The 57,671-nt window shown below is 39.0% G+C and carries 46 protein-coding genes, 2 tRNA genes and 1 pseudogene (2 of these 49 running past the window's edge); 34 read left to right on the top strand and 15 right to left on the bottom strand.

The genetic code is table 11. The features are described from left to right. Positions 1-2,168: the 3' portion of a hypothetical protein gene (locus AOM43_RS12610; protein ID WP_059360556.1), read on the top strand. It extends 673 nt beyond the left edge of the window; 2,168 of the gene's 2,841 nt are visible here — the last part of the coding sequence; its start codon lies beyond the left edge, outside the window; it ends in the stop codon at positions 2,166-2,168. On the opposite strand, the gene AOM43_RS12605 is transcribed toward AOM43_RS12610, so the two are convergent. Next, a complete protein-coding gene (locus AOM43_RS12605) occupies positions 2,157-2,972 on the bottom strand; it encodes a TatD family hydrolase (RefSeq protein WP_079978278.1) in 816 nt (271 codons plus the stop codon). The two genes, AOM43_RS12610 and AOM43_RS12605, sit on opposite strands and share 12 nt — an antisense overlap. Continuing rightward, the gene (locus AOM43_RS12600) at positions 2,956-5,142 is read right to left on the bottom strand and encodes a protein-disulfide reductase DsbD family protein (protein WP_006340643.1); all 2,187 of its coding nucleotides are present in this window, start codon (positions 5,140-5,142) and stop codon (positions 2,956-2,958) included. The genes AOM43_RS12605 and AOM43_RS12600 overlap by 17 nt, the downstream gene beginning before the upstream one ends. Positions 5,143-5,470: 328 nt before the next feature. Here AOM43_RS12600 and AOM43_RS12595 point away from each other — a divergent pair, with 328 nt between their 5' ends. The 7 genes from AOM43_RS12595 (at position 5,471) to AOM43_RS12565 (ending at position 10,385) form a co-directional block, all read left to right on the top strand. Continuing rightward, positions 5,471-6,196: a MotA/TolQ/ExbB proton channel family protein gene (locus AOM43_RS12595; protein WP_059360554.1), complete on the top strand. Its 726-nt coding sequence runs from the start codon at positions 5,471-5,473 to the stop codon at positions 6,194-6,196. 10 nt (positions 6,197-6,206) lie between these two features. After that, entirely contained in the window at positions 6,207-6,629 is a 423-nt protein-coding gene (locus AOM43_RS12590) for an ExbD/TolR family protein (RefSeq protein WP_059360553.1), read from the top strand. Positions 6,630-6,634: 5 nt separating this feature from the next. After that, a complete protein-coding gene (locus tag AOM43_RS12585) occupies positions 6,635-7,561 on the top strand; it encodes a hypothetical protein (RefSeq protein WP_006340647.1) in 927 nt (308 codons plus the stop codon). A gap of 15 nt (positions 7,562-7,576) precedes the next feature. Further along, a complete protein-coding gene (gene tolB / locus AOM43_RS12580) occupies positions 7,577-8,956 on the top strand; it encodes a Tol-Pal system protein TolB (protein ID WP_059360550.1) in 1,380 nt (459 codons plus the stop codon). A gap of 80 nt (positions 8,957-9,036) precedes the next feature. Beyond that, positions 9,037-9,110: transfer RNA gene (locus AOM43_RS12575), tRNA-Arg, on the top strand. Further along, complete coding sequence (locus tag AOM43_RS12570; protein ID WP_006340649.1) at positions 9,111-9,746, top strand: MBL fold metallo-hydrolase; 636 nt, start codon at positions 9,111-9,113, stop codon at positions 9,744-9,746. 48 nt (positions 9,747-9,794) lie between these two features. Further along, the gene (locus AOM43_RS12565) at positions 9,795-10,385 is read left to right on the top strand and encodes a peroxiredoxin (RefSeq protein ID WP_013925751.1); all 591 of its coding nucleotides are present in this window, start codon (positions 9,795-9,797) and stop codon (positions 10,383-10,385) included. On the opposite strand, the gene AOM43_RS12560 is transcribed toward AOM43_RS12565, so the two are convergent. From AOM43_RS12560 to AOM43_RS12540, 5 genes are all read right to left on the bottom strand, one after another. Continuing rightward, entirely contained in the window at positions 10,386-10,790 is a 405-nt protein-coding gene (locus AOM43_RS12560; RefSeq protein ID WP_006340651.1) for a hypothetical protein, read from the bottom strand. A gap of 192 nt (positions 10,791-10,982) precedes the next feature. After that, positions 10,983-12,665, bottom strand: coding sequence for a DUF2851 family protein (locus tag AOM43_RS13900; RefSeq protein WP_059360548.1), 1,683 nt, complete (start codon positions 12,663-12,665; stop codon positions 10,983-10,985). 141 nt (positions 12,666-12,806) lie between these two features. After that, the gene (locus AOM43_RS12550) at positions 12,807-18,233 is read right to left on the bottom strand and encodes an RHS repeat-associated core domain-containing protein (protein ID WP_079978283.1); all 5,427 of its coding nucleotides are present in this window, start codon (positions 18,231-18,233) and stop codon (positions 12,807-12,809) included. A gap of 1,792 nt (positions 18,234-20,025) precedes the next feature. Then, positions 20,026-21,420: a putative porin gene (locus tag AOM43_RS12545; RefSeq protein ID WP_226987532.1), complete on the bottom strand. Its 1,395-nt coding sequence runs from the start codon at positions 21,418-21,420 to the stop codon at positions 20,026-20,028. A 488-nt stretch (positions 21,421-21,908) separates the two neighbouring features. Then, the gene (locus AOM43_RS12540) at positions 21,909-24,878 is read right to left on the bottom strand and encodes a hypothetical protein (protein ID WP_059360543.1); all 2,970 of its coding nucleotides are present in this window, start codon (positions 24,876-24,878) and stop codon (positions 21,909-21,911) included. A gap of 146 nt (positions 24,879-25,024) precedes the next feature. On the opposite strand from AOM43_RS12540, the gene thrS reads away from it, so the two are divergent. From thrS to AOM43_RS12510, 6 genes are all read left to right on the top strand, one after another. Further along, a complete protein-coding gene (gene thrS, locus AOM43_RS12535) occupies positions 25,025-26,950 on the top strand; it encodes a threonine--tRNA ligase (RefSeq protein ID WP_006340661.1) in 1,926 nt (641 codons plus the stop codon). Between the two features lie 128 nt (positions 26,951-27,078). Then, complete coding sequence (locus AOM43_RS12530; RefSeq protein ID WP_059360541.1) at positions 27,079-27,834, top strand: ParA family protein; 756 nt, start codon at positions 27,079-27,081, stop codon at positions 27,832-27,834. Between the two features lie 58 nt (positions 27,835-27,892). Further along, on the top strand, positions 27,893-28,633 hold the full coding sequence (locus tag AOM43_RS12525) for a pGP6-D family virulence protein (RefSeq protein WP_059360538.1): 741 nt from the start codon (positions 27,893-27,895) through the stop codon (positions 28,631-28,633). Between the two features lie 12 nt (positions 28,634-28,645). Next, entirely contained in the window at positions 28,646-28,849 is a 204-nt protein-coding gene (locus tag AOM43_RS12520) for a twin-arginine translocase TatA/TatE family subunit (protein ID WP_006340664.1), read from the top strand. 6 nt (positions 28,850-28,855) lie between these two features. Further along, a complete protein-coding gene (gene tatC / locus AOM43_RS12515) occupies positions 28,856-29,770 on the top strand; it encodes a twin-arginine translocase subunit TatC (protein WP_059360536.1) in 915 nt (304 codons plus the stop codon). Positions 29,771-29,836: 66 nt separating this feature from the next. Beyond that, on the top strand, positions 29,837-30,367 hold the full coding sequence (locus AOM43_RS12510) for a biotin transporter BioY (protein ID WP_059360534.1): 531 nt from the start codon (positions 29,837-29,839) through the stop codon (positions 30,365-30,367). Between the two features lie 47 nt (positions 30,368-30,414). Here AOM43_RS12510 and AOM43_RS12505 read toward each other — a convergent pair whose 3' ends face one another. Beyond that, a complete protein-coding gene (locus AOM43_RS12505; protein WP_013925762.1) occupies positions 30,415-31,491 on the bottom strand; it encodes a Glu/Leu/Phe/Val family dehydrogenase in 1,077 nt (358 codons plus the stop codon). Between the two features lie 301 nt (positions 31,492-31,792). Between AOM43_RS12505 and AOM43_RS12500 the strand changes: the two genes are divergently transcribed. The 9 genes from AOM43_RS12500 (at position 31,793) to AOM43_RS12460 (ending at position 39,665) form a co-directional block, all read left to right on the top strand. Beyond that, positions 31,793-32,515 (top strand): DUF2709 domain-containing protein, encoded by a 723-nt coding sequence (locus AOM43_RS12500; protein WP_006340668.1) that lies wholly within the window; start codon positions 31,793-31,795, stop codon positions 32,513-32,515. Between the two features lie 170 nt (positions 32,516-32,685). After that, positions 32,686-33,132, top strand: a complete 447-nt coding sequence (gene tsaE, locus AOM43_RS12495; RefSeq protein ID WP_059360532.1) for a tRNA (adenosine(37)-N6)-threonylcarbamoyltransferase complex ATPase subunit type 1 TsaE — start codon at positions 32,686-32,688, stop codon at positions 33,130-33,132. Further along, entirely contained in the window at positions 33,129-33,746 is a 618-nt protein-coding gene (yihA, locus tag AOM43_RS12490; protein WP_006340670.1) for a ribosome biogenesis GTP-binding protein YihA/YsxC, read from the top strand. Before tsaE ends, yihA begins: the two co-directional genes overlap by 4 nt. A gap of 38 nt (positions 33,747-33,784) precedes the next feature. Beyond that, complete coding sequence (locus tag AOM43_RS12485) at positions 33,785-34,534, top strand: putative quorum-sensing-regulated virulence factor (RefSeq protein WP_006340671.1); 750 nt, start codon at positions 33,785-33,787, stop codon at positions 34,532-34,534. 88 nt (positions 34,535-34,622) lie between these two features. Continuing rightward, on the top strand, positions 34,623-35,531 hold the full coding sequence (gene pdxS / locus AOM43_RS12480; protein WP_006340672.1) for a pyridoxal 5'-phosphate synthase lyase subunit PdxS: 909 nt from the start codon (positions 34,623-34,625) through the stop codon (positions 35,529-35,531). Between the two features lie 3 nt (positions 35,532-35,534). Further along, the gene (gene pdxT, locus AOM43_RS12475) at positions 35,535-36,131 is read left to right on the top strand and encodes a pyridoxal 5'-phosphate synthase glutaminase subunit PdxT (RefSeq protein WP_013925764.1); all 597 of its coding nucleotides are present in this window, start codon (positions 35,535-35,537) and stop codon (positions 36,129-36,131) included. Between the two features lie 86 nt (positions 36,132-36,217). Further along, positions 36,218-37,510 (top strand): glycosyltransferase family protein, encoded by a 1,293-nt coding sequence (locus tag AOM43_RS12470; RefSeq protein ID WP_013925765.1) that lies wholly within the window; start codon positions 36,218-36,220, stop codon positions 37,508-37,510. After that, on the top strand, positions 37,507-38,346 hold the full coding sequence (locus tag AOM43_RS12465; RefSeq protein ID WP_013925766.1) for a glycosyltransferase family 2 protein: 840 nt from the start codon (positions 37,507-37,509) through the stop codon (positions 38,344-38,346). The genes AOM43_RS12470 and AOM43_RS12465 overlap by 4 nt, the downstream gene beginning before the upstream one ends. A gap of 5 nt (positions 38,347-38,351) precedes the next feature. Next, the gene (locus tag AOM43_RS12460; RefSeq protein WP_059360531.1) at positions 38,352-39,665 is read left to right on the top strand and encodes a hypothetical protein; all 1,314 of its coding nucleotides are present in this window, start codon (positions 38,352-38,354) and stop codon (positions 39,663-39,665) included. A gap of 44 nt (positions 39,666-39,709) precedes the next feature. Here AOM43_RS12460 and AOM43_RS12455 read toward each other — a convergent pair whose 3' ends face one another. Further along, entirely contained in the window at positions 39,710-40,306 is a 597-nt protein-coding gene (locus AOM43_RS12455) for a hypothetical protein (protein WP_006340677.1), read from the bottom strand. A 214-nt stretch (positions 40,307-40,520) separates the two neighbouring features. On the opposite strand from AOM43_RS12455, the gene AOM43_RS12450 reads away from it, so the two are divergent. The 3 genes from AOM43_RS12450 to AOM43_RS12440 all read left to right on the top strand — a co-directional run bounded on the left by AOM43_RS12450 (position 40,521) and on the right by AOM43_RS12440 (position 42,333). Continuing rightward, positions 40,521-41,924, top strand: a complete 1,404-nt coding sequence (locus tag AOM43_RS12450) for a DUF1254 domain-containing protein (protein WP_226987531.1) — start codon at positions 40,521-40,523, stop codon at positions 41,922-41,924. A gap of 72 nt (positions 41,925-41,996) precedes the next feature. Continuing rightward, positions 41,997-42,248, top strand: coding sequence for a hypothetical protein (locus AOM43_RS12445; protein WP_036746038.1), 252 nt, complete (start codon positions 41,997-41,999; stop codon positions 42,246-42,248). 10 nt (positions 42,249-42,258) lie between these two features. Next, positions 42,259-42,333, top strand: a tRNA-Pro gene (locus AOM43_RS12440). A gap of 111 nt (positions 42,334-42,444) precedes the next feature. Here the strand turns inward: AOM43_RS12440 and dinD are convergent. Together dinD and AOM43_RS12435 are read right to left on the bottom strand one after the other, a co-directional pair. Beyond that, positions 42,445-42,647 (bottom strand): annotated as a pseudogene (gene dinD / locus AOM43_RS14155) (DNA damage-inducible protein D); the annotation flags it as partial. Next, complete coding sequence (locus tag AOM43_RS12435) at positions 42,643-42,843, bottom strand: hypothetical protein (RefSeq protein ID WP_059360527.1); 201 nt, start codon at positions 42,841-42,843, stop codon at positions 42,643-42,645. The gene AOM43_RS12435 and the pseudogene dinD, both read right to left, overlap by 5 nt. A gap of 414 nt (positions 42,844-43,257) precedes the next feature. Here AOM43_RS12435 and AOM43_RS13895 point away from each other — a divergent pair, with 414 nt between their 5' ends. Beyond that, positions 43,258-43,497, top strand: a complete 240-nt coding sequence (locus AOM43_RS13895; RefSeq protein WP_226987530.1) for a hypothetical protein — start codon at positions 43,258-43,260, stop codon at positions 43,495-43,497. Beyond that, positions 43,479-43,724, top strand: a complete 246-nt coding sequence (locus tag AOM43_RS12425; RefSeq protein WP_059360525.1) for an alpha/beta fold hydrolase — start codon at positions 43,479-43,481, stop codon at positions 43,722-43,724. Before AOM43_RS13895 ends, AOM43_RS12425 begins: the two co-directional genes overlap by 19 nt. 8 nt (positions 43,725-43,732) lie before the next feature. On the opposite strand, the gene AOM43_RS12420 is transcribed toward AOM43_RS12425, so the two are convergent. Further along, positions 43,733-45,562, bottom strand: coding sequence for an amidohydrolase (locus tag AOM43_RS12420; protein WP_059360523.1), 1,830 nt, complete (start codon positions 45,560-45,562; stop codon positions 43,733-43,735). 136 nt (positions 45,563-45,698) lie between these two features. On the opposite strand from AOM43_RS12420, the gene AOM43_RS12415 reads away from it, so the two are divergent. Then, positions 45,699-46,430 carry a M17 family peptidase N-terminal domain-containing protein gene (locus AOM43_RS12415; RefSeq protein ID WP_059360521.1) on the top strand — a complete coding sequence of 244 codons (732 nt, stop codon included), beginning with the start codon at positions 45,699-45,701 and terminating at the stop codon, positions 46,428-46,430. A 43-nt stretch (positions 46,431-46,473) separates the two neighbouring features. On the opposite strand, the gene AOM43_RS12410 is transcribed toward AOM43_RS12415, so the two are convergent. Next, positions 46,474-47,124, bottom strand: a complete 651-nt coding sequence (locus tag AOM43_RS12410; RefSeq protein ID WP_006340694.1) for a hydrolase — start codon at positions 47,122-47,124, stop codon at positions 46,474-46,476. 703 nt (positions 47,125-47,827) lie between these two features. On the opposite strand from AOM43_RS12410, the gene AOM43_RS12405 reads away from it, so the two are divergent. From AOM43_RS12405 to AOM43_RS12395, 3 genes are all read left to right on the top strand, one after another. After that, the gene (locus AOM43_RS12405; RefSeq protein ID WP_006340697.1) at positions 47,828-48,529 is read left to right on the top strand and encodes an acyltransferase; all 702 of its coding nucleotides are present in this window, start codon (positions 47,828-47,830) and stop codon (positions 48,527-48,529) included. Further along, on the top strand, positions 48,522-49,574 hold the full coding sequence (locus AOM43_RS12400) for a hypothetical protein (RefSeq protein ID WP_006340698.1): 1,053 nt from the start codon (positions 48,522-48,524) through the stop codon (positions 49,572-49,574). The genes AOM43_RS12405 and AOM43_RS12400 overlap by 8 nt, the downstream gene beginning before the upstream one ends. A gap of 99 nt (positions 49,575-49,673) precedes the next feature. Next, positions 49,674-50,567 carry a polyprenyl synthetase family protein gene (locus AOM43_RS12395; RefSeq protein WP_006340699.1) on the top strand — a complete coding sequence of 298 codons (894 nt, stop codon included), beginning with the start codon at positions 49,674-49,676 and terminating at the stop codon, positions 50,565-50,567. A 2-nt stretch (positions 50,568-50,569) separates the two neighbouring features. Here AOM43_RS12395 and recA read toward each other — a convergent pair whose 3' ends face one another. Next, a complete protein-coding gene (gene recA, locus AOM43_RS12390; RefSeq protein ID WP_006340700.1) occupies positions 50,570-51,643 on the bottom strand; it encodes a recombinase RecA in 1,074 nt (357 codons plus the stop codon). A gap of 373 nt (positions 51,644-52,016) precedes the next feature. On the opposite strand from recA, the gene AOM43_RS12385 reads away from it, so the two are divergent. After that, positions 52,017-53,498 (top strand): hypothetical protein, encoded by a 1,482-nt coding sequence (locus AOM43_RS12385; RefSeq protein ID WP_013924057.1) that lies wholly within the window; start codon positions 52,017-52,019, stop codon positions 53,496-53,498. 23 nt (positions 53,499-53,521) lie between these two features. Here AOM43_RS12385 and AOM43_RS12380 read toward each other — a convergent pair whose 3' ends face one another. Beyond that, on the bottom strand, positions 53,522-54,340 hold the full coding sequence (locus AOM43_RS12380; RefSeq protein ID WP_059360519.1) for an inositol monophosphatase family protein: 819 nt from the start codon (positions 54,338-54,340) through the stop codon (positions 53,522-53,524). A gap of 504 nt (positions 54,341-54,844) precedes the next feature. Here AOM43_RS12380 and AOM43_RS12375 point away from each other — a divergent pair. Continuing rightward, positions 54,845-57,671 carry the 5' portion of a ribonucleoside-diphosphate reductase subunit alpha gene (locus tag AOM43_RS12375; protein ID WP_013924059.1) on the top strand. The gene runs 29 nt beyond the window's last position, so 2,827 of the gene's 2,856 nt are visible here — the first part of the coding sequence; the start codon lies at positions 54,845-54,847; its stop codon lies beyond the right edge, outside the window.

Here is a 57,671-nt window from a genome sequence, read left to right as displayed (position 1 = left end):
TAATAGATCCTCTTCTTCATCGCATATTTGAAAAAAATGAAAAATCCTATTCGAAACTCTTAGATGCGCTTTTTGTTCACCTAATTAAAAACCATCATAAAACAGCAATTAAAAATTTGTACCTCTGGTTTAATAACTATCCCAAAGCGAAGCATCGATGGGCAAAAACCTTGTTAAAAATGATCAAGAGTAATCAAAAGAATACAAATAAAGCCTTAATTAGCATTTTTTCTGAGATCTATGAATTGCTTAGCTGCCGCGAGAAGAAACAATTTCTCATCAGAGCTAAAGGATATGAGAATCTCAGTGTTTTTCAATTTTTATTATTAAAGAATTTTGATGATAAAGATTCTATTCCTTCTGCCTCTTACAATGAATATTTATTAGCTGTCTATGCCTGCATTTTGTTTTGGATCAAAGATCCAAGTTATCTCTATTGTCGTCTAGAGGAAGTTTTTGAAGATTCCAAAGATGAAATAATAAAAAAATTGATAAGCATTGCACTTAAATATTCCAATCATAGCTTAGTCAGGCTTCCTTGTTATGCTGAAAAAGATCAAAAACAATCAGATTCTGAAGAGTACCCTACAAAAACAAGTGCCTTTTTTTTAAAATTGATGGGTTTCTGTCTTCAAACGAGATGTAAGGAAACCCTATGTCGAGCAAATTATGTGGCTTCTTTGATGGCCAAACACGATGACTCTTTTCATCTTTTTTACCGGTATTATTTAAAACAGAAGAATGAAGGAAAATCGCTTAACAAAATCGAATGTACTTTTATCAAAGCCTTGTCAACCAAAACGCCCATAAAGCTAGGTTTAAACCCACATCACGTATCCTCAGAGAAAAGACAATTATTGCAAAGTTTAGTAAACACACAAGAAATTCAAAAATTTAAATCTTCCTACTGGGAATTTAAAACCCTCTTTTTCGAACAGTCTGACAATCCAGCAACAACACTTTCTAACTCTTTGAAAAGTATTTCTAAAATAGAAGGATTTTCCACATATGCTTTAGAAAATCGAATTTCTTGGATTAGAGATTGCTTTTTTCGATTGCCCTCACAAGAAATGCTCACCCCTTTTATTGGGACAGAAAAAAAACCAAGAACGATTTCTGAAACGTGCTTAAAAAAGATTTTGCCTAAGTCATGTACTTATTTTACGCCCTCTTTTACTTTGCGCCATCATTTAATGGGAGAGGCTTACAATAATCGGTATTTAGATGCGCTTGAACCGAGTGCTCTTCCTTTTCAATACAAATGCGCCACTTTTTACTTTGAAGGAGGTAATCTTTTACATGCCATCAATACGCAAGGTTACATGATGGTTTTGAGTGGGGGATTAAACGTGACTTACTCCTATTTAATCGCGGAGGCTCACCATACTTTTAATGACCGCATCTTGCAGCAACGCATAATAGAAAAAATTGAACAACTAGAAAATCAAGGGATCTTGACTGAAGAACTGATAAACAAGACAAAAAAAACACTTAAACATGTCTTGAATAGAAGCGTTTCAAATGCAGATGCTTCTAAAGCAATCGCAAAGATCGAAGTGATTAAAGACACCATGGAAAAAGAACTCGGTTATCCACTCGTTATTTTGGAACCCGCTTACGGTTTTCAACAAAATCAACTGGATCTTCACATTGATATGTTCGTTCTTCCTGCCCCCAATGGGGTGATTTTTTTACAAAGTCATCATGTCACAACCCAGACGTTAGAACACATTTTATCCCAAGCTCGTTTGTCTTTTTTAGAAAGAAAAACATTGGAATCATTTTTAGAACATGCTCTGTTACTTCGAGAAAGAGATGAAATGCGCCTTCAGAGGATACAGGAAGAATTAGAAAAAAAAGATTTCATCGTCATCCCCATTCCTGGCATTTATATCAATTCTGAATATACCATTAACTATATGAATGCGATAGCTGGAAAAGGAAATTCAGGAGATTTTATCATCACAAATGGCTTCAAAGGCATTCCAGGAGAAAGTTATTTGCGTGACACCTTTACGCTCATTCTTCAATCTGCAGGCATCAATTCTGCTTACTTCTGCGGAAGTCCGCTTAACAGAATCCTTGAAACCACGGCTGATATCGATAAAGAATCCCATGATTACATAAACTTAAGCGGGGGGCTGCATTGCCGCACACTAGAATGCTGAGGACTCCTTTAAATTAAATAGCAAACAAGCATTCAGAGCTGTTTGCTGACGAAAGGCATCGATTGAAATATCTTTGACATCTGCAAGTATTTGAGCGGTTTCTGTTAAATAAGCAGGTTCGTTAGGTTTTCCTCGCTTGCTTTGGGGAGCCAAATACGGAGAATCTGTTTCAATTAACAATTGCTCCAAAGGAACCATTTTAGCCACCTGACGAAGTTCTTCACTTTTTTTAAATGTTGCAATACCGCTTAATGACAAATACCACCCTCGCTCAACCACTTCTTTGGCTTCCGCAAGAGTTCCTGTAAAGCAATGTAGAACACCTGGTCCATGTTTTCCATTCCAAACATATTCTTCATCCAGAATACTAAAAAAGTCCTTAAATGCATCGCGACAATGAATGACCACTGGCAAATGTGTTTCTCGAGCCAATTGAAAGTATTTTCTCAAGTATATTTTTTGGACTTCAGCGGTCGCATGATAGTAATAATAATCCAACCCTGTTTCTCCAATCGCAACTAAATGCCCAGCTTTAGCATGCTCTTCCACGATGGGAAAGAAAGTTTCACCTTCTTTTTCCACATCATGGGGAGGAGAGGAAGCCGCATTGTGCACCCAAGGATAACGCTTTGCAAGCAAAACGCCTTGTTCAAGTGATGCAACATCTGTGCAGATGTTGACCACTTTTTTAATTCCTGCGACTGTGGCTCTAGCTAATACCTCATCTACCAGAGATACCATTGACTTGCCTGTCAAATGCGCATGTGAGTCAAAGTAATAGCTCTCATTAGTGATTACTTTCAAGGGAGTCTCCTTCAGAAGAGGCAATCTTTTTAAGATCGCCTTCAACAGCGCTTAGATGTTCAATCACAACATCAGGTGTCAAAACTTGCGGAAGAATCGTTGGCGATCCCTCAGAGGCTCCATACAATAAGTAAAGAGGAACGCCATTTCGACCAAACTGTCGCAAAACTTTTGTGATTTCTTCGTCGTTGCTTGTCCAATCCGCTTTCATTTTGACCACTCCAAGTTCCTGGAATTTATTTTCCACTTTTTCCATCGATAGAACAAGATGGTTTGTTTGGCAGATTAAGCACCATTTTGCTGTAAAGTCAATGAATACAGGAACACCTTGTTTTTGCAATTCAGCCACTCTTTCCGCTGAAAACGGTTCCCATTCCCCTTTTTCATAAGAAGCGATAGACGTTTCAGGCGGTAAGCTTGCGGATAAATACACGGTATAACAACCAACCATCAAGCACGTTAAAGCAAATGCACCACTTAAGAAACGTGTTCTTTTAGAATTAATGAGCGTGCCCCAGCGACCATATGCCCAAAAACCAAGGGTGATGAGCAAGAAGGCGAAGAGCACCATCAGCAAGGCCATGCTGCTTGTTTGAGCTGAGTAGACCCACAGCAACCATAAAACGGTTGCCATCATCATAAAGCCCATCAATTCTTTGAATGTCACCATCCAATTTCCTGGCTTTGGTAAAAACGCAAGTAAGCTAGGAAAGAATGAAAGCAGAAGATATGGAAAAGCCATTCCTAAACCTAAGCATGTAAAGACAAGAAGAGCGTAAACAGGTGGAAGTGTCACTGCAAAGCCAATAGCTGAACCAAGAAAAGGTCCTGTGCATGGAGTTGCCACAGCTGTCGCTAATACACCACTGAAAAAGGATCCGCTCAGCCCTTCTTTTTTCGTCCCTGGGTTTGCCTGGGCCTGCCCTGCAAGAGAAGCGAAAAATGTTCCAAATTCGAAAATTCCAAACAAGCTTAACGCAAAGATCATTAATCCTGTCGCTAAAATCACCACAAAAATGGGTTCTTGAAGCTGAAATCCCCAACCAACCGATTTTCCGTAGACTTGTAAGACTAACATGGCAATCGCTAAGGCCCAAAAGGAAACCAAAACACCGAGTGTAAACATCATTCCATGCTTCAATACCAGCAGTCGATTTTGCCCGGACATTTTGACAAAGCTTAAAACTTTAAAGGATATCACAGGAAGAACGCATGGCATCAGATTTAAAATCATCCCCCCAACAAAGGCGAATAATAACGCTAATCCCAATCCTCCTTCAAATTCTGAGCCAGTAGATGCTATCTCATCATTGGATTGATTGCCTAATACAACAGCCTTTTTTAAGTCTTGAGGGTCCACAAATCCAATGAGAGCCTTTTCATCACCATGAATAGGCAGGTCGATGTTTAATGCAATAGGCTCACTCTCGCTCACATTATGAAGTAATAACACACCTTTTAAACGATCACTTGCAGAGGATCCTTCCGCCATTGTAATGAGATATTCACCTGCTGAATTGCTTGTTGAAGTCGCGATTGGTTCTTTTTTAAGATCCACTAATTCCGCTGTTTCAGGAAAAAATGCAGATGTCGGAGAAGCGATTTGGTCAACTCCAGACAAGTGAATCACAATCAGCCCATCTTTTCTGACAGCGCGGATCTTTTCATGATTTGTAGGCAATTTTTCTACTGCGGAAGAAACCATCTCTTTCCACATGTTACTTTGAGAATTAGGATGTACAGGGAGTGTTAAAGTCACTTCAGTTTCTCCTGGCATGCAATTGGCATCCGAGCAAACCAACCAATGAATAACGGCCTTTACTTCGACATTTCCCCCCGCAAATTCTTTAGTAGGAGTCATTTTTGTCAAAAGCAAAATGTCCCCTTCATATCCCATTCCAACTGTGGAGTTTGAACTGAATTTTTGAGGAATTGGCCATTCGATTTCACCCGCTTGAATATTTTGTGGAAGATTCCAGTCAATGTGAGTTGCAAAACCTGCGTCTCCTGGATTTTTCCAATATGAGTGACAACCTTCTTGATGCTGCAAACGAATACCAACCCAAAAAGGAACATCCGCTTGAAGAGAGGATTGATCGTAGATCAGCTCAATCTTAACGGGTGAGGATTCTGGAACCGCATCGCTGTAAAGAGAGAACCCAGGAATCATAAAGAACAAGCACAATAAAAATAAAATTCTGCCTTTGTCTTTTATTCTGTTTACAAACGTGGAATTAAGCAAGCCACACCTCCGTTATTGCTCGATCACCTTTCCCTCTCTCTGATACTTAGTTGATACGCTGTGATTTCCCAGCTCTTTTAAGCATCTTGACAAATACTTAGCTAATCGATTATTAAACCCTTCTATCATGTTCTTTGAGATATTTAATCGATGTAATTCGATTTTATCTCTGTTTATTAATCCTCAAAGGATATGCTATAAGAAATACAAATTCTTTGTTTCCAGTAAGAAAACGTTAATTATAAGGGATATCCAAATGTTTGTAAAGAAATTATTATCTAATAGCAATCCTTTCTTTAACGCTTTTATCAATTCTGACACTCTGGGAAAAGGCATTTTTATTGCATTAATCCTCTTATCAATTATCAGCTGGATTATCATCCTTTTTAAAGTTTTGCAAGCAAGAACGGCAGAATCTTCCGCCTCAAATTTTTATCAACTATTCCAAAGCAATAAGTATAGCCCCTTAAACATCGAATATAACGGAATTTCTGAAAACCCTTTTTATTCCCTGTATAGTACGATGAAAAAATACACATTGGAAATTTTAAACAAAAATCGACGTTTTGCAGCCCAAGAAAACGCGAGTTCCTATCTTTCGAAGGCCGACCTCGCTTTTATCGAAAATCATGTCTTTTCAGAAGTCACGCAGCAAATTAAGCAGCTGGAAAAAAATCTTTTTTTTCTTTCCACCATCGTTAGTCTTGCACCGTTTCTTGGATTATTGGGGACTGTGTGGGGAATTCTCATGACTTTTTCTGAACTCCATGGAAATGCGGCCGGTACACATCAAATGGTTTTAGGAGGCCTCTCCATGGCTCTCGCCACAACCGTTTTAGGATTAATTGATGCTATTCCGGCTCTCGTGGGATACAACTACTTAAAGAATCGCTTCCACGACTTCGAAATGCAATTAGAGGGTTTTGCAAATGAAATCCTAGCATCAGTCGAGATGCAATATCGCCGCGTAGATACACAATAAAGAGTTGATTATGGGAAGTTTTAGAAGAAGATACGCGAAGTCAACCATAGAAGAACCTGTGATCAATCTAACACCTTTGATTGACGTGGTTTTTGTCATTTTAATTATGTTTATCATTATTGCTCCACTTGTTGAGATGGAACAAATTGAGCTGGCCCATGCTTCACAAGCCTCCAAGGATGTCTCCTCTGTTCAAGCAAATAGCCCTATTCACATTCATGTCAAAAGAGACAACACTGTTTTCTTAAATAAAGAATTAGTTTCGCTGGTTGATTTGCCAACTCTACTTCTTCGACAAAAACAAGCTTTTCCAGATGCATCCCCTCAATTATTTCATGATCAATCTGCTTATTTTGGAACCTATCAACAAGTAAAAAACGCGGCTGAAGAAGCTGGATTTGCTAAAATGGATGTGATCCTTAACCCCTCTTAAGTGCTATGCGTGTATCTTTGTCAAAAAATGCTCTTTTTTTCTCTATCGCCATAGGAGTAACACTCTTTCATGTTTTATTCATGACAATGGCTTACTACGGTTTTGGCTCACCTATCGTTCAATTTGTCACCCCTAAACCCATGGCAGTGCAAACGATTTCTCTTTCTCCTCGCTCGAACGCCACTGCTGCAAAAATTGTTAAGCCTATTCCAGCTCCAAAAGAAATAGCTGTTTCTAAACCAAAAAAAGATATAACACTTTCGCCTAAGGCGAAGGAAAAGAAGCCTGTTCAAGAAGCTCCAAAAGAGATAGCCATAGCTCCAAAACCAAAAGAAAAGCCCGTGGTTGAAAATCCCAAAAAATCTCCTCCTAAGACAGAAAATAAGCCGAAAAATCCCCCTAAAAAAAATACAACCGATGTGACAAAAAAATCCCCCGCTCCTCAATCTGAAGTTTCTCCATCATCAAAGGAAAATTCGACACAGGATCTTGCGGCAAAGAAAAAAGAAAATCTTCTGCTTGCTGCACGAGAAAGTATTGCAAAAATTCAGCTAAAAAATGATAAAGTTAAGGCAATTTCGGAAGGAACTCTTTCGCTTGGCAAAATCGAAAGCTTAAGTATCGATCGCCTAGACGATGCGCAAAATGCTGAAAATAGATCTAGTGAGGTTCAATACCACGAAAAATTGGCCTATTTTCTAAAAAAAAATCTCCATTTAGTTGAACCAGGAGATGTAAAAATTAAGTTAACCTTAAATCGTCTAGGAAAAGTGACCCAATTGACGATCGCCTATGCGGAAAGCCGCCTGAATAGAGAGTTAATTGAAAAGTCTATTCCAAACCTAAGTTTTCCAAGTTGGCAAGCCCACTTTCCAACACAGCAAACCTATACATGTTCCATGACCTTAAGTCATGATGCCTTACCCCTTTAACCATGAGAATTTTCCATGTCGCTAAAGCACACATCTTTTTACCTCTTTTTATTCAGTCTTTTGACCTTCCAAATGGCCATCGCATTTGAAGAAGAAAAAAATCTTGTTGTTCGTCTTAATATGGATGATCAGCTTGTTCCGATTTATGTAGCTGAAACCCATTCAGAAATGTCTCATTTAGAAGCTGCCTATGTTAAAAAGCTGACCTCTATTTTACAATTTGACCTGAACCACAATGGGATGACTTATGTCTGCTCCTCTGAAAAAAAATGGAATGCTTTAACAAAAAATCCCCTTCAATTCACGGAAGAGCAATGGCAAAACCTCCCTTTTCAAGGGATTATTAAGCTTTTTTTAAATCAACAACACCTCTCGGGTGAGATCGCGCTAAAAGATTCGCATGCAATTAAACGATTTGAAGGGCTTGCCCTTAGCGGTAACCTAAATGATGATCGCAAAGTGATGCATCAAATTGCGGATACGCTTTATAAAGCGCTTTTCCATCAACCAGGAATTGCGACATCTCGAGTTCTCTATACAGTGAAAACCCCCGATCGCTCAACACAAGAAAAGAAGTGGATCTCCGAAATTTGGGAAGCGGATTATGATGGCTACAATCCCAGAAAACTCACGACACATAAAACGGTGGGCTATTGCGTCACACCAAGCTACATTCCTGCTAAACCAGGATTTTCAAGCGGCAGTATGATTTATACATCCTATAAAAACGGACAGCCAAAAATTTATGTGGCGCAGGTCAATGAAGGAATTGGTCGCCGCCTCAATTACGTGCGTGGCAATCAATTAATGCCCACAGTCTCTCCTCAAAGAGATCAAATTGCATTTATTTGCGATGTGGGTGGTAACCCTGACTTATTTATTCAGCCATTTTCTATTGAAAAAGGAGCGGAGGGAAAACCTCGCCAAATTTTTTCCTGCGGGCAATCCGTACAAGGAACCCCAACGTTTAGCCCAGATGGAAAAAAACTCGCTTTTGCCTCGAACAAAGACGGCTCTCCTCGCGTTTATATTCTAGACATCCCCAAAGAAAATGTGCTTTTAAAAGATATTAAACCTAAACTCATTACCAAATATTCACGAGAAAGCACGGCTCCTTCTTGGTCCCCTGATGGAACAAAAATCGCCTACTCTTCATTGACGCAAGGTACACGCCAAATTTGGGTATACGATTTGCGTAAGCAAGAAGAAAAACAAATCACATTTGGAAGTGGGCATAAGGAAAATCCCTCATGGTCTCCAAATAGCAAAATGCTGATTTACAATTGCACCGATAGTCAATCCAACTGCCTTTATCTGGTCGGGTTGCAAAATTCCAAACCAACAAAAGTGGGTGCTAGCGAAGGTGAAAAGCACTATCCTTCCTGGGGAGGATAAACAAGTAGATAAGTTTTTCAGAATTTTGATTGTTTTCTCTTGAAAAAAACACATTTATTCTGCAAACTTGTCTTTTTTCTGCACTGGTAGCTCAATCGGATAGAGTACCCGGCTACGAACCGGGCGGTTAGAGGTTCAAGTCCTCTCCAGTGCAATGATTATTTCAGCATTTCCTACTGGCCCTTTTGAAACAAATGCTTATGTCGTGGGTTGCCCACAAACGCATCAAGCAGCTATTATAGATCCAGGAGTCGGCAGCGCTAAAGTTATCGCAAGCTACCTGACTTCTCGGAAGCTGACCCCCACCTCCATTTTATTGACACATTCTCATTGGGATCACATCGCCGAAGTTTCTCTCCTTTCAAATCAATATCATATTCCCGTTGCAATTCATCCATTAGATGTTCCAAATCTTGAAAAACCGGGATCCGATGGCCTTCCTTGTTGGGTTTCTTTTGCAGGCGTCATCCCCGATCAGCTTTTGCATGAAGGTCAGCTTCTAAAAATTGGAGAACTCACTTTTACAGTGATCCACACACCAGGGCATTCTCCTGGAAGCATTTGTTTTTATTGTCCTCAAGAGCATCTTTTATTTTCTGGGGATACTTTATTTCAAGGCACCATAGGCAATCTTTCATTTCCCACTAGCCAACCAGAAAAGATGTGGGATTCTTTGGATAAGCTAACCAAATTACCTGCGATAACGCGGGTCTATCCAGGCCACGGCCCTGAGACAACCATTGGTGCAGAGTCTTGGTTGCCAGATGCAAGAAAGTTATTTGATCATTAGTTTCAACTCTACAATTTTCTATTATTGCTCACAAAAAGGAGATATTTTATGGGAGTATTAGTTGGAAAAAAGGCCCCTGATTTTATCGCAAAAGCAGTTGTCGAAAACAAAATTGTGCAAGATTTTTCTCTCTCTCAATATCGAGGAAAGAATGTTGTGCTTTTTTTCTATCCATTGGATTTTACATTCGTTTGCCCAACAGAATTACATGCTTTTCAAGAAAAACTAGCTGAATTTGAAAAAAGAAACACCCAAGTGATTGGATGTTCAGTTGACAGTCCTTATTCACACTACGCCTGGATTAATACACCAAAATCCAAAGGCGGAATAGAGGGAATTACCTATCCGATCGTTTCCGATATTAATAAGTCTATCGCTAGAGACTATGACGTTCTCATCGAAGCCGAAGGGATTGCATACCGCGGTCTATTTTTAATCGATACGGAAGGAACTGTCCGTCACCAAGTTGTGAACGATCTCCCTCTCGGTCGCTCAGTTGAAGAAGCCATCCGTATACTAGATGCTTTGCTTAACTTTGAGCAGCATGGGGAAGTTTGCCCAGCAAACTGGCAAGTTGGCAAAAAGAGTATGCTCCCAACACCCGAAGGACTCGAAAAATACTTCGCTTTCCAAGCTTAATCACGCTCTTGATGTGGGACTATCTAATAGATAGTCGCATAAATCTGCTTCAGTCAGCACGAGGATGCTGTGATAAATTTTGCATAAGGGAGTCAAGGCATGAATAATTTCAGAATCTCCTACACCTGGAATCCCAATCGCATCTATTTGTTCAATGGATCTTTGATTTTCTAGTAGGTGAAGACCCTCTATGTAATCTTGAAAGCTAAATCCCTCTTCTTTGACACGAAAGAAGACAAGATCGCGCTGATATAGTAAAGCTTGTACAGCAAAATGCAATCCTCTGCTTTCTGGCGGAGGGTTGCCAAAATAGTCGACTAAGTGAGAAAGCGTCTTACAGTAGTAAGCTGTTCGAAATTCACCTTTCTCTGCCTCGCCAAACATCACCATCGTGTAATTTTGCATCACAACATTCTCCGATTTCTCAGTTGCTATGACCGTTACCTTCTCCTCATTTTCTATATCGAAAAAATTTTATTTATTCGTCTATTTTTTTATTCTTTTTTGATTGATTTCATAACCCGTTTAATTACAATTACTTAATTTTATTATAATCGATTTTCCCAAAAAAAAACAATTCCCCATCTTCCTTGAATTTTAGGAAAAATTTAATTCACGTCGTGCAGATGATAGTTGACGTCGTCGTTCTCTTCCAGCTGCTAAAGCGGCTTCCGTTGCCGCTAAGGCTTCTTCATTTTTAAAAATCGCTTCTTGCACGTGATCAGCTAAACTAGGCCAAATTACACCGAGAGCATTAGAAATCTTATATTGTCTCAAAATTTCATTCGACACCCTTAAGACCAAATCATCACGTTTTAGTTGTTTGTTTTGCTGGACTTTTTCAATGCATTTAATCTGAAGCTCTTTAACCTCTTCAACAAGCATTATAGCTCTTTTAATAACACTTGGATCTATAATCGAATTTTGCCTTGCTAGATATTTCACAAATTTTGCTGGATCTTCAGCAAATACCATTAATATCAAAATATCAAGTTTTAGTTGGTTAATCTGCTTAACTTTTTCAATGCATTTCTGGGGCTTTATAATTTCTTCCACAAGCTTTAAAGCTCTTTTAATAGCATTTGAATCAATAAGCGGATCTTTCTTTGCTAGCTCTTTCACAAATTTGGCTGGATCCTCATCAAATTCAATATTTCCTTCTAGAGAAATGCCTATAATTTGTTTATAAAATTCTACGCAAGGATCTATCACAAATTTGGCTTGATCTTCAGGAAATTCAATATTTTCGTCCAAAGAAATGCTTATAATTTGTTTATAAAATTTTCCGTAAGGATCTTTTCTAAGATTAGAAGCCTCCATTAAATGTTGAAAAACTCTAAAGTTCCCTGCAGAACATTTGAGAACAAAGGCCTGCAACATATTAATATCAAAACATGCCGTCTTAAGAATCAGCTTTAAGGTTTTAAGCTCCCCCGATGCACTAAACATCAAATGGCGAGGAGATAAATTGGCGGGTGATATTTTTTTTTCGTGCAACCAGTTAATAACGGTGGCTAATGCCCCAACACGATCTTCATCTTCCTTGGCAAATTGATCTCGTTGGCTAAGCCAATTGAGATCTAGTGGATCCGCCAGACGTTCCATAATAGCATATGCACCTGAAGCATCAATCTCAAAAACTTCGGGCATTCTAAGTACATACCCTTCCTCTTTCGATAAGCATTTGCGTGTTCCCAGGATTGCCTCATTAATGGGGATCGAGACAATCTTTTGCTTATCTCCTTGAATAGCAAAATGTATGGTTCTATCAAATCCACGGGATTTTTCACCAATTCTTTCTCCCAGAACAATTTCTTTGCCATTGACACGCAGAATATCACCCGATTTTAGCTGACTTCTCCATGCCAGGTGCTCGTAATCTCTCTGTAAAAAAAATTCACACTCCTCATTAACAAAAGCCATTTGCAATTTTTCCAAACTGGGTTTAACAGTACCCCCTTTACCAAATTCTTCGACTAAAGATTTTAAAAACCGATTAAAAAAACGAATGTCAATCTTACGCTTATATTTATTTAAACATGTCATCAAACTTTTAAACTTGTGAGCCTTTAAAAAATCAGGTCCCGCTTCTGCATTCCAAATTCCTGGAGAAAGAATTTGAATAGGGAATCCTTGTGTGGTATGTAACAAAGTAAAAAACTTTTGTTCTAACCACATAATTTGGACATGCCTTTCGCGCAAGCTTTCATAGCTTTCGCTTTTTTCATGCATCATTTGTCGTAAAGAGGGAAAGAGAAGATTTTCATATAGATTTGTCATAGCACACGATTTTTTTAAATAATATTGCGAAGCAATTTAATTTAAATTTTTATTTATTTCAAGTGTGCTGGAAAAATCTTGATGAGCACATTCTTTTCGATATTTTAGAATGTGCTCATACATGGTTTCATAACGCTCTCGTTACATGCCAAAGTCAAAAATAGAATCATAGAATGTATGGATGTTTCCTTCTGCCGCATTATCCGAGTGTGAATCTTCACCTAAACCAATACCATCATACTGTTTTACATTCTCACTCGTGTTTGGATTTCTTGAATCAGTCTGCGGATTAAAGGGATTATGATTGATTATTCCCGAACCAGTTAAAGGATCTTTCTCAAAAATAAAAGGAAATTTCTCTTTTAATTTCTGAATGGATTTATTCTTTAAAATTTTCTTTGTAATCAATTTGAATTCTTCTTTAAGAGCCACCTTCGCCTCCTTTCTTATTGGCAAAAGTTTTGCTTGATTCTTTATCGCTGACCTCGCTCGGTCAACAATAGATAACGTTGCGACAGAGACAATCTTCCTAAAGGCCTGCTTGGCATGTGTGATTCCACATCTTATCATGGTGACAACCGCTTGCATACCCTTTGGATTCGATATGAGCATAAGCCCAACTGTAAAAACCTCACAAATTGTGCCACATACCCAACCAAGGCTCTTTTGGCTTAGCTTTTCCCTAATCCCTGTAAAATCTCTATTACAAACAGCTTGAAAAACCTCTCCAGCATATCGAAAAAGCTTATCAAGGCTACCACCGGGATCGGCATAACCATTAGCTATTCCAGCTACAGATTCATAAATGATATTCGAATCTTGGCCGTCAGCTTTAGCTTCAGCATTTTCTTGATGTGATATTTGATCTTGGTCATCAACTAGACCTGCATCTAAACCATACAAATCAATATTTATTAGGGGATTGTTATTTGCATAGGCATAGAGATTTGCCCCCGCTTCATAACCAAGGGGATCAGCGGTTATCCAACGGGCCGTTTGAGGATCGTAATAACGTCTTCCATAATAAATGAAGCCTGTTTCTGAATCACATCTTTTGGAACAAAAACGCCAAGCACTGGTGGGTTCTTTGTTATTACCCGCAGAATCGCTAATTGTCTCTTCTCCAAAAGCTGTGTATCGGTAGACATCAACGGGTTCACCTGCAGTGCTTAAGAGAACTTGGACATTGCCTATGAAGTTAGTCACAGGAATGTACACTTGTCCTTGAATTTCAAAAGCAATAGCAGCGCCAATCTCTCCCCCTTGACCACGTCCAAGCGTGCGAAATTCAATTAAACGCCGATCTTTATCACAAACACCCACTTCATTATATCCCTGGTAAAGGTAATATTCGGCATCTTGAACAATCCATGCATTTGTCAAGGGATCCCAAAGCGCTTTAGATTTAGAAAGTCGTCTGCTTAGATCATCATAGGTGTAATTGAACCGCGTATTCCCAACTGTGACAGAAAGCAAGCGATCCCAGACATCATAGGCGTATTTTTGATCATGCCGTTCAGTTAGGTTTCCATTGGGATCATAATAATAAGTGCCATCCCGGTCTCCTAAAAGCTGATTGAGAGAGTTGAAATCAAAACACTCCTCATCTTTCATCAAACGATTATAGAGAGAATCATATTGATATGAGTGACTAGCTTGGCTTGATTCAGAGTTAAGCTGATAAAGATCATCATAGGAATATTGACAAGGTAAACTGCCTAGAGGATCTGTGTAAGTTTGCTTGAGAAGGTTTCCAACATCATCATACATTACGTCCGTCTCACTAAAATGTGGAGAGTGGATGGATTTATGCCGCCCAAGCAAATCATAGGTGTAAGTTGTTTTACCTAGGTTAAAAGGAAGGCCTTTTTGAACAACATTGCCCGCTTGATCGTACTTGTATGTCTGTGAGTAAAGCTCTTCGCCCGATAAATTGAGCCGCTTAACCTCTGTTAAGTCTATAGCGTTATATGTGTAGACCACGTGGCTATCATCAGGAAGCGTACTCGAATGAATCCGTCCCTGTCGATCGTATGCATATCGCATGCTAAGGCCGTTCCCTAATTTTTCTTCAACCAATCGATCACACCGGTCATATGACCTGACATTCTGGCAATTGTTGACAAAATCTTGAACGATAATGGGATTGTCATTCAAATCGTAGGTATAAGCATAAGAAAGTGTCTGGTCAGCAGAAGCAATAGCCGATAGACGACCTTTGGCATCATATGTAAAATAGATCAAGTTCCCATCAGGTTTTGTTGTGGAAACTTTTTGACTATAGTTGTTAAAGGCGTGAAAGGTACTTTTCTGCTCGGGTGTTCCCACAGCTTCAATACAAGAAGCAACATCCCCAATGGAATTATAGGTCCATTTTGTGATAACTTCTCGATCAAAAGCATTTTGTTTAAAGACTTTTTCCCGCGTCTCGATTAACTGTCCTACGCCATCATAAAAAAATTCTCGCTGCTGAATGATTTGACCAAAAGCGTTTTTAATTTGAAGGGTAGAGATATTATTGTGCGTGTTATAAATGGAAACAGTCACATTTCCTTTGGGATCCGTTATTTCGGAGTAAGGAACAGTCAGGCCATATACATCCACATAATCATAACGATAAGTTACACGTGTGACATTGCCTTCAGAATCCGTCACAGAGGTAGGTTGCTTATGACAATTATAAGTCGTCTTTACAGTGCTTACCCCCGCATCTGAATAAGTGCTTGTTTCTACTTGATTCCCATCAGCGTCATAGACAAATGTTTGTTTACGCAACACATTTTTAAAGGCATCCTCTTGGCGCGCTTCAATGACATAATCATGTAAGTCATACGCAAATACATCTAAGGTATAATCATTTTCTCCATGACCAAAGAATGTTTTGATTGTTTCCTTCCGTCCTAGAGGATCATAGGTATAATAAACAGCAGAGCCTTCCTTAATAGCACCTGTTAACTGTCCTTGAGGGTTATATTCATAAGTCGTCACATGCCCCTTTGCATCTGTTTCTTTAAGGAGATGGAAAGCTGAATACTCATAGGAATGCTTTCCTAGACATTCTCCTTCAGGAGAAAAGGATTCACTTGTCAGAGCACGATCTTTATAGTCATAAGTATAAACGGTTCTCATTCCATTTTTTTCGGTTTTTTCTTTGAGATTTCCATCAAGAATATAAGTCATTCTTTCAATTGAACCATCAGGATAGTTAATGTAGTAAGGCTGTCCACGAATCGTATTCTGTTGAATGGTCAGATCCTCATTTCCATTTCTGGTTTTAGTAACATAGCCCAATGCACTGTATTCAAACTCTTCTGTAGGGGCAAAAATCTCCCCATTATCTCTTGGTAGAGGTGGATAAATCGTTTTAACAAGCCTATTGAAAGCATCATATTCATAGCAGGTCTTGTTGCCATAATGATCAATGCTTGCTGTTCGATTGCTACGTTTATCATATTCATAAAAAAGCTTATAACTAATATCCGCTTCGTCAATGGTTTCAACACTTGTGAGACGGTTCATGAAGTCATAAGAAAAGTTCTTCCTATAAGGGAGGTGAGATCCTCTTTCACTCAGTACGTTATCGTTGGCATCGAAGGTGCGATAAATGGTTTCCCCCGCCGCATTGACTTGTTCTATCACATTGCCGTGAGCGTCATAGGTCCAGTGCAAGCGATAGCGAGGAGAAGGTGAACGATCTGTTTCAAAATGGTCCTGGGCAATTAGTCTCCCATGCTTGTCATAATGATTCACTACTCGTTTAAAACATGCATTTTGTCCATTTGCATCGACACAAGAAAATTTTTCTTCTTCAGGCAGATATGTTAAGCCCTCTTTTACAGGTGAGATTTCATGAATAAGACATTGACGAACATTTGTGCGATTTAATTCATTCGTTTGCGAACCATCATCTGTAACCTCTCTGGTCAGCATCCCTTGATCATTGTACTGGTAAAAATGACGCTCTTTGATGTTATTTCCATCATAAATGAACTTTGTTGCGACTTGGTCTTTTCCCTTATAGTAGGAATATTTGGTCTTTTTGATTCCTTCTCTTTCGCACACCTTATGGTTGTAGGAAGTTTGGAGTTCGTAATCGCATATTTTTACATGAGATTCACAACCTGTTTTAGCGACTTTTTGATCGTTACCCACCATAGGGTTGCACATATTTTGGCCACTTAAATTTCCTTCAATCGTCTCTGTCAAAGGATTACCATAAGCATCATAAGTAAAGTGGTGGAGAAGCTGAACACCATTATTTTGATCTGTAATGGCATGAATCATGAGATTGGTGTTGTTTTCTCCTCCCCAATAAAAGTTATCCCGGCGATGAGCCCCTTTGGCTAATCTGCCGCAATATTCAATCTTCGTCAGTCTTTGAGAAGTATTGTAATGATAAGAAGTTTTATTTCCCTGAACATCTCTAACAATTGTTTCTCCTCCTTCACCTTGACCTTTTAATTTGTACTCAAAAGAATAGGTTTGGATAGGATCCGAAGTGAGCCCCACTGGCTGCATAATGCATTTTACAGTGTGATGTCTCGGATCCTTTATATCTATTTCTGTGCCTCCACAAGCTTCATTTTTCAACCAATAGGAAATTTGAACATACCGAGAATCTGGGAGTATTTTTTTGACAAGGTGAGGATATTCACAAAAATCACCGTAAACATACTTAATTGAAGGCACATCTGTACTTTCAACATCGAATAAAAGCCATTGATGATTAATTTTTTTAAGTGAATAGCTCACTTTTCGCTTATCACTGGAGAAAATTTCTATGGTTTTCTCTTTGTTTGTAGAATTCATGTAAATTTCATAATGAGAAACATAGTTTCCTTTCGAATCATAAAGAGAACAAGCATTTACTTGTTTTTTTTTATAATAATAATCAAAAAAATTCCCATTAGGATGATGAGATTGATAAATATAAAAATTATCATTATCTTTAAAAGAAAGATGGGTAAAATGGTGCCGCATTCCCGATCCTTCTAAAATAGATAAATGGCCTCGTCCACTACCGGTATGGTTATGCAAGCTGATATTATTCGGATTTGTTTTTCCTGAAATCTCCCCTTTTCCACAATTCGTCGCTCCTAATTTTAGGGACTCAGGTGATATATTAGATTTTGCGGGAATGGGTTTATACCCTTCAAATTTAGCAATTGCTCCCATTCCCTCGTTCAATAAAGCTTCAAACCTATCTTTTTGTATTGGGTAAAGATGCAAAACTTTGTAGTGATTGAAATTCCATCCCACAGATAATGAGCCATGACTTCCAAAAGAACTCGCATAGGTACGTTCAAGAGTAAGCGGAGTAGAAGATGGCAACACAAGATCTATATCATGCTGCACAAAATCACCTGTTACTACATTTACCATGCCTTCTACGATTCCATTAGGAATACCTAAAAGATTGGCGAAGGAAATTCGAATATCATTTTTTTCCTTTGACCGAGGGGTTCTTGCAATTTCTTCAGATGGCTCCAGTAGAAGATCTTCTTCTTCCGCCATTAAAGCGCTAAATAACAAAATAAAGGTGACCAAGAAATATTGAAATGATCTCATGACTTCTACTCCAAATCCAAATGAATAAAATCGAGTTGTTATATTAAAATTGAAAATAGATGTCAAATATTTATAACCAATTGTAAGCACAACGTGAAAATGGTCACCACTTGTGCAAAGTAAAAATGTCACCATCTGAAGTATTCTATTTGTCAATTACAAATAGGAACATCAAATGGACATGATTAAAATGAACAGAAAAGAATCTTATAATCGAATAGATCTGAAGTCAGTATGAAGATTTTGATCCTATTGGCATCCGAATAGCTTTTAAAACGACATCATTTGAAATTCAGTCATGAATAGATTAGAAAGCTAATGATAGAAGAAGGGATATGGCAAGCAAATAAACGAAAAAAATTAAAAATTGCGACAAAGAAAGCCAAGAAGGTGAACTGGAGCAGACGGATGGGAGCTATGCAGATTGATTTGAGAGGGAAGGGCGCCGAAATGCTGCTTATTAGTAATAATTGATGATGCGACAAGCAAATTGCAAGAACTGAAATTTGTAAAACATGAGACTAGATAAGATTATTTTGACCTATTAAAAGAATATATAAAAAGCAAGGTAGACCTGTTGCAATTTACACAGAGACATTCAATTTTCAAACAATAAGAAAATTTCATGTTTATGGCAATACCCAGTTTTGGTATGGCGATGAAAGTGCGAATGGAGTACTGCAAAATAGACTCATTAAATTAATGCGTCTAGATGGAGTTTTGGATATGAATGAAGGAAATATTTATCTAGAAAAGTTTCTGAAAGACTAAAATAAAAAATTTGCTAAAAGCCAAAAAATAGGGTCCGAGCACATCGAGAGTTACCTTTAGAAATGGGCCTAGATAAAATCTTAAGCGTAAAAAAAGAAGACTTTCAAGGTAATTGACGCAGCAATTTGAAAACCGTTTGTTATCAATTTCAACCCGATGAAATAAATGCTCGAAGATTATTAGGATCAACAGTGTGGATATATGGTTCTCATCTAGGTGTGATCATTGAAAGAAACGAACAGGAATATAAATATACCATTCATGAAGAGGCATCAAGAACTGAAACAATAATGGATCGAAAAAAATCAATGGGTGTGATCGAAAAATATCGAAGAAGACATATATAAATCAATCCATTTTGAAATAGGCTTGAAGATCTCAATGGTGGTATTTTCATTTTGCGTTAACAATATGCGGCGGATTTCTCGCTAAGAAATTGATTATACCAAAACAAGAAGGGCCTATTGGCCACAACTTCCTCTTAGATAGTGAAGTTCGTGAAGTAACAAGAAATCGCGAACTGTGCATATTCAACCAATTCTAGCTCAGAAGTTGCGGTTCAACATGAATTTCTAGAATGAAAATATGATTTCAATCATCGGTTTTCAAAATTAGCACTGACATTTAAATTTAAATCTTTGTTCTTGGCCTTCCATATTTAATTGCATAATCAGGCTGCGATGTCAAGCTTGGTTCGAAAATACTTAAAGTAAAAAAAATCACATAGATCTAATCTAGATGTTTATTGTAATAAATATAACAATTTTAAGATAACAAAGATAAACTTACACAGACATCTATTGAGATTATTAAGAGAGTTATCTCTTTATGATGCAAAAGATAAAGTTGAAATACAACATATAAAATCACATCATATATTCTAATTTGTTTTAATGTACGCAAGACTTTTTTAGGCGGGTGTGCTTTATAATATTTAGAAAAATAAAAGAGACTAAATAGTAACAAGGGAACCAGCGAAGGTTCCCCTGTTTTTGCAAGAGTTCAACTCAAGAGGGTTCGATTAGAACGCGTAGATTGCTTGTAATCTATACTCTGAGTAGCTATGTTGACCACCGATTCTCTTTTTGATTTGCGTGGACCATTGTACACGTGCATCTAAAGAAAGGTTGTCTGTTACAGCGTATAAACCTTGTAATCTCCAACCTTTGTAGTTTGTGTTACCACGACCAGCAACAGTTACAGATTCGTTAAGTACGTTACCACGACCGATTCCAGATACATCTTCGTCTGGAACAGCACGAGCTTCTACGTATTGATATTGCACATCTACGGACCAGTCTCCTTCACAGATCACATCACCAAGTGTAAAACCTGCATACCATGCAAAATTTTCACGTTTGTGATGATTGTCTTCCTGCTCTTCGAAGATTTTTCCTCTACCTGAAGCTGTGTTCCACAATACAGCACCGTAGAATTGAGCTGGTGCACAAAGCATTTCTGGATCAAGATGGTAGTAAGTCGTGAACTGTGATACACAGAAACGAGATCCTAGAGCATGCTTCTCATCACAACGGTTTCTCCCGTCATTATTCCACCAGTGTTTTTTCCATGTAATAAAGGAATATTTAAAATCGAATCCTGAATCACAAACATCTAGTAAACCAAATTCACTTACGAATGCAGAGTGGTTAACTTTTTCGTCTACGATAAATGCTCCCATATGTAAATACCAATCAGCAAAATATTCGCAATTGCTGTCGTATTTTACTAAGATACCATCAAAACGGTTTAGGAATTGAACATTGGAATCGAAAATTGTGTAAAGAGGGCGGCGGCCAATTTCAATATCAAAACGTGTACCTTCGCAGCAGTATAGGTTATAACCCAAATAAGCTCTTTTAAGGTTGATTGAATCGCCAAAACCACTTCCGTGAAGGGCTTGTCTTGCGCATCGGCAATCTAGACTTGTTCCATCGATACCTGCAGAATTATCAAATTGCAATTGAATAACACCCCATGTGTTGTCGCAAGAGTATTCTACGAAGAGGTTAGCTTCAATATCATAGTCATCGCGAGAGATTGGAATGCATTCACAATCTTCTTCATCATCACTATGGCAGAATACTTCACAATCATCATCACTACTTCTTCTGTGACAATTTACTGGGATTTTTTTCCCTTGACCGCGTAAGTTTTCGTGTAAACGTTTTTCTTGGATGTGTCTCCACTCTGTGCGAACATCGCCGGAAATTGTTAAGTTTGTCGCTTTTTCAGCAACATTGATTGTGCGCTTTGTGTTGATGTAATCTAGCAAAGCATCCCAGTCTCTTTCATTGAGCTCTTCGTTAAAGCGCGCTTCGTCGCCAAATCTATCGTTAGCTGAATCTGCATAAATTGCAGAAGAAGTGAAACCTAGAGCTACCAGTAATGGCAACAAATACCTAAAAAGTTTCATGATTTTCTCCATTTTTGTTTGTTGCTAAGTTCTATTCAAATATTCTTTGCTAATCCCACCAAATTGTACTTGACAGCCACTCTTGGGCTCGTCTCCTATTTCATCCCTCTATCTACACGAAAAATGCATGACGTGCTAAGGGCATGTATAAGATTTAGTACATTTTTTGTAAATACAATTTGTAAATCTCTTTTTCGCTTTCTTAGCTAAAGCAGGCAATCTCGCTTTGGAAGCGACTGATTCAATTCGGTTGCGATCCTTGCTTTTTACCATTTCCCTTACAGGGGAAGCTTATGCTTAGGCTGATATAAAAGCCAAAAACGACTGCTCGTTGCTAACGTTTTACTGGATTTGGAGGGATTTAGTCAACATCTATTATGTTTTCGTGCATTTTAATTAATCAGAAGGGGGTTTGATGTTTTTTGAATCTCTTCCAACAACCCTTTCACATCATGCTGTAAATCAGGCGTGAATCATATAAATTCGAATTATTTATAATACTCGAATGGGCGGTTGTAAATTCCCCAGTCTAAATCTCTGCGACTTCCGTCTAACCACATCTCCCAGCTTTTCATAGGGACACCTGAGCTTCCAATCGGGTCTACACGCCACAGCTCTAAAGCTTCTGCCCCCGGATTAATGACAAATCCAAATTCTTCTTTTACCCAATTGGTGTCTGCAAAAATAAGGGGAGCGGGAATGGCATAACCTAATTTACGTGAAACCAAACTAATTTCTTTATGATAATCAATTGGGAACGAAGTTTTTTCAGTAATTAAACAAATAAGACTTTTACAAATTTCGCGTAAAATATGTGCAGTTAAATAAGGCTGGCTTCTGCGAGTTAAAACATTTAGTTTATCAACTGCTTTTTTTATTTCATTTAAATGAGTAACCGTCAATCCCGGCAATAATTGTATAATTTCAAAAATACGTTTTTCAAGTTGATAACGAGGAAATAGAGGCAGCCAACTATATAAATAACTATCGAGTTCTTCCGAAAGTAGAGCAGGCTGATCCCCTCTTTGTAATCCGCGATCTTTTTCGAAAGCATTTAAGATTAAATTCCTTAATTCCGAAACACTTTTTCTGCCATAAAGATGTGCAAAAGTTTTTCGAAAATAATGGCGATAATTAACCGGTATTTTTTGTGCAATCAATTCAATTAAAACCTGAACCGCTTCTTCATCTAAAAGAATTTGTTCTGTGAATTCTTGTGCGGGTTTTAAAATTTGGTCTCTTAACCAAATATACGTGTAGGTCTCATCTTTCCATGCCTCTTTTAAACGATTAAATCCAGGCTTTAAAAGAAAGGCGTGTGTGGGAGAATGCATCAACATTGACTTATTGGGAGAGCGCTCATATTCTTCCTGAATTTTAGGGGGAAGCTGCTTAAGTGTATCGACCAAAAAAACCAATAGCTCCATAGGATTTTCCACCCACCTTGACATTTCGGAGGGTTTTTGATCCCGAGCAAAATAAGCACTCACCAATGTGCTCATGGAACCACCGGATGTATAAACCCATGGTTTTTTTTCAATCTGATCCAGATGATCGAGAGGATCCTTGATCGGTTTCGTGTGATGTGCTGCGGCCATGCGATAAAAGGCGGTTTCTAAAAATTCACGGGTGCGGATATGTCCCACGACAGCCGAAATAATTTCAGAAATATCTCGATCTAACCCCTCTGCAATCGGATCATTTTGAATCTCACTTTCCGTGGTGATAAAAAAGGAAACCAATGCATCAATGAATTCGTTTTGATTTTGAATAAGCGTCCATTGAGCCGTATTACTTCGTCCATGCTTAAATAAAAGGCGAAAACCCGCTGGACTGTCATCGTACGGTCCTGTTGAGACATCGTGCATATCTGCATCATAGACTTCTTGAAAATAGGAAGGAAATAGACTGTCATACATCTCAACTAGCGCTGCAAAAAGTTGCGCAAACTGCTGCGCTTTAGAATGCATTTGATCTCTTAGCTCTTGAAGAACATTTAACTCATTCGCTTTACTTTGGTATTCAATTTTAATCCATTTCGCTTCTTGTTCAGTGGAAGCATGGCGAATCCGTTGTTCTAAGTACTTGACTTGCGAAAATAACATTTCGTATTCCGCTTGCCGGTCCTGTACAGTTTGATTGCATACATCCAATTTTTCTTTAATCATCCGATAAAGGCATTCTCCAATGCCACCCGGCTCCTCAGGGGCAAACCCTAAGCTGGAGTACAAATTCCAACGAGTGAAATTGGCTTTTGTTTCTGCAAAAGAGGCTAATGTAAATTCCCAAGATTTCAACAACGCATTATCAGTCAAGGCTTTAAAAGCGCTCTTGGCATTTTCTAACATCACAAAAAAATGGGCGGAAGCTTGGTGTTTTGAAACTTTGGCTTTACCTGCTTGGGGAACAGAATGAATCAATATGTCTGTATAAAGCATCCCTTTTGTACGATTTTCATAATCCACTAAATCCTGATGGGTCAAATCTAAATATTTAAGAAGGGCTTCATGAATTAGTTCTTCCGATGAAATCAAGAAATAAGGAATATTACCTTTGTAATCTTTAAAGACTTTTTGAATGACCTGCTTGGTTTTTTGAATTTTCCTTTTCAAAGAAAGATCTTCCGTAATGATGCCCGCATTTTCAAAAGCTGCTAATAGGCCGGGAGAAAGCCAAAACTCAAAATCTTCAACCGCATTTCTAATAATCAAAAACTGTCTCTTTAATTCCCCTGCTCCCCAGCTAGTACTTAATGGAACTGAATACTCAACTCCGCCAAACGTTCTTTTTAATCGTCCTGTAGCCAAAATTTCTCGGATATCCGTCAAAAATAATTCGGGTTGTTCATCATGCACGATAATCGCGGGTGCGGTGGCAAAACAGGATCCCACATTTTGACGTAAGTAGCACATCCAAGCTGATAAAGCCGCTCTTCTGGCATGTGCATCCGTAACAGCCACATTTGGGGGTATTTGAAGAGCATCTCGAATGATTTGATCGGCAAATTTGTGTTGATAAGGCCGACTGATACTTTTCAAAACGACAGCCAAATTTTTGTCGTTTAATAACAATGTTAAAACATGGAGGATATGCTCTTGCCTTTTGGTATCGTATTGTCGGTTAGGTCCCAGAGAATATAGATATGTTTTAAGATGCTCAATTAAGGGTGGAATAAGAGAGAAATTGATTTCCCCCTCTTCATTGACCAATAAATTAGCCAATCTGCGTGTGCGTAAAACATTTCTTGCTGAGCAACTTTCTTGCAAAGAAGACTGATCCATGCGTCTGGATAATTCTTCGTATTCCTCCGCACAAACCCTCTTTAAATTATCCCCATCTTTGGCATCTCGATGTTGCCGAATTTTTGTCACAATGGCAAATAGGTTTTGAAATAGACGAGGATCCTCCAAAGAAGTTTCAAGCTGTAAAAAAAGCTGTTCGATTTTTTCAGGATCCACGGTTGCCTCTCTTTTGTCTATTGCAGAGTATACAATTTAATTACCGTTTGCAATCAAGCTTTTTAAACAAAACAATCGGATATAATGTGCAAATCAGCTAAAATCACAATTCAACTTTTTCAATGCTATTTTAAGGAAATCATATCATGTTCGTTAAGGTCAGTGGAACAAAAGTATCAGAACTGGAATTACCAGAAGAAAGCACTGCAAAAGACCTTGCAGATAAGCTTCATTTAAACGGCCCTAGTCAAGCTGTCGGTGTAAATGTAAACGGCAAAGCTGTTGATTTAACCTATCCATTAAAAGATGGCGATGCGATCACATTTTGGTCATTTGATGATCCGCAAGGCAAAGAAGTCTTTTGGCATACATCTGCACACGTGCTTGCTCAAGCCATTTTACGCATATGGCCCGATGCTCAACCGACGATTGGTCCTCCAATTGAAAATGGTTTTTATTACGACTTTGGAAATTTAACGATCTCTGATCAAGACTTCGAAAAAATCGAAGAACAAATGCGTTTGATCATTGAGGAAAACTACCTTTCCAAAAGAGAAAGCTTTGCTAATAAAGAGGAAGCCCTCCAGGCATTTGCCCATAACCCCTTTAAACAGGAATTGATTCGCAGCTTCCCAGAAGATGCAGAACTTTCAGGCTATCGCCAAGGTGAATTCTTTGATTTATGCCGTGGCCCGCATTTATACAACTTGGGTAAGATTAAAGCTCTTAAAGTGCTTAAAACATCGGGTGCGTATTGGAGAGGAAACCACGAAAACGAAATGTTGACACGTGTGTATGCCATTACATTCCCCGACAGAAAAATGTTAAAAGATTACTTAACATCTGTTGAAGAAGCTAAAAAAAGAGATCACAAAGTTTTAGGTGCTAAGCTCGATTTATTCTCTTTAAAAGAAGAAGCCCCTGGTATGCCCTTTATTCATCCAAAGGGTACTATTATTTGGAATGAGCTGTTGGCTTACTTACGTCAATGTTTGGACGACAAAAACTATATCGAAATTAAAACGCCAACCATGATGACCCGCGACCTGTGGGAATTATCCGGTCATTGGAGTAACTATCGCCAAAACATGTTTACTTCAGAAATTGAAAATCGTGATTTTGCGATTAAACCCATGAATTGCCCTGGATGCATGCTTTACTACCGCGGTCAAATTCATAGTTATCGCGAACTCCCTCTGCGTGTGGCAGAAATTGGAAACGTTCATCGTTTTGAACCTTCCGGATCCTTATCCGGCCTTTTTAGAGTCCGAAGCTTCCATCAAGATGACGCGCACATTTTCATGAAGCCAAGCGACATTCGCAGCGAAATTTTGAATGTCCTCAACTTAGCGCATGAAATCTATTCTACTTTTGGACTTACCTACCGCCTAGAGTTATCCACACGTCCCGAAAAAAACACCATCGGAACAGATAAAGAATGGGAAATTGCAACGGAAGGGCTCAAAAATGCCTTGGATGAAACCGGCCGACCTTATCGCATAAATGAGGGTGACGGCGCTTTCTACGGTCCAAAAATTGACTTCCATATTCAAGATGCGATTAACCGTACTTGGCAGTGTGGAACAATTCAGTTAGATATGGCACTGCCTGAAAAATTTGAGTTGGAATATACAGCTGAAGATGGGAGTCGGCAACGACCCGTTATGATTCACCGTGCTATTTTTGGATCAATTGAACGATTCTTTGGTATCTTAATCGAACACTTTTCTGGTCGCTTTCCTTTATGGATCAGCCCCCTTCAAGTGCGCTTAATCCCTGTTGCAGACCGTCATGTTGAGTATGCTAGAACATTGCGCAAGCAATTTAAGCAAGCAGGATTCCATTGTGATATTGATGAGTCCAATGAATCTGTCAGCAAAAAAGTTCGGAATGCTCAGCTTTCTCAAATCAACTACATGTTAACAGTGGGTGACCAGGAAGTGCAAAATCATACTGTGAATCTGAGAACGCGAGAAAATGTGGTCCTCGGAGAAATCAAACCCGAAGAGTTGATTGCATCTATGCTCGAGGAGAAACGCTCACGCGCACTCATTTCTCCTTATCATAAATAAACGGTTTGCTATACTGCAAACGTTTGCTTTTTGATCGCTTTTTTAGTTAAAACCTATCAAAAAACAAATTGTTTGCAGTATACATTGACAAGGTTAACCTTATCTGTCAGGAGGATCGTTTCTTCACCATGCCTAACATCATTGCGATTAGTAGCTTTAAAGGCGGCACAGCCAAAACATCGACAGCTTTACACTTAGGAGCTGCGATGGTAAAATATCATAAAAAGAAAGTTCTATTGATCGATTTCGATGCCCAAGCCAATCTCACCACAGGCTTAGGATTTGATCCAGATGAAAATGACAGCCTAGCACCTGTTTTACAGGGGCACAAGGAGTTATCTGAAGTTGTCCTTCCTACATCCATTTCTGGATTAAATTTAATTCCAGCAGACACATGGTTAGAACGTGTAGAAGTCACGGGAACCTTAGCGACAGATCGCTATTCTCATGAAAAACTACGCAATATCCTATCACCCTTGAAGTATGATTTTATTATCATCGATACCCCTCCTTCCTTATGCTGGCTAACAGAATCTGCTTTAATTGCAGCCAAACATACTTTAGTGTGCGCGACGCCCGAATTTTATAGCATCAAAGGTTTGGAACGGCTCTCACAGTTTGTGGAAAGCCTAAGCCAAAGACATCCGCTATCGGTGCTGGGGGTTGTGCTGTCATTTTGGAATGCGCGCGGAAAAAGCAATAAAGCTTTTTTAGATGTTATTGAAAAAACGTTTCCCAAAAAACTCCTCAAAACAAAGGTCAGACGAGACATCAATGTTTCGGAAGCTTCAATTTTCGGAAAACCCCTTTTTGAAACCATGCCTACAAGTCGTGCTGCAGAAGATTACCTTGCAATGTCCAAAGAATTGCTTAAACGACTTTGAATTTTCATGTAAAGCCGCTTTACATCGTGAAAAAACAACCTAAATCAAGAGAATGGATATGGCCAATGTTAATGCTTTGTTAAGTGAACGATTAAATACGAATCGCCAGTCTACCAAAATGGCTAAAATGGCGCATGCATCTGCGACAGGAAACCTCACAAGTTTTTCTGGCATTTTTAGCATCTCCGATCTTTCTGACAAAGAAAAGCAACTGCTTGAAGACATCCTGAAAGAATATACAACAGGTGAGCAAAATCCCGAGCATGACCTTCCCGCGCTTATGCAATTAACTTCCGAAGTCAAAGCAATCAATAGCCAAGCTATTATGTTGCATGGGGAAAGAATTAAAAAGGTGCATGACATTTTAATTCAGTACAAAGAAGGTGCCTTCACAACATGGCTGATTGCAGCTTATGGAAATAGACAAACCCCCTACAACTTTATGCAGTATTACGAACTGCATGCAAAAGTTCCTAAAAAACTGCATGCTGTGGTCGATTCCATGCCTAAACAGGCCATTTATACTTTAGCCAGCCGCGATGTAAATTTCGAAAAAAAACTAGAATTTATCGAATCTTATAATGGAGAGACCAAAACCGAACTTTTAGCCAAAATTCGCACCTGGTTTCCATTACCCCAAGAAGATAAGCGACAGGCAAACATCAAGGAAATTCTGGTACAAGGCCTAACCAGATTGCATAAATTGGTCAAACAAAATACTTTTCGTTTGTCCAAGGACGAAAAAAACCACGTTAAGGATCTTATTGAAAAACTTTCGAATCAAATTGATCAAAAATAAAAGGATTTAAGCATGATTGGAACAGGTGAATTAATTGTCATTTTTTGCGTAATTCTTCTTTTATTCGGAGGAAAAAAACTTCCTGAGCTTGCTAAAAGTTTAGGGCGAGCAATTCGTGAATTTAAAAAAGCCTGTGAAGAAGATGAGTCTCAAGAAAAAAAATTGGAACCTTCTCGCATTCGTGTCGAAGAATCGAACCCCTCCAACGATCTCTAATGCAATATGAAAGCACCTTTCTGGGATCACGTTGAAGAACTAAGAAAAACCCTGCTCCGTTGTTTATTTTCTATCGGAGTAGGTTTTCTTCTATGCCTTCTGGCCTATAAGCCCCTTTTACATTTTTTGATTCAGCCACTCCAATCTTCTCAATGGACGGAAACATCCATTGTCCGAAAAAAACTCACGAATTCGACTCAGCAAGATCAAGTTGTGCACCTTACGCCCGACATGATGGTTGCCCCATCTTTTGCGAACGAATCGATTAAACAAAATGCATCCACTTATGTCGTCCCGGCTGGACAATCGATCGTTATTGATATTGTACAAAATGGTTCGAAACTCATCTTGACAAGTCCTCTAGAAGGTATTTCGACGGTTGTTAAATTGTCTTTTTGGTTTGGCTTAGCAGGATCTTCCCCTTTATGGATTTGGTATATTCTTCGCTTTATCTCCCCCGCATTATCCATCAACAAGCAAAGACTTTTGCTAAAAGCGTTCTTTCTCACCATTGCTTTATTTGGGCTAGGCGTCTACGTTGCATACAGATTGACCATCCCTCTAGCCAACGCGTATTTTATGCATTTCAATCAGGGGTTAGGTATCAATTTATGGAGCCTATCATCTTATCTTGAGTATACGATTATCCTTATGCTGGGGAATGGATTGGCTTTCGAAGGCGGTGCTATTTTATTATTGCTTGTCCAAGGTGGCGTGATCTCCCAGAATACGATGAGAAAATACAGACATCATGCCATTGTGGGGATTTTTTTACTCAGCGCTATTTTAACTCCTCCGGATGTGCTCTCGCAAATTTTGTTAGCGGTTCCGCTTATCTGCTTTTATGAGCTCGCCATTTTATATGCAAATTGGTTAGATTTAAAAAATAAGAATGAAGAAAAAATAGCTTTTGATAACTAAAACCCTTTTGAAGTTTTTGTAAATCTGCTAACCTGGTGTTTAATGATTTTAAAAGGAATATGACCCATGCAGACCCTTGCAATCCGTTCTACAAGCTTTTCTAACATCCAAAATGTTCTCCAAATCATTGGGAGTTCCCTTCTTTTAGCATTAAGTGCTCAAATTGCGATCCCTCTTCCCTTTACTCCTATTCCTTTGACCCTTCAAACATTAACAGCTCTTTTGATTGGAGCAAGACTAGGTCCTGTGAATGGAGCCTTGGCAGTCGTGCTTTATTTAATTGAAATTGGTTTTGGGTGCCCATTTTTAGCTGGAGGCCTTGCTAGTCCGACTGCTTTATTTGGCTTAAAAGGGGGATATTTAATGGGAATGATTGTTCAAGCTTACATCATGGGATTTTTTGCTGCTAACAGCCGCTCCTCTGCACATTTTTTTGTTGGAGGATGCTTCGCATGCTTAGCCCAACTCTTCTGCGGAGCTAGCTGGTTTTCCCTCTTTTTCGGATGGGAAAAATCCATACTTCTGGGCTTTGTCCCTTTTCTTCCGGGTGAAATAATTAAAGTTTATTTATTAACTAAACTTATTAAGAATAAATAAACATTTAGTGAATGAAGAGGGAATATCAATTCCCTCTTCTGCAAATTTTAATGAAAGATAATGGGTGTCGTTCTTTTTCCCACTAAATTTTTAAGATGACTCTCTGCCAATTCATCTGCAATGAGACTTGTCGACTGATGCTCTTTTTCAGATCGTTCAAAAATCAAAGATAGTGTTTCAAAAATATGATCCACTTTATCTCTTGAAGCTTTGGGATCATATCCCCCTTCATTATATTCCGCGGCGGCATTAATGATCCCCCCTGAATTAATAACGTAATCGGGAGCATATAAAATATTTCTTTTTAAAAGTGCCACCCCATCTTCAGGAACACGCAACTGATTATTTGCAGCCCCTGCAATAGCCAAGCAACGCAATTGAGGAATCGTTTCTTCATTCAAAATCGCACCAAGTGCACACGGACAAAAAATATCGCATGGGATATCCATAATATTAGCTGGAGCTACAGCTCTTGCCCCGTATAACCAGGATAATTCTTGTAGCTTGTGCTCATCTTTGTCTGTTAAAATAAGTTCGGCTCCTTCCCAAAACAAAATATCAGCTAATTTGGCGCCTACATTGCCAAGACCTTGAATGGCAATCGTTTTCCCATCTAAAGAACGCTCCCCCCATAATTTTTTAGCAACAGCCTGCAAGCCTCGGTAAACGCCCCATGCCGTAAAACGACTCGGATCCCCACTGCTATTTTTGGATGCTGAAGCTGCCACATAATGGGTTTTCTCATGCAAAACATTCATATCTTCGATAGAACTTCCAACATCTTCTGCTGCAATATACTTCCCTTCCAATGCGTTCAGTACCTCAGCAAACGCATACAATAAGGCTTTGGATTTTTCTTTGTGTGGATCGGCAATGATCACACTTTTTCCTCCACCTAATCCATTTGTGATCACAGCAGATTTATATGTCATCCCTTTGGCTAAACGCAAAACATCATTTAAAGCATCTTGTGAAGAATTATAAGGATAAATTCTCACACCACCCAATGCAGGTCCCAGGGAAGTATTATGGATGGCAACAAAACAGTGTAACCCACTACTCTCATCTATGCCTTCGACGACTTGTTCATATCCTGGTACTTGCATTTTTTTTATTAAAACCATTGTGTCCTAAACTCCATGTTCTTGGGATATTCACTAGCAATTCAGCTATTTTGATTAGTTTTAGATTTTTTGACTACCACAACTCTCCTTTAAACAAACTATAAACTGGACAATCGAAGAATTTTCTAAAAATTTAAAACGGAACGAAATGTCTAGATGGATCATATGGCTATTCCATACGAATAAAAATTTCCTCTAAAGGTTTATAAAAATTACCTTGATTTATAATTTCTAAACAAGTTAATCTGGAAGACGGTTATTAATTTATTGAATCAAAAAAAATGGTATAAAAGAGGTCGCAATGACTAAGGTTGTCATCTCCGATGAAATAAAAACGGCATTATTGCATTTCCTTCAAGAGAATCCCCATGCCGATCTAGTGACAACATATCTTCGCTATGTGGAAAAAAAGTTCAACCTCTCTCCTGTGCTTTTTCCTAAAGAGAAAACAATTTTTCAGAGTACTGATCAAGCAGTCAATTTTCTCGAAAAAGAAGGTAAACTTTGGCACGAAGCTGAAATCAAGATTGGTTTTAGTAATTTAAGTGTCAATGAAGGAACTAAAAAAATTTACATTTGCCCTTTTACTGGCAAAGTTTTTGGAGACAACACGCACCCTAACCCGCAAGATGCTATTTATGATTGGGTTTCAAAATGCCCTGAAAATACAGAAAGAGTTGGCGGTCTACGTGTAAAACGTTTTTTTGTTTCTGAAGATCCGGACGTGATTCGAAGCTACATTTCGAAAACAAAAACGAAAGAATCGATTACAAAAGCCGTTTATTCATCCGTCTTAAGCGGAAAACTTTTTAGCACGAAACAAGCTGTTATCCTAGATTTTGAAAAAAATTATTTAAAAAAACTCTCTTTAGTCGAAGTTCAGAATCAAAATCGTTTCCAAATTGAAGAAAGTTTTTTGAATTTTATTCAAAAACAATTGGAAGAAGATAAGATTGCCTCATTTGTTGAATCTGTAGCGGAAATTGAAGACTTTACTCCTTTTGTTGAGCAATGGATTGAGTAATAGTATAACGATTTCTCAACACCTACTGAAGCTGAATCTACCGACTACTCTAATCTCTCTTCAGTTAAGCCAATGCATTAGGTTTAACAAAACTTGCTCGACCACATATCCTATTTCCTTCAGCTTTAAAATATGGGAAAATAATAATTTCTCGTGACTTGGAACCTTACATGATGAATTCACTTAAAGCCGCGATCTATTCTTCATCGGAAGAACAGACTATGCAACACGCTTATCAGTTTGGCCAAAGTCTTGTCCCAAATAGTATTGTGTGCTTCCACGGAGATCTAGGAGCCGGAAAAACAACCTTCATTAAAGGGCTTGTATCTGGCGCAACAAATTGTTTGCCATCCGAAGTGAATAGTCCAACTTTCGTCTACATGAATATTTATGAAGGCCAAAAAACTGTTTATCACTTTGATTTATATAGACTCAATCACGCTGATGAATTTCTTGGAATGGGATTTGATGACTTGCTATACGCAAATGGCATTTGTTGCATTGAATGGGCAGAGCGGATCCAAAACCTCATCCCCCCTCATGCTATTTCCGTGACCATCCAACACACTGGTGAACATGAACGCCATATTGTCATCAAACCTGGACAATCCATATGAAATACTCATTTAAAAATACATGCTTTATCACAACCGCAGTTAACCAAAAAAATTACCCTAGTGTAAAAGATACTGCAGGCCTCGTTTTACCTGAAATTGCGGTTGCCGGACGATCGAATGTAGGAAAATCTAGCTTGCTCAATCACTTATTCCAAGTAAAAAACTTGGTGAAAACATCCAGCACTCCAGGAAAAACCCAAGCGTTAAATTTTTTCAATGTCGACGAAAAACTCGTTTTTGTTGACCTTCCAGGTTATGGATTTGCACAAGTTCCTCTAGAAGTTCGTAAAAAATGGGGACCACTCATTGAACACTACCTAAGAGAACGTGAAAATTTAAAACTCATTTTATTTCTTTTTGATATTCGACGCTTACCCAATGAAGATGACAAATTATTTTTGGATTGGGTCATTAAAAATCAAAAATCAATGATCTTAGTATTGACCAAGGTTGATAAAGTCACGGCAAATCAAAAAGCGAGTCAAACACGCGCAATCCTTTCTGCTTTTGAAGCTGAGAATATTCATTATGCTTATTATTCAGTTCCAAAAAATTTAGGAAGAAAAGAATTAATTGCGATGATGAACGAAGCTCTTGAAGAAGAACGCACTTAATATTATCTATACAAAAAAAATATAAAAAAAGTTTATTTATGTCTTTGTTAGAAAAAGCAACATTTGTCTGTATCGATTGTGAAACTACCGGTTTGGACGTTCATGCCGATCGTATTATTGAAGTCGCAGTTGCGCGATTTACATTCGATCAGATCCTGGAACAATTCGAATCCTTGATCAATCCCGAATGCCCAATTCCAGAAAGTTCCATCCAAATCCATCACATCACAGCTGAAATGGTTGCTGACAAACCACCAATTACCCAAGTAATCCCACAAATTCTCGATGCAGTTCGCTCGCATACAATTGTAGGACATGGTGTTTTATTCGACATAGAACTCATTGCAGTCGCTGCAGAACGTGCAGGGATTCCATGCTCTATTCGGCAAAATCCTTACTTGGATACATTGCGTCTAGCTAGACTTTATGGGGAGAGCCCCATTAATTCCCTCGAGCAATTGCGCATGCACTTTAATATTCAATTTGAAGGTGCACACCGCGCGATGAGCGATGTTTTAGTTAATATTGAGGTTTTTAAGCATCTAGCAAAACGATATAAAACAACCGACAATCTTTTTCAAATTCTCTCTAAGCCAATCTTGCTAAGATGCATGCCCCTTGGAAAACATAAGGGAAGATCTTTAAAAGAAATTCCTTTAGACTACTTGAAATGGGCTGCTCATAAAAACTTTGACCAAGATTTATTATTTAGCATTCGTTCAGAGCTAAAAAGAAGAAAACAGGGCAATCTATTTTTGCAATCTGTAAGCCCTTTTTCAGATTTGTAAAAAAATACAAGCATAAAATTGTCCATACTTGCGATACTGTTTAGCATACGTATTCTGTAAAATTTAAGAATATCATTTCGGAGCCGATATGGTGGAAAAAAAATTAACAAATTATCCCGAAAAAAATACCTTTGAAGTCAAAATTGGGCTTGCAGAAATGCTAAAAGGTGGAGTGATTATGGATGTCACAACACCCGACCAAGCTAAAATCGCGGAGGATGCGGGAGCCGTTGCGGTGATGGCACTCGAAAGAATTCCTGCGGATATCCGCTCTCAAGGTGGGATAGCGCGCATGTCCAATCCAGAACTGATTCAAAAAATTCAAGAATCCGTATCCATTCCAGTTATGGCAAAATGTCGTATTGGCCATTTTGTTGAAGCACAGATTTTGGAAGCGCTTTTTATTGATTTCATTGATGAAAGTGAAGTTCTCACACCTGCTGATGAAGAAAATCATATCGACAAGACCCCCTTTAAGATCCCTTTTGTCTGCGGTTGCCGCAATTTAGGGGAAGCTTTACGCCGAATCGGGGAAGGCGCAGCGATGATTCGCACAAAAGGAGAGGCGGGAACAGGCAATATTGTGGAAGCTGTTCGCCATATGCGCGCTCTTCTGCGTGAAATGCGCTTGCTCACAATGCTCGATCCTTCCGAATTAATGGCTGAAGCAAAAAAAATGGGTGCTCCATTTCACCTCGTGCAACAAGTTGCGAAAACAGGAAAACTCCCTGTACCCAATTTTGCTGCAGGTGGAATCGCCACTCCCGCTGATGCTGCGTTAATGATGCAACTTGGAGCGGAAAGTGTTTTTGTTGGATCTGGTATTTTTAAATCAGAAGATCCACCACAAAGAGCAAGAGCGATTGTTGCTGCTGCAACTTACTACAATAACCCTGAGATGCTAGCTAAAATTTCTATGGGCCTTTTAAGTGCCATGGAAGGTTTGGAAATTCAGCAAATCAAAAAAGAAGAATTGCTTGCATATAGGGGCTGGTAGTCCATGCATGCGCCGGTTATTGGAGTTTTGGCCTTACAAGGAGCGTTTGCAAAACACATGGAAATGTTGCACGCTCTTTCTATTCAAGCGAAAGAGGTCCGCACCCCACAAGATCTGCAAGAATGTGATGGACTAATTATTCCCGGGGGAGAGTCCACCACAATTTCAAAACAAATGCGCTATATCCATCTCGAAGAACCTATTCGTGAATTTGCCAAAAAAAAACCCCTCTTTGGCACCTGTGCAGGCTTAATTTTAATGGCTTCTGAAGTCGATACAGGTGAAATCACGCCTTTCCATTTACTCGATATTTCTGTGCAAAGAAATGCTTATGGAAGACAAATTGAATCATTCGAAGCTGAGGTTGACATTTTTTTAGGGCGGCCCAAGCAAACCTTTCCAGCTATTTTCATCCGTGCTCCCTTAATTAAAAGCTGTGGAAAGCAAGTTGAGATTCTCAGTAGTTTTAACCACACGCCTATTTTGGTTCAGCAAGGCCGTCATCTTGGGGCCACCTTTCATCCTGAGCTCTCTCATCAAACAATGATCCACAGGTATTTCTTTAAGCTTGTCAAAGATGCAGCTTCTGCAAAAGACTAATACCCAACTCCATCAATTCGTTTGAATTATACGCCTGCCTTTCTTATGATATTGCCTGCCACAATCTTCAAAAAGGAAAGTTTGCTTTGCGCATTTTAATTATCTCGACTTTTTTTCCACCCCTAAATTCTATAGCCTCTCTTAGACCCTATTCTTGGGCCAAATTTTGGGCAGAAGCAGGCCACGAAGTATCCGTATTAACCACACAAAAAATGCCTTCCTCATGCACATCTCTTACTTTGGAGAATTCAGGATTTAGGGTGCATGAAATTCCTTATTCAGATTTTTTGAGCACCGTTAAAAAAAGTTATCAGAAAGATAGAAAAACGCAAGAATCGCAAAAATCATTTTCGCTGAAAACGCTTCTCTGGAATAGCTTTCAAAAGCTCCGTACCAAAACAGGAATTTTTAATGCCTGTCGCATGCCCGATTTAACCGATCTTTGGATTAATCCCGCTTATAAATACATTGAAAAGCAAGGAACTTGGGATTTAATCGTCAGCACTTCAGGACCTTATGCCGTACATGTCGTCGCTCAAAAGCTCAAGAAGCAGGGACTAGGGAGAAAATGGATTGCGGACTTTAGGGATTCATGGAGTGATAATTATATCTATCCTGGCATTTTCCCTTTTAACTGCTTCGAAAACTGGTGGGAACGAAAACTCATGCAATCAGCCGATCTTCTAACTACAGTCAGCACACCCTTTGCAAAGGATTTTGAAAAAAAATACCCACAGAAAAAGGTATTGACCCTTGAAAATGGGTTTGATCTAAGTGATCGTGAAAAGCTTCCAGTGGAATCGATCTTTCCCGAAGATGGGAAATTTCGCATTGTCCACACCGGCTCAATTTATTCAGCCAAAAGAGATCCCTCTCCCCTTTTTCAAGCCATTGCAGAAATGCAAAAGGATCCTCATGATCTAGCTCTCTTAAATAAATTAGAAGTGATTTTTGTCGGTGAACAGCTCGGAAATCTCCACACACTTGTTGAAAAATATCAAGTCTCTCAATGGGTCAAGAACTATGGCATGCGCAAAAGAGAAGATGCCCTACGCATGCAAAGAGATGCACACGCCCTTTTATTTCTTCCCTGGACAGATCTGGATTTCCCTGGCGTTTTGACAGGAAAAATCTTTGAGTACCTATTTTCGGGTACTCCGACTATTGCTGTCGGTGGAAAAGGAATTGAACAATCACAACAACTCATTTTAGATGCGCAAGCGGGTGAAGTATTGGAAAATGTGGAAAAAATAAAACTGTATTTACAAAATAAGCTAGACTGTGTTGTGAAGGAATATGTCCAGCCTTGCCGAACCATTTTAAGTCAGTATGATCGCAAAACCCTCGCGTTAAAACTTCTTGCAAGCATACAAATATGAACCAGATAGCCATCATTATTGTCACTTATAACAGTCAACTCCATCTCCCTAAAGCCATGGAATGTTTGCAAAATCAGACCGTGTCCCCCTCACAAATTATTATTGTTGATACAGGTTCCAAAGATAAAAGCTATTTATGGGATTATCAGGAAAATCCTTTGGTTGAACTTGTCTACGCTCCACAAGATGCGGGCTTTTGTGTGGGAAATAATTTGGGATGGAAAAATGTGGCTCCAAATACCGATTATGTCTTTTTCCTAAACCCCGATGCTTTTATCACCAGCACCTATTTAGAACAGGCCTTGCAAATGATGCAAAATCCTTCCCATGCCAACTGTGGAGCCTTAACAGGCACAACTTTAAAATATGACATGCAGGCAAACCAACCTAAAAACGTCTATGATACAACAGGCATTTTTCATACATGGTATGGGCGGTGGTATGATCGTGGACAAGAAGAAACATACGAACCTCAGCGCTTTCGAGAAATCGAGAAAATTCCTGCCATCTGTGGTGCCGTTTTCTTTTGTCGAAAAAAAGCATTAGATGCTGTTTTAATTAACGAACAAGAGATTTTTAATAGCGATTTTTACATGTATAAAGAGGATATCGACTTATCATTGCGTCTCCAAAAAAACAATTGGTCGCTTCTTTTTCATCCGAATTTGATTGCTTATCATTGCAGAGGGTGGACACCACAGCGTCGAAATATGCCGAGAAAAATGCGCTTACACTCTGCTCAAAACGAACTCAGAATCAATTTAAAACACATCTTTCCTTTTGGTGCAGCTTACTCCTTTTTAAAATACTGCGTCGTCAAGTTCTTAGATAGGTAACCCATATGCGCCTTTTCGATAAAAAAACAACGTGCCTTATTCTTGCCTTTTGTTTGCCCCTTCTGTTTTTCCCTAAAATCAATCTCATTAAATTTTCGGAAAAAGAAACGGCGGGTATTCGCCTAGACGATGTTATTTTACTAGGAACATTTTTTATCCTATTTTGGGCACGTTTTTCCTTAAAAACCTCCTTATGCAAGTTCGAAAAGTGGCTTTTTGCAGTTGTGGGATTTTCTCTGTTTTCTTTTTTTTGCAATCGATTTCTAGTCTCGATCGATAGTCTCCATGTGCATTCCAAAATCTTTTATTGTTTACGTATTTTAGAATATGCCACATTTTTTTATGTCGGATGCTTTGCTTATGACTTTGTGAGCGAACGCAAAATCATGTATGGTTTTCTTGTTTGGAATTTAGCCATCATGGCTATGCAAAAAGTCGGTTTAATTGGAGGATTTAGCTCTGCAGGCTATGGAGAAAACACCTATCGTGTTACAGGAATCGCCTCTTTTCCATCTGAAACGGGCGCTATTCTTAACCTGCTATTTTGTTATTTGGTCTTCGACGATTTTGCTCGCAAACGAATTCCCATCGTGATTCCTCGCTGGCTAAAAACGGTCTATCATAAATGCGCCATTTTTATTCAATTTGTGATCTTTGCCATTTTTGTCATCTTATCCGGATCACGCATCGCCCTTGCAGCTTTATTAGTACCCTTTATGATCAAACTAAAAAGCTTGGTTAGTCTTAAATCGATTATTATCGTTGCCAGCTTTCTTGGATGCTTATCGATTGGAATTGCGTATCTCGTCGTCAACACGGAAGGCTTACGCAGTGACGGCCTACTCAGTTACAAAAACATCGAAATCATGAAACAGGTTTGGGAAGACATCGATATTCGAGCAGAACCTGAAATCAAAAAGCTGGAAACAGATGAAAAATTCGATCAAAGCTGGTGGATGCGTATGCATAAGTGGTGCTATGCTTTTAAAATATACTTAGCTAACCCACAATGCTACTTGCAAGGTATTGGTCCTGGTTTTGCTTTTCCAGCTTTGGATGGGGGGTTTTTGCGTATTCTCACAGAAAATGGCCTCATTGGCACGTTTTTGTATGCCGGGCTATTCCTTTCAATTAGCAAACAAAGCAAGCAGTTGACGTGGATGGTCATCGTTTTCATGGTGAACATGATCTTCTTTGACGTTTATCTCGCATACAAACCCATGGCTTTGCTTTTCCTTATCTCGGGTTATGCATATGCCAGATCGCTTAAAGAAGAACCCTCATACGCCAATTTTGAGGCGGTACAGGCTCTTGCATAAAACGAAGGAAGAACATAGAAATTCTTCCTTCCTTAAAATCTCTTCTATTTACAAAGGAGATACCATCTTCTTTTCTTTTTCTCATCCGTATTTACAAACAATTCGTTTGGATCTTCTAATTGCTGTGGATAACGTTTTTCCAACCAAGCCTTAATATGGCCATCTTTTAATTTTTGATAGTCATACTCATTAAATTTTTCTACCGAAAGGAGCTCTTCACTCAAAAAATAATGGCTGTTTTTTTTAATCATGACATTTTTTACCTGGAGATTTTGAAAAATCTGTTCAGTACTCTCCGTTACTTTTAAACGAATCCGATTTTCATCATCGATAATCAAAGTTCCAATTCGCCCTTCACTAAGAATTTTATTTACGCGGACCATTGTCGAAACCTCTTCAAATCTTTTAACAATAACAACCTTTTCATTCGTGTGTAAATCCGCAAAAAGACGCGAGATCACGACGGTTTGTTGTTCTGTAGCTAAGAAAACTTTTTGGTCGAGTCTCTCAGCAAAAACACATTCCTTGGGATGCTCTTTGTCTCCGTTCAAATAAAATTGATATTTCATACTCAAATCAATTTGCTTACCTGTTTCCAAATCAAATTCCCCAGCCCGTAAACTATCTACTATCCAACTCATAACTTCTTTCTCCTTGTGTTCCAGTTTTTCGTATTTTCGTAGTCATTGTCTAAGTGGAGAGGTAAATTCCCTCTTTTTGTGGATATTAAAATTTTTTTCATTTATGTAAATTGCTAACGCTTATTTTAATTTTTTTTCGAAAAAAGACTCCTACAGCGCTTAGAGCTAGATTTTTTGATCAGCCTAAATGCAAAACGCCACAAAAGGACATTTTATGAAGAACTCATTCGTTCTCAGTATCTGTTTTTTAATTTCAATTCCACTTGCTTGCTTTTCTCAGAGTATAATCAGCGATGCGGAAGCAGAAGCAATTGCGATCGATGCCTACATTTATGGCTATCCATTAATTACGATGGACGTGACGCGACAAGTGATGACAAATACGGAAAATTCCACCGTTGGAAAAGCCCCAATGGGACAATTTGGAAATCTAAGAACCTATCCCAATGCAGATTTTAAAGATGTTACGACACCTAATGCAGATACTCTTTATTCAATAGCCTGGTTAGACCTTTCGAAAGAACCCTATATTTTGCATGTTCCAGAAGAAGGAAACCGTTACTACCTGATGCCTATGCTAAGCGCTTGGACCAATATTTTCGCAGCCCCAGGAACTCGAACAACGGGCACACAAGCAGGAGATTATGCCATCACAGGACCCAAATGGAATGGGACATTGCCAGATGGAGTGAAAGAGTTCAAATCACCCACCAATCTCGTGTGGGTTTTAGGCAGAACTTACAGTACAGGAACACCGGAAGATTATAAGCTTGTGCATGCCATACAAGATCAATATAGCGTGAAACCACTCAGCTACTTTGGAAAGGATTACACACCACCCAAAGGCTCTTTTAATCCTAAAATTGATATGAAAACACCCGTGCGCGATCAAGTGAATTATTTAGATGCCGTTACTTTTTTTAACCGCATGATGGCGCTCATGGTAGAAAATCCCCCGGCCCATGAAGATGCCCCTATTCTGGAGAGAATCTCTAAAATTGGGATAGTGGCAGGGCATAAGTTGGAACAAGCCCAGTTAAACCCAAACATTGCACGTGTTCTACAACTGGTTCCAAGGCTAGCACAAGAAAAGATCCTAGCACACGTCTCAAAAGCAGGTAAAACGATCAACGGCTGGGATTTTATCCTTAAAACAGGCCAGTATGGAACCGACTATCTTCAGCGCGCTTTCATTGCGGCTGTGGGATTAGGAGCCAATTTACCTGAAGACGCCATCTATCCATCCACACACGTCGATAGTCGTGGGCAGCAACTCGACGGAACCTACAAATACGTCATCCATTTTGAAAAGGGTCAAATGCCTCCAGTCAAAGGATTTTGGTCCTTAACCCTCTATAACAACCAGTATTTTTTTGTAAAAAATCCTTTGAATCGATACAACCTAAGTTCTCGCGATCCTTTTAAATATAACTCCGATGGATCGCTAGATCTTTACATTCAAAATAGCCCGCCAGATAAGGAAAAAGAAGCCAATTGGTTACCAGCTCCTAAAGGTCCATTTGTTTTGACCTTTCGTTTTTATTGGCCTGAAAAAGAACTATTGGATGGAATGTGGAAGCCCCCCATTGTCCAAAATAGAGGCATTTCGACATTATAAAGGAGGTATTTTAACATTGACTTGAAACAAAAAAGAGCGTACGATTTTGCTCTTTATCAAGAGAGAAATCATATGGACCTTGCTCAGAATAACTTAATTCGCTTTATTAATATTACGAAGAAAAAAGATGGCATTTTTGCCAATTTTAAAGCGAAAGGCATTCGCGGCGGAGCTGTTTTTTCAGCCTCTATTTCTGTTGATATTTCAGCGGCAGAAGTACATCCTGCAGATCCTCTCGAAAAGATTATTGAAGAATGTGCGCGTATTGCCGTTCTACAATTTAGGAATACAGACCTTCAATTTGAAGGCCTTGTTGCCCTTTAATTCATTTTATCTGGGTGTAGCGCAGCTTGGCTAGCGCACTTGCATGGGGTGCAAGGGGTCGGAGGTTCGAATCCTCTCACTCAGATTCTTTTCTCTAGAACTTACGGGCATTCTCTTTTAGAATGCCCTTTGTATTTTTGAGGCTGTAGGTAAGATTTCACAAAGAATTTTTTAAGTTAATCCTTAGTTGCTTCTATTAACCTTTTACTGATTTTTTTTCCAGTTGCCTAATACTTTTTTCAGCAACAGGTAAATCTTGTGGCATAGTACCTCCTAACTTTTCAATAGTTTGACGTAGTGAGTTTGGTTAGCTTTATTTTTCCCTTGGATATTTTCTCGACGAATTTTACCTTTAGCTTGAGTCGCTCTAAACAGATTGGCTGTGAGCTCTGTACTACCCCATATGATCCCTTTTTCCATCTCCGCAACCAACATCTAAAACATTGTCGCATTCATTCCAAGGAATTAAATCGATCGTTTCCATCACAATGCGCCACTGCAATGTAGAATGATGGTGATAAGTTTGAGCATCTTCGATTCCATTTTCGCATAGCAAAAAAGGAATCAGAATAAAAAGTAGAAAGGTAAATTTCATACGTGTCCATTTGAAAATTTTATGTATAAAATATTCCCTCTTTACATTGCTCTCAAGTCTTTTTTCTGCATTTATTTATGAAATCTATTGTTTCTTCTCGCCCTTCTATTTTCAACATTTTGTTTTTTACTTGATGTGAAGCAAACTTTTGTTGAGATGCATCATGCGAAACTTTTCTTGTCCTGCATAGTGGATCTGGCTTATCGCAAGAATATTTATTACCTCGTATGAGCAAGCTTGCGGCAAGCCATCTCGTCATTTTCTATGACCAAAGAGGAAGTGGTCTTCTGGAGGAGGGCTGGCCCCTCTCTCATTCAACTTGAGGTTTTTGTGAAAGATTTAGAAGCTATCCGCAAAGAATTTGGTTTTGACAAAGTAACCATTTTAGGACACTCATAGGGTGGATTTTTAGAAATGAAATATGCTCTTTCCCATCCTGAAGCAATTGATAAGCTTATCTTATTAAACTCTGTTCCCGCATCTCCTGATGAGTTTGCTTTGTTTTTTCAAGAACAGTCGCGTCGAATGGATCCTCACATGGAAAAGCTTAACGAAATCGAACATTCTGCAGAATTCATTGCCGGCGACACCAAACCTGTGTGGATTTCTTCAAAATCATTTTTAGCAATTATTGTGTGCTTCCCCAAAAGGTAGAGGACGTTGTTTCCCATCCTTTCGACATCCATCATGCACTTAAGAAATTGTTATGTAAAACACTCATTGTGCATGGTGACCAGGATCCTATTCCTGTATCAACAGCCGAAAACTTGCACAAAAGTATCGAACGCTCAACATTTGTGGTCATCGAAGAATACGGACATTTTCCCTACGTCGAAAAACCTGAAGAATTACTTGAAATTTTAGATCGATTTCTCAACTAAAAAATCCATCAATAGGCAAAACAATCACATCCATATGACCACGGATTTAGTGGTCGTTTCGGATGTGTATTCCCTAAAATACCATCTAAGCAATCTTTTTTGGTCTGACAGGCACAGTTTGCGTGTTTATCTGGATTAAAATATCCCCCATAATGGATGACTGGTGACCAACTTGGACTGACCGGTAGATTTTTGTTCTGATCCAAGCTTGCAAATTCGTCTGCTCCATAAATAGCCTTGCCTCCCAGAATGGTTAGAAGAGATGTTATCTCTTTAATCGATTCTTCCGGCACATTAAAATAATCATGGGATAAAACCGCAAGGTCCGCATATTTTCCAATCGAAAGAGATCCTTTCATCTCTTCTTCACGCGATAGTTTGGCGCTCCCTAAAGTATAGAGACGTAAAGCCTCTAAACGATCCAGCTTGTTTTCCGCTCCATAAAGAACGGTTCCTCCAACAGTTTTACCTGCAACCAACCAATAGAGAGAAACCCAGGGATTATAGCTTGCAACACGTGTTGCATCAGTCCCTGCTCCGATGGGAATATCCAAATCGAGCATTTTTCGAATGGGTGGACTTCGTTTAGCAGCTTGTTCTCCATAACGCTGAATAAAGTACTCTCCTTGATATGCCATACGATGCTGAATGGATATGCCCCCGTTCAAGGCTTTAATTCTTTGCAAATTTTCATCGGTCACGGTTTCAGCATGATCAAAAAACCAACACAAATCATTAAAAGGAATCTCTCGATTAACCTCTTCAAAAACACCTAGAGCTCGATTAATGGTTTCGTTATATGTGGCATGCAAGCGAAATGGCCATCGGTTTTCGACTAGGAAGCGGACAACTTTCTTGAGGTCACCTTCCATATTAGAAGGCATATCTGGCCTTGGATATAAAAAGTCTTCAAAATCAGCAGCAGAAAATACCAGCATTTCCCCTGCACCATTTTGACGATACATCCCATCTCCAGAATAAGGCTTCACCATCTTTGACCACTTTTGAAAATCCTCCAATTCCCTACCTGGTTTTTGTGTAAACAAATTATAGGCAATCCGAATCGTTTGCTGACCGTTTTTGTGCAAATCCTCAATAACTTGGTAATCATCGGGGTAGTTTTGAAATCCACCACCTGCATCAATACAGCTTGTTAATCCAAAACGATTGAGTTCGCGCATAAAATGACGCGTCGAATTGATTTGGTCTACCAAGGGCAGTTTTGGGCCTTTAGCGAGAGTCGAGTAGAGAATCATCGCATTGGGTTCGGCAATTAGTAATCCTGTCGGATTTCCATTCTTATCTCTTTCAACACTTCCTCCAATAGGATTCGGCGTGTCTTTGTTATATTGAACAGCTCGCAAAGCAGCCGCATTTAACAAAGCGCTCCCATATAAGTGAAGAATAAAGACTGGTGTTTCGGGAGCGATTGCATTAATTTCTTGCAACGTTGGCATTCTTTTTTCGGCAAATTGAAATTCAGACCACCCTCCAATGACACGAACCCATTGAGGGGGTGGCGTACGCAATACCTGTTCTTTTAACATCTCAAGAGCTAAAGCAAGCGAAGGCACTCCGTCCCACCTTAATTCCATGTTGTAACTCAGTCCTCCACGAATCAAATGCAAATGGGAGTCATTCAAACCTGGAATGACTCTTTTTTTATTTAAATTGATCACTTGAGTCTGATCGCTGGCAAGTTTTTTGACTTCGTCATCCGCCCCTAATGCTGCCACCAATCCATCTCTAATCCCTATCGCAGTCACTTCAGGTTTTTGTTTATCGAGTGTTGTGATTTTCCCATTAAATAAAATTAAATCTAGCTTAAGTTCATCCATAAAATTTTCTCTTGAATGTTAATTTAATCCATGTTGTAACCTAAAAATAAATTGAAAAAAAGCAAATTAACCACTTCTTTAAAACGATTATCTAAACAGCTTAATCTCATAAAGAAGACTTAATCAGGGGATTTTTATGGTCCTAATCAGACAAAAATTTTTAGAAAATTTAACTAAATTGGTGTACTTCCTTTTCATTGCATGCATTTCTGCAACGACTATGCCTCAAACTTTACCAAAAGTCGGCACACAAGAAATTGTGGGAAAGGTTAACAATGTAAGCATAGAAGCCTTAGTTCAAAGCCCTTCTGCACAAGAAACCCCTTTACAAATTGTGTGTGTATTTGAATACACGGAAGGAGATATTTTTACATCGCCCCCAGCATTACCAAAAGAACTAAACGGTTTATTGCATGTCGATGCCGCTTTGCATGGCTTGATCACAGAATTACGCAAAACAAACAAATTCGAGGGTAAGGATCTTGAGACTCTTTTGATCACACCTCCCTCTAATACAATTCCCGCAAAAAAACTTTTACTTATTGGATTGGGAAATCGAAATGCATTCAAGGAAGAAAAAATGCGTATGATCGGTGTGACAGGTATGCGAGAGGCCTTAAGACTCGGAGTTTCTAGTTATACCCACGCAAGCGATGTCAAAGATGGGGGCGTTGACTCTATAACTGGAGCCGTAACAGGTTATGTCACACAAGGTGCCCTAGAAGCTTACAAAACGCAACAGTTTTTGAAGGGTCAAAATGCGAGTGAGAATTTAACCGTCAACAAAGTGACGATTCTGACAGGTCCTGCCTTTTTTGAAGATTCTATTGTGGGAATAAAAAAAGCGATTGAGAATTTTAATCCATGATCTTAAAGAGTGCTACATATAGGATGCAGCACTCTTTATAAGGCTATTTCTTAGAGCCGCCTTCGGAAGCATGTTCTCCTAGTGCCCATTTTGAAAAAGTCACTTGGAAACCGTAGGGTGAATGCGCTTTCAAAATTTCCATTACCCCATTATATGTTTCTGAGCGCGCCCAATCTTGCTGCAATTCAAACAAAAACTGCAGCGAAGTAATGGGGACGGCGCCGGCTTGAATCATTCTTTGGATACTGCGTTCGTGTGCCTCTAAAGTCACATCTCCGCAAGCATCTGCCACAAAATACACTTCATATCCAGCTTTCAGCAAATCCATTGTCGGAAATAATACACATGCTTCAGTCCACAATCCTGCTAGAATAATTTTTTTCCGTTTCGTTGCTTCAACAGCTTTTCTGAAATCTGCATCAAGCCATGCATTGATCGATGTTCGATCGATCACTTTATGGTCGCTTAGAGCGGTTGTCAAAGCTTCGTCTACGGGTCCGCTAAAAGAATCTTTGGCAACAGATGTTAAAATGGAGGGGACTTTAAACAATTTTGCTGATTTAGCCAATATCACTGCATTTTCCATAATGGTAATCCGATCGTGACTTTGTACACCAAAATACATCGCGGGTTGATAGTCGACTAAAGCAATCGCACAATTTTGTGGGGTTAATAAATCATTATAATGGCTCATAGGTTTCCTTTGTTAAATTTGCATGATTTTCAAACCCAAACTTACGAACTTGCCCGTTTTAGTCAATTCATATTTTTAAACCTTCAACCATCAAAAAGCTTTTTTTGAATGAAAATTTCGGTGGAAGTTTTGTTCATAACCCCACCTAATTTTGTCAGCTCCTTTGTTTGCTTCTGAACAAAAGTCCCACCTCTGAACAAAACCGAGTAGTTATCAACGTTTTCCGAACAACTTATAAACAGACTGATTTCTCTCTGTTATTTACCCTTTTGCAAACATTTCCACAGGGATAGAGGAAGAAGAAACAAGAGATATATCTATATATCTTCTTCAAAAGAGACTATGGAAAATTCGCGTTTTCAAAAATACACGATTTTTTCAAGGACCCATTTTCAGAAAATGCAAAAAGCATGAAATGTTGTTCATAAGTCCCCTTTTTTCGGTTGATTCTTATGAATGCATTTTTGTGCATAATTAATTTCTGTCGATAAGCCGCCTTTTTTCTTCCATCTACTGACAAAAAACGAACAATCTAAAACAGGGTAAATAAAGAGATAAGATGTCCTGCGTTATGAACATTCCCACAGCAAAAGAAGAAGTAGAAACATGCTTTATATAAGATATATTCAATAAAGAAAGCTGTTGAAAATATTGTCAGTACCTCGTAGTTTAAATGGTTTTAGAGAAATAATCAGGACTCGCAATGGATTTCCTTTTGCCTTCTTATTTCTTCGATTTAGACACGTACACACATAAAGACCTATTTGAACCAAACGCACATGTTTGGACTGCCTTAAATCGATTAGAAAGTTATTTAGAAAAAATGTCGTTCCAAAAACAGGAGGCAATTGTCTCTCCTTCTGCTTACCTTGTGAATCCAGATCAAATTCATTTAGGCAAAGGAACAGTTGTGGAACCAGGTGCCTATATTCAAGGTCCCTGCTGGATTGGAGATCGTTGTGTTGTTCGACATGGGGCTTACATAAGGGGATTTGTTGTAACAGGGAATGATTGTGTCATTGGACACGATACAGAAATCATCCGCAGCATTTTGCTTGATCATGCGCATGCAGCGCATTTTGCTTATCTAGGGCAGTCTATCCTTGGGAACCATGTTAATTTGGGCGCTGGGACCAAATGTGCGAATCTGAAGCTGGATAATCGACCTGTATCGATTGTTGTGGAACATCAAAAATATCAAACAGGTTTAAGAAAGCTGGGTGCAATCATTGGTGATTCATCCCAAATTGGCTGTAATGTTGTGACTAATCCAGGAACTTTACTTGGGAAAAATGTCTTATGCTATCCTACGCTTAATTGTGGGGGATTTATTCCGTCTTTCCACATTATAAAATCGAGAGCTCAAACGATGACGATACCGATTCAAAGAGGTCAAAATGGTTAAATCAGTTCCAAAAGTACAAGAAAATACATTTGCGTATTCGCCCAAGTTTTCCCGGTCTTGGCATGAAAAAAAGGTTTATCAAAATCGACAAATTCTTGTTACTTCTGCAATTACAACGGTGATTTTGGGATTTTTGGCTACTTTAACCGGCATTCTTGGACTCCCACCCCAAACGGTGAGTTTAGGAACATGTACAAGTATGATGGGTGTTGCGACAGCTGTAGCGTTGCGATCTTTGCGAAAGCGTACCCAAATTATGAGGAAACAAAAACACATCTATAAGCATTTACAAACCTTCGAAGCGCAATTAAATGATGGAAAATGCAAGTCGATAGTTCAAGGTATTCAAAGATTTGTTTCCACGCATCCTCTCTCTATTGCTTATATGCGAGACTATCAAAAATTCCGCGATTCGTTAATTGAAGTTACGACGGAATTTTCTGAAGATCCCGTACAATCTAAGGAATGGAAAAAAATAATCGGGCATTTACATAAGCTTCCTTTTTATCTAGCTGATGGAAGAGTGATTGCTTTGGATTTGAAGCGGGAAAAATCCATTTTAAAAGGAAAAGACCCTTTTTCAGGAACTCTAGAAATAAAATCTTTAACTTCTAAGCCTTCTAGGAGTGATTTAAAAGCTATTCAGTCGATTTTCAAACAGAGCGCCATTCAACCTGAATTTTCTAAGAAGCGAGCTTCCATTAAAAAAGAGCTTCAAAAACCTGACATGATCGTGAAGGTCGTGCGTGAAAAAAACACCGTCGCTGGGTTGATTTGGCTAAAGAAAAAACCTGGGGCTTTGTCTATTAAGCATTGTATAAGTGCTGGGGATCAACCTTCTTTTAGAAAAATCGAAGAAGAATTGGTAAATGCTGTTTTAGCAGAATCCCCAACTGATCGATTAAAAGTTTGTGCACTTCAGGGGGATTCGGTTTCTCAAGAGATGTTTAAAAACTTAGGGTTTGCATACGCGGGCGTTAAATCTGGTCTTCATGGGTTGTTAGAGGATGGAATGATTCGGATGACTCGGGAAAATAATTTATAGTCTTTCTGTTTCTAAAATTTACGATGTAAAATAAAGATAGATTCTTTATCATTTTTTTGTTAATGACATCAACATGTTCTTAGACATAAAGAGTTTCTAGTGAACCCATTTTCTATTCTTTTATCTTATCAGGCCCAAGTTGAAGCAAAGATTGAGCAAAGTATTGCGGCCTTAGGTGCTAAAAGCAAAGTCAGAGATGCTTGTGAATATGCGCTTCGCAATGGCGGAAAACGTTTTAGGCCCGCGCTTGTTTTAATGGTTGCAAAAACATTGGGTAAACAAGCAGATGCTTCCGAAGCGGCTTTAGCGGTGGAATTTTTTCATACGGCCTCGCTTATTGCGGATGACCTACCTTGTATGGATAATGATGATGAAAGAAGAAATATGCCTTCCCTCCATAAAGTTTTTGGAGAAGACATAGCTTTATTAGCCAGCTATGCGTTAATCGCTGAGGGCTACCGTTATTTGGCTCAAAATAGTGAAACTCTCAAGCAGCAGCAGGTTTCTTTTTCCGATCGTTGTGATCATCTTTGTGTTTTAGCTATTCAAAACGTCTCTTATAACACAGGGCTTTTTGGGGCCACAGGTGGACAATTTTTAGATATTCATGAGTCTAACCTCTCTTTATCTGCATTACGCGATATCTTGCACAAAAAAACGGTCTCATTGTTTGAAATTTCATTTGTGCTGGGGTGGTTATTTGGTGGTGGAGAGCTAGAAAAATTGCCTTTGGTGAAAAAAGCCGCTTCGCATTTTGGAATGGCTTTTCAAATTGCTGATGATTTGAGTGATATGCAACAAGACTTAAAGAATGGACGAAAAGCCAACATGGGATTGTTAATGGGAGTGGAGGAAACAGTTAAGATGTTCCACAAGGAAACAGTTTCTTTTCTGACTGTTTTACAAGAACTTGATATTCAAGGGCAGGAACTTGAAGCTTTAATCAAGACACTCATACAGAAAACTGAAGAGTGTCTTGCTGTGCAGGGCTAATATTAGACTTCAACAAGCTCTTTTTCGTCAGCATCAACATGTGCAGCAGACTTGAGTGATGTTGTAGCCAGTCCATCTTTACATTTTTGCATGATAAGCTGCTCAATTTCATCCAATAGCTTTGGATTCGTTTTTAGCTCATCGCGGACAGCTTCTCGCCCTTGTCCCAATCTCTGCCCCTGATAGCTAAACCAAGCGCCTTTTTTATCGATAATCTGGTACTCTGTTCCTAAATCGATAACAGCTCCTGTTCTAGAAATTCCTTCGTTAAAGAGAATGTCAAATTCAGCTGAGCGGAAAGGTGGCGCAACTTTATTTTTGACAACTTTCACTTTGACTCTATTTCCAACTTCAGAGTTGTCAGGACCTTTAATACCAGCGGTACGGCGAATATCTAGGCGAATAGAGGAGTAGAACTTTAACGCACGCCCACCCGTTGTTGTCTCGGGGTTTCCAAACATGACACCAATTTTTTCACGAATTTGGTTAATGAAAATGGCGCAGGTATTGCTTTTAGCAAGTGTTGCAGCGAGTTTTCTTAAAGCTTGAGACATCATACGAGCCTGCAAACCGATAAAGCTATCGCCGATTTCGCCTTCTAGCTCACTTTTTGGAACAAGCGCTGCAACGGAGTCAATTACAATCACATCCACTGCATTTGAACGTGCAAGTGTTTCTGCGATGTTAAGCGCTTCTTCACCACTATCGGGCTGTGAAATGAGAAGTTCATCCACATTTACCCCAATTTTTGCAGCATAGGAAGGATCAAGCGCATGCTCTGCGTCGATATACGCAGCAAGTCCGCCTGCTTTTTGGGCATTTGCCACAATGTGAGTGGCCAAAGTTGATTTTCCGGAAGATTCGGGACCGAAGATTTCAATAATACGGCCGCGAGGTATCCCGCCGATGCCAAGCGCAACGTCTAAAGTTAAAGCGCCTGTTTTGATGACGCTAATTTCGCGCATGGAAGAGTGACTTCCAAGCGACATAATCGCTCCATCTCCAAATTGTTTTTTAATATGACTGACCGCTAGGTCAAGAGCCTTTTTTCTTTCTGCTTCACTAGGTTGAGCCATGATAACCCCTCATTTTTCTAATTGATGATTCCCTTAGTTCAGCAGTAGAATACCCGAACCGGCAACTCTTGTCAGGTAAAAAAACAATTAAAAATATCGATATGGGACATAAAAAGAAGGATTTGTTTATAAAGGCCTGCAAAAAATTTAAGTACTCTATGAAGAGGGTTCTTTAGGTGTAGCAATGAACCTTTTTAGATATTAATTATTTTGCTTATAGATTGTTATGTTTTGTATAGGTGTGATAAAATTTTGAAGATGTAAAGGAGCGCAATGGACTGAATTTGTTCTATGGTTGTAATCAAAGCTATATCAACTAATCTCTCCACTTTTCTAAATAAAGAGTCAATAATAATTAATTAAAGGTTTTTATATGCCTATTTCATCCATAAACCATTTAAACCGAGGGGAGCATCGAAAAGCTTGGGATCCTAAACCTTCTCACGAACGACCTGGAAGGCAAGAAGCTCATCATTGCATCTCCATAAGAGATAGAATACGCTCGATCATCCTAGAAATGCGTGGTAAAACTTGGGGAACGAGAGAATTTCTTCCTGTTTCTAATGAGTTATTTACGCTTCTTACAAATCCTCTTTTGTTAGCGGGTTTATATGAGGAAGATATCCAACATCATGTAGAGGCTCGGGTAGCTGCAATATGGGGGCAATTCAACGTCGCTTATGATGAGGGTGGGGAATTTGCTGTTAATGAGAAAATAAGACAATTTTTTGTTTCTCCATCTTTGAAAATTGTTTCAGAAGATGGAGACGCTGCTGAAGTGAAATATCAAGCAGCCCATTCAAGTACATTGCCTGTTTTAAAAGTTCGTAGAAGAGAAGATGGAGCCCCGTACTTCGAAGTTTTAAAAGGTTCTCACTTGGATAACCTCAACAACTCAACTATGGGATTGCCTGATTTTGTCAATCAGGTTGATACATTGATAGATGGTACAAATACAAAGGGTTTGCGAAGTGATGCTATTGCTTTAGTTAATGCCGTTGCTCAAAGGATCATAAGTCCTGTTGAGGCAATGCAAAATTACCTTGATTGCTTTGCTGGACAATTAGTGAGTCGACCAAAAGTCAGCCGCAGCATGACTCCGGAGAAAGCAAAGGTCGTTAGGATTTATCAAGAGAAAGTCCAACAGATGAGGGCTCTTGCAAATGTTCCTTTTGACATACAAGCTAAGCATCCTTTTTTTGATGATCTTTTAAGCGTCAATCTTCAGAAAGATCATCCACAAGATATTCCTTTTATAAGAAGTATTTTGTTTGAGCTAAAGCCTGAAATTATTCATGAAGCATGGATTGTTGAAAGCAACATTCAAGAAAAGATTGAGGAAATTTCTCATGGACATGAGGATGCAAACTTTGTTCGGCACTGCCTTATCTATCTCGCCAATGAAAAAGATGAGTTTTTAAAAAGAAGTTTAGAGAAACTATTTTGCGTGAGTTTATCTGCTATGGCAGACAGCGAAGCATGGATAAACGCAATAGAAAACGAACTTGAGGCAAACGAGGAATTGTACGAAAATATTTTAGGAAAAATCCAAAAAGAGATTGAGTATTTTAAATTAGAAGAAGAGCAATACCGACTTAGATTGATAGACAGGCTTCGTGGAGAACTATGCAGGATGTCTTTAGATCAGTTGATGGATGAAGTTGGTTTGGCAATTGAACGAAGAATCGAACAAGAAAAAAGTTGTTGGCAGCCAAATGATGAAGTGATTCGATCCCTTGAGAGATTATTTGTGTATTTTTCTATGAAAGATCCTTTAGCTCTTGAGGTTATTGCTGATGCTTTAGAGGTTAGTTCGGATCATTTTAAAAATTCTTTTTTTGCTTCAGATGAATAGCGTTGAAAGGCGACTTTGTCGCCTTAAGTTTGCATAGATAAGTTAAGTAACTCTTGACTTAAAGCATGATGTAGCATTCCATTAGTGGCTAAGATTTTCCCCGATTGGAGATCAAAGGGGGTTTCATTGTAGGCCGATATTTTTCCACCTGCTTCTTGAACGAGTAAGGCACCAGCCGCCATGTCCCAGGGCTTAAGCCCACGTTCCCAGTATCCATCAAAACGACCAGCAGCGACAAAGGCTAGGTCCAATGAAGCGGCCCCAAAACGACGCACGCCATGTGTTAAATTGGTTAAATGGCAAAATTCTGGATAATTGGTATCAGTGGTTGTGCGCCGATCATAGGCAAAACCTGTGGCTAAAAGGCTTTTGTCAAGAGCTCTGGTTTGAGAAACGGTGATTTTTTCTCCGTTTAATGTGGCTCCCATCCCTTTAATAGCTTGGAATAATTCTTGATAAAAAGGATTAAAAACCACACCTACAACGACCTTATTTTGATAAAGTAGGGCGATAGAGATAGCCACCATGGGATTTTGGTGGGCATAATTGACTGTGCCATCCAATGGATCAATGACCCACAGAAAATCAGAAGAGGAAGAAAGGTGTTTTTCAGAGGATTCTTCAGCAAGAATGGCGTGATCGGGATAAGCTTCGGTGATCATTTGTAAAATGATTTTTTCTGATTCCTTGTCCGCCTCTGTAACTAAATCACCTGCTGTACTTTTATCTTCGATCTGTTTGACATTTTTCCAGTACTTTTTTAAGATTTTACCCCCGCTAGTAGCAGCCAATGTCGCTGTTTTTAGGTAGGCCTGTAATAGAGATAAGTTAGGGAGTTTCATCTTTGACACCGAAGTTAAATTATGCGATAATTATCTGTTTCTAAAACAGTTATTGGTTTATACTAACCAGCTTAATTAATTTCACTTAGTTATAAGTTTGAGCGGGAATTTGTTATTTTCATAAGTTTACCTTTGGATCTTAATCGTTTGCAAAAGTCGTCAATCTGGAATGAGCAAAAAGCTTGACGATTTAAGGTCCCAATGGTTATGAATGAGCCTGATTTTGCATGACTTCGGCAGGCAAAAAGAACAATGTCATTCATATAGTGATTATTTTAAAGTAATCATCTTTGCCGGCCAAGAGAAGCGGAATCGAAACAGAAAAGCAGGATCATGATTTCTTGCGCATGGATCGGTTCTCTTTTCTTTTTAAGAAGCGATATTAACGTTGCTAGCTCTTAAAATAGGGCGTCTTAGTCTTATAAGAGAAAATTCTTTTTTTGCAACGGAAAATATTTGAATTGCAACAAGATTAAATAGTTTGATTGATCATGGGAGTGAGTAATGTCTGATACATCACCGGGGACTTTATGCCCCTCTGAATTTGCAAGCGAGTCCAAGAACTTGTGGGTAGTTAAACGCAATGGTTCTTCCGTGTCGTTTGATGGAGAAAGAATTCGTTTGGCGATTACAAAGGCATTTCGTGCTGAGCTGCTTTTGGGAGCTGACCAAGCTTTACCTGAGGAAATCCAAAAGGTGACGAATGGAATCACGTCCGCTGTCATTTCATCTATCCTTTCTTTAACAAGAGACGAACCCGTCCCTATCGAAAAGATCCAAGATCTTGTCGAAAAAGAATTAATGCAAGAAGGATATCATCAGGTTGCACGTGGGTATATTTTATACAGAGAAGAAAGAAAAAGAGCGCGAGCATTTAAAGAAACGGCGATACCCGCTAACGAACAGGTAAAATCTACTTTGTACGTGACGTATCCTGATGGAACAAAATCCCCATTAAACACACAAAAAATGCAATCCAAAATGGAGCATGCTTGCGCCGACTTTAAAGAGTTGTGCAATCCGCAAGAATTGATTGAAGAAATGCTTAAGCATCTTTATGATGGTGTGCTTTTTAAAGAATTGAATGAATCCGCAATCTTTTCTGCACGTTCAAAAATTGAAAAAGAACCCGCATACAACTATGTAGCTGCACGTTTACTTCTTCAAGATATTTACAATGAAGTTTTTGAACAAGAATGCCACCCTTCAGAAGTTGCTAACTTGCACGTATCCCATTTTGAGCAATATATCAGAAAAGGGGTAATGGCTAAGCGTTTAACACCTGAATTATTTGGATATGACTTAGAGAAGTTGGCCCAAAACTTAGATTCTTCGCGCGATAAGCTATTTACTTACATTGGTGTTCAAACACTCTATGACCGTTATCTGATCCATGTTAAAAATGATCGCATCGAAACACCGCAATACTTTTGGATGCGTGTTGCGATGGGTCTCGCTTTAAATGAAAAGGAAAACCGAGAAGAGCGAGCCATTGAGTTTTATAACGTCTTATCTCAGTTCCATTTTATTTCTTCTACACCGACCCTGTTCAATTCTGGATCTTTGCATCCTCAATTGAGCTCTTGCTACCTTTCTACAGTGCAAGATGATTTGGTTAACATCTTTAAAGTGATTGCTGACAATGCGAGTTTATCCAAGTGGTCAGGAGGAATTGGTAACGATTGGACAAATATCCGTGCAACAGGTGCTACAATTCATGGAACGAATGGATTAACACAGGGTGTTGTGCCCTTCTTGAAAGTTGCTAATGATACAGCTGTAGCGGTAAACCAGGGTGGAAAGCGAAAGGGAGCTGTTTGTGCTTATCTAGAAACTTGGCACTTGGACATCGAAGACTTTGTGGAATTGCGTAAAAATACAGGAGACGAACGTCGCCGTACGCATGACATGAACACCGCGAACTGGATTCCAGATCTTTTCATGAAAAGAGTTAGAGAGCAAAGCGTCTGGACTCTGTTCAATCCATCAGATACACCAGATTTACATGATTTGTATGGCATCGAATTTGAAAAGAGATATTGTGAATACGAAAGACTTGCGCAAGAAGGCAAAATCAAGTTATTTAAAGTAATTCCAGCCATGGATCTTTGGAGAAAAATGATCACCATGCTCTTTGAAACAGGGCACCCATGGATGACATTTAAAGATCCTTCCAATATTCGATCACCACAATCCCACGCTGGTGTTGTGCATAGTTCGAACTTGTGCACGGAAATTTTGCTTAATACATCTGAAAATGAAACCGCTGTTTGCAACCTAGGTTCGATTAACCTTGCTGCACATATTAAAGGTGACTTCTTAGATGAGCAGTTTTTAGCAAAAACAATCCGAACAGCTATGCGTATGCTAGATAATGTGATTGACATTAACTACTATCCAACAAAAGAAGCGCGTGAGTCTAACTTGCGACACCGTCCAGTTGGACTTGGTTTAATGGGTTTCCAAGATGCCTTGTATCATTTCAGAATTGCTTATGACAGCCAAGAAGCTGTAGAATTTGCAGATGCAAGCATGGAAATGATTTCCTATCATGCTATTCTAGCTTCTACAGAGTTGGCTAAGGAAAGAGGCGTTTACTCTTCTTATAGAGGATCCAAGTGGAGCCAGGGCATTCTTCCAATCGACAGCATTGCGCTTTTAGATAATGAAAGAAAGGGTTATCTTCATATGGATAGAACCTCGAAAAAAGATTGGAGCGTGGTTAGAAAAGAGATTCAGAAACATGGGATGCGTAATTGCAATACTATGGCGATTGCTCCAACAGCGACGATTGCACATATTTCAGGGCTTAGTCAATCAATTGAACCGACATTCTCTCTACTGTATGTCAAATCTAACCTTTCAGGTGAATTTGCGGTGTTAAATGAATGGTTAGTCAAAGACCTAAAAGAAAGAGATCTTTGGAACCAGGATATGTTAGATGAGCTCAAATATTATGATGGATCTGTTCAAGAAATTGAACAATTCCCTGAAGATTTGAAGGGCTTGTACAAAACAGCTTTCGAAATTGAACCCAAGTGGTTAATTGAATGTGCTAGCCGCAGACAAAAATGGATCGATATGGGACAATCTTTAAACCTATATGTAAACGCACCTGATGGTAGAAAGCTGAGTGACATGTATTTATTAGCATGGGAAAAAGGATTAAAAACGACCTATTACCTACGATCAAAAGCTGCAACCCAAGTTGAAAAATCGACTTTAGATATCAACAAAAAAGGGATTCAGCCACGCTGGATGAAAAGTCGTTCCGCATCGGGATCAATCCGTGTTGAACGTGATAGCTCTATTCCAAAAAGTTGCAGTTTAT

It is taken from the genome of Parachlamydia acanthamoebae (genome assembly GCF_000875975.1).
Classification (GTDB): domain Bacteria; phylum Chlamydiota; class Chlamydiia; order Chlamydiales; family Parachlamydiaceae; genus Parachlamydia; species Parachlamydia acanthamoebae.
This window is presented reverse-complemented; position numbering and strand designations above follow the sequence as displayed.

Excerpts from the sequence above, each read along its gene's own strand:
- AOM43_RS12600 (WP_006340643.1), bottom strand. The coding sequence starts at position 5,142 with ATGATTCCTGGGTTCTCTCTTTACAGCGATGCGGTTCCAGAATCCTCA.
- AOM43_RS12595 (WP_059360554.1), top strand. The coding sequence starts at position 5,471 with ATGTTTGTAAAGAAATTATTATCTAATAGCAATCCTTTCTTTAACGCT.
- AOM43_RS12590 (WP_059360553.1), top strand. The coding sequence starts at position 6,207 with ATGGGAAGTTTTAGAAGAAGATACGCGAAGTCAACCATAGAAGAACCT.
- AOM43_RS12585 (WP_006340647.1), top strand. The coding sequence starts at position 6,635 with ATGCGTGTATCTTTGTCAAAAAATGCTCTTTTTTTCTCTATCGCCATA.
- tolB (WP_059360550.1), top strand. The coding sequence starts at position 7,577 with ATGTCGCTAAAGCACACATCTTTTTACCTCTTTTTATTCAGTCTTTTG.
- AOM43_RS12570 (WP_006340649.1), top strand. The coding sequence starts at position 9,111 with ATGATTATTTCAGCATTTCCTACTGGCCCTTTTGAAACAAATGCTTAT.
- AOM43_RS12565 (WP_013925751.1), top strand. The coding sequence starts at position 9,795 with ATGGGAGTATTAGTTGGAAAAAAGGCCCCTGATTTTATCGCAAAAGCA.
- AOM43_RS12560 (WP_006340651.1), bottom strand. The coding sequence starts at position 10,790 with ATGCAAAATTACACGATGGTGATGTTTGGCGAGGCAGAGAAAGGTGAA.
- AOM43_RS13900 (WP_059360548.1), bottom strand. The coding sequence starts at position 12,665 with ATGACAAATCTATATGAAAATCTTCTCTTTCCCTCTTTACGACAAATG.
- AOM43_RS12550 (WP_079978283.1), bottom strand. The coding sequence starts at position 18,233 with ATGAGATCATTTCAATATTTCTTGGTCACCTTTATTTTGTTATTTAGC.
- AOM43_RS12545 (WP_226987532.1), bottom strand. The coding sequence starts at position 21,420 with ATGAAACTTTTTAGGTATTTGTTGCCATTACTGGTAGCTCTAGGTTTC.
- thrS (WP_006340661.1), top strand. The coding sequence starts at position 25,025 with ATGTTCGTTAAGGTCAGTGGAACAAAAGTATCAGAACTGGAATTACCA.
- AOM43_RS12530 (WP_059360541.1), top strand. The coding sequence starts at position 27,079 with ATGCCTAACATCATTGCGATTAGTAGCTTTAAAGGCGGCACAGCCAAA.
- AOM43_RS12525 (WP_059360538.1), top strand. The coding sequence starts at position 27,893 with ATGGCCAATGTTAATGCTTTGTTAAGTGAACGATTAAATACGAATCGC.
- AOM43_RS12520 (WP_006340664.1), top strand. The coding sequence starts at position 28,646 with ATGATTGGAACAGGTGAATTAATTGTCATTTTTTGCGTAATTCTTCTT.
- tatC (WP_059360536.1), top strand. The coding sequence starts at position 28,856 with ATGAAAGCACCTTTCTGGGATCACGTTGAAGAACTAAGAAAAACCCTG.
- AOM43_RS12510 (WP_059360534.1), top strand. The coding sequence starts at position 29,837 with ATGCAGACCCTTGCAATCCGTTCTACAAGCTTTTCTAACATCCAAAAT.
- AOM43_RS12505 (WP_013925762.1), bottom strand. The coding sequence starts at position 31,491 with ATGGTTTTAATAAAAAAAATGCAAGTACCAGGATATGAACAAGTCGTC.
- AOM43_RS12500 (WP_006340668.1), top strand. The coding sequence starts at position 31,793 with ATGACTAAGGTTGTCATCTCCGATGAAATAAAAACGGCATTATTGCAT.
- tsaE (WP_059360532.1), top strand. The coding sequence starts at position 32,686 with ATGATGAATTCACTTAAAGCCGCGATCTATTCTTCATCGGAAGAACAG.
- yihA (WP_006340670.1), top strand. The coding sequence starts at position 33,129 with ATGAAATACTCATTTAAAAATACATGCTTTATCACAACCGCAGTTAAC.
- AOM43_RS12485 (WP_006340671.1), top strand. The coding sequence starts at position 33,785 with ATGTCTTTGTTAGAAAAAGCAACATTTGTCTGTATCGATTGTGAAACT.
- pdxS (WP_006340672.1), top strand. The coding sequence starts at position 34,623 with ATGGTGGAAAAAAAATTAACAAATTATCCCGAAAAAAATACCTTTGAA.
- pdxT (WP_013925764.1), top strand. The coding sequence starts at position 35,535 with ATGCATGCGCCGGTTATTGGAGTTTTGGCCTTACAAGGAGCGTTTGCA.
- AOM43_RS12465 (WP_013925766.1), top strand. The coding sequence starts at position 37,507 with ATGAACCAGATAGCCATCATTATTGTCACTTATAACAGTCAACTCCAT.
- AOM43_RS12460 (WP_059360531.1), top strand. The coding sequence starts at position 38,352 with ATGCGCCTTTTCGATAAAAAAACAACGTGCCTTATTCTTGCCTTTTGT.
- AOM43_RS12455 (WP_006340677.1), bottom strand. The coding sequence starts at position 40,306 with ATGAGTTGGATAGTAGATAGTTTACGGGCTGGGGAATTTGATTTGGAA.
- AOM43_RS12450 (WP_226987531.1), top strand. The coding sequence starts at position 40,521 with ATGAAGAACTCATTCGTTCTCAGTATCTGTTTTTTAATTTCAATTCCA.
- AOM43_RS12445 (WP_036746038.1), top strand. The coding sequence starts at position 41,997 with ATGGACCTTGCTCAGAATAACTTAATTCGCTTTATTAATATTACGAAG.
- AOM43_RS12435 (WP_059360527.1), bottom strand. The coding sequence starts at position 42,843 with ATGAAATTTACCTTTCTACTTTTTATTCTGATTCCTTTTTTGCTATGC.
- AOM43_RS13895 (WP_226987530.1), top strand. The coding sequence starts at position 43,258 with ATGAAATATGCTCTTTCCCATCCTGAAGCAATTGATAAGCTTATCTTA.
- AOM43_RS12420 (WP_059360523.1), bottom strand. The coding sequence starts at position 45,562 with ATGGATGAACTTAAGCTAGATTTAATTTTATTTAATGGGAAAATCACA.
- AOM43_RS12415 (WP_059360521.1), top strand. The coding sequence starts at position 45,699 with ATGGTCCTAATCAGACAAAAATTTTTAGAAAATTTAACTAAATTGGTG.
- AOM43_RS12410 (WP_006340694.1), bottom strand. The coding sequence starts at position 47,124 with ATGAGCCATTATAATGATTTATTAACCCCACAAAATTGTGCGATTGCT.
- AOM43_RS12405 (WP_006340697.1), top strand. The coding sequence starts at position 47,828 with ATGGATTTCCTTTTGCCTTCTTATTTCTTCGATTTAGACACGTACACA.
- AOM43_RS12400 (WP_006340698.1), top strand. The coding sequence starts at position 48,522 with ATGGTTAAATCAGTTCCAAAAGTACAAGAAAATACATTTGCGTATTCG.
- recA (WP_006340700.1), bottom strand. The coding sequence starts at position 51,643 with ATGGCTCAACCTAGTGAAGCAGAAAGAAAAAAGGCTCTTGACCTAGCG.
- AOM43_RS12385 (WP_013924057.1), top strand. The coding sequence starts at position 52,017 with ATGCCTATTTCATCCATAAACCATTTAAACCGAGGGGAGCATCGAAAA.
- AOM43_RS12380 (WP_059360519.1), bottom strand. The coding sequence starts at position 54,340 with ATGAAACTCCCTAACTTATCTCTATTACAGGCCTACCTAAAAACAGCG.